The 57,671-nt window shown below is 46.4% G+C and carries 54 protein-coding genes, 1 pseudogene and 1 riboswitch (1 of these 56 running past the window's edge); of the genes and pseudogenes, 34 read left to right on the forward strand and 21 right to left on the reverse strand.

The features are described from left to right. The first annotated feature begins 523 nt into the window (after positions 1-523). From AC55NX_RS06160 to thiH, 9 genes are all read left to right on the forward strand, one after another. Complete coding sequence (locus AC55NX_RS06160; RefSeq protein WP_496994950.1) at positions 524-1,924, forward strand: MFS transporter; 1,401 nt, start codon at positions 524-526, stop codon at positions 1,922-1,924. A gap of 9 nt (positions 1,925-1,933) precedes the next feature. Continuing rightward, positions 1,934-2,875 carry a glycoside hydrolase family 43 protein gene (locus tag AC55NX_RS06165; RefSeq protein WP_496994951.1) on the forward strand — a complete coding sequence of 314 codons (942 nt, stop codon included), beginning with the start codon at positions 1,934-1,936 and terminating at the stop codon, positions 2,873-2,875. Between the two features lie 446 nt (positions 2,876-3,321). Next, positions 3,322-3,705 carry a fluoride efflux transporter CrcB gene (crcB, locus tag AC55NX_RS06170; protein WP_059123139.1) on the forward strand — a complete coding sequence of 128 codons (384 nt, stop codon included), beginning with the start codon at positions 3,322-3,324 and terminating at the stop codon, positions 3,703-3,705. 44 nt (positions 3,706-3,749) lie between these two features. Continuing rightward, positions 3,750-3,848, forward strand: a riboswitch (TPP riboswitch). A 151-nt stretch (positions 3,849-3,999) separates the two neighbouring features. Then, positions 4,000-5,961 carry a phosphomethylpyrimidine synthase ThiC gene (gene thiC / locus AC55NX_RS06175; protein ID WP_496994952.1) on the forward strand — a complete coding sequence of 654 codons (1,962 nt, stop codon included), beginning with the start codon at positions 4,000-4,002 and terminating at the stop codon, positions 5,959-5,961. 1 nt (position 5,962) lies between these two features. Then, positions 5,963-7,393, forward strand: a complete 1,431-nt coding sequence (gene thiE / locus AC55NX_RS06180) for a thiamine phosphate synthase (RefSeq protein ID WP_496994953.1) — start codon at positions 5,963-5,965, stop codon at positions 7,391-7,393. Beyond that, a complete protein-coding gene (locus AC55NX_RS06185; RefSeq protein ID WP_496994954.1) occupies positions 7,377-8,279 on the forward strand; it encodes a HesA/MoeB/ThiF family protein in 903 nt (300 codons plus the stop codon). The genes thiE and AC55NX_RS06185 overlap by 17 nt, the downstream gene beginning before the upstream one ends. Position 8,280: 1 nt before the next feature. Then, positions 8,281-8,487 carry a sulfur carrier protein ThiS gene (gene thiS / locus AC55NX_RS06190; RefSeq protein ID WP_496994955.1) on the forward strand — a complete coding sequence of 69 codons (207 nt, stop codon included), beginning with the start codon at positions 8,281-8,283 and terminating at the stop codon, positions 8,485-8,487. Between the two features lie 43 nt (positions 8,488-8,530). Next, positions 8,531-9,307, forward strand: coding sequence for a thiazole synthase (locus tag AC55NX_RS06195; RefSeq protein ID WP_496994956.1), 777 nt, complete (start codon positions 8,531-8,533; stop codon positions 9,305-9,307). Position 9,308: 1 nt separating this feature from the next. Then, the gene (thiH, locus tag AC55NX_RS06200; protein ID WP_496994957.1) at positions 9,309-10,421 is read left to right on the forward strand and encodes a 2-iminoacetate synthase ThiH; all 1,113 of its coding nucleotides are present in this window, start codon (positions 9,309-9,311) and stop codon (positions 10,419-10,421) included. 325 nt (positions 10,422-10,746) lie between these two features. Here the strand turns inward: thiH and choV are convergent, their stop codons facing one another. The 7 genes from choV to AC55NX_RS06235 all read right to left on the reverse strand — a co-directional run bounded on the left by choV (position 10,747) and on the right by AC55NX_RS06235 (position 19,755). Then, complete coding sequence (gene choV / locus AC55NX_RS06205; protein ID WP_496994958.1) at positions 10,747-11,961, reverse strand: choline ABC transporter ATP-binding protein; 1,215 nt, start codon at positions 11,959-11,961, stop codon at positions 10,747-10,749. A gap of 1 nt (position 11,962) precedes the next feature. After that, entirely contained in the window at positions 11,963-12,811 is an 849-nt protein-coding gene (gene choW, locus AC55NX_RS06210; RefSeq protein WP_496994959.1) for a choline ABC transporter permease subunit, read from the reverse strand. A gap of 73 nt (positions 12,812-12,884) precedes the next feature. Then, complete coding sequence (locus AC55NX_RS06215; RefSeq protein WP_496994960.1) at positions 12,885-13,841, reverse strand: choline ABC transporter substrate-binding protein; 957 nt, start codon at positions 13,839-13,841, stop codon at positions 12,885-12,887. A 24-nt stretch (positions 13,842-13,865) separates the two neighbouring features. Then, positions 13,866-15,569, reverse strand: a complete 1,704-nt coding sequence (gene betA, locus AC55NX_RS06220) for a choline dehydrogenase (RefSeq protein ID WP_496994961.1) — start codon at positions 15,567-15,569, stop codon at positions 13,866-13,868. Continuing rightward, the gene (gene betB, locus AC55NX_RS06225) at positions 15,553-17,037 is read right to left on the reverse strand and encodes a betaine-aldehyde dehydrogenase (RefSeq protein ID WP_496994962.1); all 1,485 of its coding nucleotides are present in this window, start codon (positions 17,035-17,037) and stop codon (positions 15,553-15,555) included. Before betB ends, betA begins: the two co-directional genes overlap by 17 nt. A 17-nt stretch (positions 17,038-17,054) precedes the next feature. Beyond that, positions 17,055-17,651: a transcriptional regulator BetI gene (gene betI, locus AC55NX_RS06230; protein WP_496994963.1), complete on the reverse strand. Its 597-nt coding sequence runs from the start codon at positions 17,649-17,651 to the stop codon at positions 17,055-17,057. Between the two features lie 319 nt (positions 17,652-17,970). Continuing rightward, the gene (locus AC55NX_RS06235; RefSeq protein WP_496994964.1) at positions 17,971-19,755 is read right to left on the reverse strand and encodes an aminopeptidase P family protein; all 1,785 of its coding nucleotides are present in this window, start codon (positions 19,753-19,755) and stop codon (positions 17,971-17,973) included. A gap of 253 nt (positions 19,756-20,008) precedes the next feature. Here AC55NX_RS06235 and tsrA point away from each other — a divergent pair, with 253 nt between their 5' ends. Further along, entirely contained in the window at positions 20,009-20,293 is a 285-nt protein-coding gene (gene tsrA, locus AC55NX_RS06240) for an H-NS-like global regulator TsrA (RefSeq protein WP_059123126.1), read from the forward strand. Positions 20,294-20,338: 45 nt separating this feature from the next. On the opposite strand, the gene asnC is transcribed toward tsrA, so the two are convergent. Continuing rightward, positions 20,339-20,803 carry a transcriptional regulator AsnC gene (gene asnC / locus AC55NX_RS06245; protein WP_038185337.1) on the reverse strand — a complete coding sequence of 155 codons (465 nt, stop codon included), beginning with the start codon at positions 20,801-20,803 and terminating at the stop codon, positions 20,339-20,341. Between the two features lie 259 nt (positions 20,804-21,062). Here asnC and AC55NX_RS06250 point away from each other — a divergent pair, with 259 nt between their 5' ends. After that, positions 21,063-21,797: a class I SAM-dependent methyltransferase gene (locus AC55NX_RS06250; RefSeq protein WP_496995074.1), complete on the forward strand. Its 735-nt coding sequence runs from the start codon at positions 21,063-21,065 to the stop codon at positions 21,795-21,797. Positions 21,798-21,914: 117 nt separating this feature from the next. Then, positions 21,915-22,280: a hypothetical protein gene (locus AC55NX_RS06255; RefSeq protein WP_496994965.1), complete on the forward strand. Its 366-nt coding sequence runs from the start codon at positions 21,915-21,917 to the stop codon at positions 22,278-22,280. Positions 22,281-22,404: 124 nt separating this feature from the next. Here the strand turns inward: AC55NX_RS06255 and AC55NX_RS06260 are convergent, their stop codons facing one another. Together AC55NX_RS06260 and uspA are read right to left on the reverse strand one after the other, a co-directional pair. After that, positions 22,405-23,277, reverse strand: a complete 873-nt coding sequence (locus tag AC55NX_RS06260) for a carboxylate/amino acid/amine transporter (RefSeq protein ID WP_496994966.1) — start codon at positions 23,275-23,277, stop codon at positions 22,405-22,407. Positions 23,278-23,335: 58 nt separating this feature from the next. Beyond that, positions 23,336-23,761, reverse strand: coding sequence for a universal stress protein UspA (uspA, locus tag AC55NX_RS06265; RefSeq protein ID WP_038185345.1), 426 nt, complete (start codon positions 23,759-23,761; stop codon positions 23,336-23,338). Positions 23,762-23,919: 158 nt separating this feature from the next. Between uspA and ftnA the strand changes: the two genes are divergently transcribed. The 3 genes from ftnA (at position 23,920) to AC55NX_RS06280 (ending at position 26,180) form a co-directional block, all read left to right on the forward strand. Next, the gene (ftnA, locus tag AC55NX_RS06270) at positions 23,920-24,447 is read left to right on the forward strand and encodes a non-heme ferritin (RefSeq protein WP_059123122.1); all 528 of its coding nucleotides are present in this window, start codon (positions 23,920-23,922) and stop codon (positions 24,445-24,447) included. 66 nt (positions 24,448-24,513) lie between these two features. Next, positions 24,514-24,837, forward strand: a complete 324-nt coding sequence (gene uspB, locus AC55NX_RS06275; RefSeq protein ID WP_496994967.1) for a universal stress protein UspB — start codon at positions 24,514-24,516, stop codon at positions 24,835-24,837. A gap of 155 nt (positions 24,838-24,992) precedes the next feature. Beyond that, a complete protein-coding gene (locus AC55NX_RS06280) occupies positions 24,993-26,180 on the forward strand; it encodes a BaiN/RdsA family NAD(P)/FAD-dependent oxidoreductase (RefSeq protein ID WP_496994968.1) in 1,188 nt (395 codons plus the stop codon). A 64-nt stretch (positions 26,181-26,244) separates the two neighbouring features. Here the strand turns inward: AC55NX_RS06280 and AC55NX_RS06285 are convergent, their stop codons facing one another. The 7 genes and pseudogenes from AC55NX_RS06285 to dapA all read right to left on the reverse strand — a co-directional run bounded on the left by AC55NX_RS06285 (position 26,245) and on the right by dapA (position 31,962). Continuing rightward, positions 26,245-26,703 carry a nuclear transport factor 2 family protein gene (locus tag AC55NX_RS06285; RefSeq protein WP_496994969.1) on the reverse strand — a complete coding sequence of 153 codons (459 nt, stop codon included), beginning with the start codon at positions 26,701-26,703 and terminating at the stop codon, positions 26,245-26,247. Between the two features lie 344 nt (positions 26,704-27,047). Beyond that, positions 27,048-27,244, reverse strand: a pseudogene (locus AC55NX_RS06290) (Lrp/AsnC family transcriptional regulator); the annotation flags it as partial. A 40-nt stretch (positions 27,245-27,284) separates the two neighbouring features. After that, complete coding sequence (locus AC55NX_RS06295; RefSeq protein ID WP_496994970.1) at positions 27,285-27,977, reverse strand: GntR family transcriptional regulator; 693 nt, start codon at positions 27,975-27,977, stop codon at positions 27,285-27,287. A 37-nt stretch (positions 27,978-28,014) separates the two neighbouring features. Beyond that, positions 28,015-29,427, reverse strand: a complete 1,413-nt coding sequence (hydA, locus tag AC55NX_RS06300) for a dihydropyrimidinase (protein ID WP_496994971.1) — start codon at positions 29,425-29,427, stop codon at positions 28,015-28,017. Continuing rightward, on the reverse strand, positions 29,427-30,176 hold the full coding sequence (locus AC55NX_RS06305; protein ID WP_496994972.1) for an amino acid ABC transporter permease: 750 nt from the start codon (positions 30,174-30,176) through the stop codon (positions 29,427-29,429). The genes hydA and AC55NX_RS06305 overlap by 1 nt, the downstream gene beginning before the upstream one ends. A gap of 25 nt (positions 30,177-30,201) precedes the next feature. Continuing rightward, positions 30,202-31,047, reverse strand: a complete 846-nt coding sequence (locus AC55NX_RS06310; RefSeq protein ID WP_496994973.1) for an ABC transporter substrate-binding protein — start codon at positions 31,045-31,047, stop codon at positions 30,202-30,204. A 24-nt stretch (positions 31,048-31,071) separates the two neighbouring features. Next, positions 31,072-31,962, reverse strand: a complete 891-nt coding sequence (gene dapA / locus AC55NX_RS06315; protein ID WP_496994974.1) for a 4-hydroxy-tetrahydrodipicolinate synthase — start codon at positions 31,960-31,962, stop codon at positions 31,072-31,074. A 337-nt stretch (positions 31,963-32,299) separates the two neighbouring features. Between dapA and AC55NX_RS06320 the strand changes: the two genes are divergently transcribed. From AC55NX_RS06320 to AC55NX_RS06350, 7 genes are all read left to right on the forward strand, one after another. Next, a complete protein-coding gene (locus AC55NX_RS06320) occupies positions 32,300-35,251 on the forward strand; it encodes an FAD-dependent oxidoreductase (protein WP_496994975.1) in 2,952 nt (983 codons plus the stop codon). Between the two features lie 74 nt (positions 35,252-35,325). Continuing rightward, positions 35,326-36,495 (forward strand): ArgE/DapE family deacylase, encoded by a 1,170-nt coding sequence (locus AC55NX_RS06325; RefSeq protein ID WP_496994976.1) that lies wholly within the window; start codon positions 35,326-35,328, stop codon positions 36,493-36,495. Continuing rightward, positions 36,495-37,223: an amino acid ABC transporter ATP-binding protein gene (locus AC55NX_RS06330; RefSeq protein ID WP_496994977.1), complete on the forward strand. Its 729-nt coding sequence runs from the start codon at positions 36,495-36,497 to the stop codon at positions 37,221-37,223. Before AC55NX_RS06325 ends, AC55NX_RS06330 begins: the two co-directional genes overlap by 1 nt. A 247-nt stretch (positions 37,224-37,470) precedes the next feature. Beyond that, the gene (locus AC55NX_RS06335; protein ID WP_496995075.1) at positions 37,471-38,481 is read left to right on the forward strand and encodes a bile acid:sodium symporter family protein; all 1,011 of its coding nucleotides are present in this window, start codon (positions 37,471-37,473) and stop codon (positions 38,479-38,481) included. 9 nt (positions 38,482-38,490) lie between these two features. Beyond that, positions 38,491-39,675: an amidase family protein gene (locus AC55NX_RS06340; RefSeq protein ID WP_496994978.1), complete on the forward strand. Its 1,185-nt coding sequence runs from the start codon at positions 38,491-38,493 to the stop codon at positions 39,673-39,675. Continuing rightward, on the forward strand, positions 39,672-41,249 hold the full coding sequence (locus AC55NX_RS06345) for a gamma-glutamyltransferase family protein (RefSeq protein ID WP_496994979.1): 1,578 nt from the start codon (positions 39,672-39,674) through the stop codon (positions 41,247-41,249). Before AC55NX_RS06340 ends, AC55NX_RS06345 begins: the two co-directional genes overlap by 4 nt. Next, complete coding sequence (locus AC55NX_RS06350; protein ID WP_496994980.1) at positions 41,239-42,471, forward strand: pyridoxal-phosphate-dependent aminotransferase family protein; 1,233 nt, start codon at positions 41,239-41,241, stop codon at positions 42,469-42,471. The genes AC55NX_RS06345 and AC55NX_RS06350 overlap by 11 nt, the downstream gene beginning before the upstream one ends. Before the next feature lie 214 nt (positions 42,472-42,685). On the opposite strand, the gene AC55NX_RS06355 is transcribed toward AC55NX_RS06350, so the two are convergent. From AC55NX_RS06355 to AC55NX_RS06370, 4 genes are all read right to left on the reverse strand, one after another. Then, positions 42,686-43,114, reverse strand: coding sequence for a TM2 domain-containing protein (locus tag AC55NX_RS06355; protein ID WP_496994981.1), 429 nt, complete (start codon positions 43,112-43,114; stop codon positions 42,686-42,688). Further along, the gene (yidD, locus tag AC55NX_RS06360; RefSeq protein WP_496994982.1) at positions 43,114-43,338 is read right to left on the reverse strand and encodes a membrane protein insertion efficiency factor YidD; all 225 of its coding nucleotides are present in this window, start codon (positions 43,336-43,338) and stop codon (positions 43,114-43,116) included. Before yidD ends, AC55NX_RS06355 begins: the two co-directional genes overlap by 1 nt. 1 nt (position 43,339) lies before the next feature. Further along, positions 43,340-43,555, reverse strand: a complete 216-nt coding sequence (locus AC55NX_RS06365) for a DUF4177 domain-containing protein (protein WP_038185369.1) — start codon at positions 43,553-43,555, stop codon at positions 43,340-43,342. Between the two features lie 194 nt (positions 43,556-43,749). Then, positions 43,750-44,400: a Rossmann-fold NAD(P)-binding domain-containing protein gene (locus AC55NX_RS06370; RefSeq protein ID WP_496994983.1), complete on the reverse strand. Its 651-nt coding sequence runs from the start codon at positions 44,398-44,400 to the stop codon at positions 43,750-43,752. A 326-nt stretch (positions 44,401-44,726) separates the two neighbouring features. On the opposite strand from AC55NX_RS06370, the gene AC55NX_RS06375 reads away from it, so the two are divergent. The 12 genes from AC55NX_RS06375 to AC55NX_RS06430 all read left to right on the forward strand — a co-directional run. Beyond that, the gene (locus AC55NX_RS06375) at positions 44,727-45,299 is read left to right on the forward strand and encodes a Pvc16 family protein (protein ID WP_496994984.1); all 573 of its coding nucleotides are present in this window, start codon (positions 44,727-44,729) and stop codon (positions 45,297-45,299) included. Then, positions 45,299-46,123: a hypothetical protein gene (locus AC55NX_RS06380; RefSeq protein ID WP_496994985.1), complete on the forward strand. Its 825-nt coding sequence runs from the start codon at positions 45,299-45,301 to the stop codon at positions 46,121-46,123. Before AC55NX_RS06375 ends, AC55NX_RS06380 begins: the two co-directional genes overlap by 1 nt. Before the next feature lie 252 nt (positions 46,124-46,375). Next, complete coding sequence (locus tag AC55NX_RS06385) at positions 46,376-47,956, forward strand: phage tail sheath family protein (RefSeq protein WP_197413193.1); 1,581 nt, start codon at positions 46,376-46,378, stop codon at positions 47,954-47,956. Positions 47,957-48,078: 122 nt separating this feature from the next. After that, complete coding sequence (locus AC55NX_RS06390; protein ID WP_059123109.1) at positions 48,079-48,543, forward strand: phage tail protein; 465 nt, start codon at positions 48,079-48,081, stop codon at positions 48,541-48,543. A gap of 88 nt (positions 48,544-48,631) precedes the next feature. Next, positions 48,632-49,108: a phage tail protein gene (locus AC55NX_RS06395; protein ID WP_496994986.1), complete on the forward strand. Its 477-nt coding sequence runs from the start codon at positions 48,632-48,634 to the stop codon at positions 49,106-49,108. 11 nt (positions 49,109-49,119) lie between these two features. Continuing rightward, positions 49,120-49,293 carry a DUF5908 family protein gene (locus AC55NX_RS06400; RefSeq protein WP_157372037.1) on the forward strand — a complete coding sequence of 58 codons (174 nt, stop codon included), beginning with the start codon at positions 49,120-49,122 and terminating at the stop codon, positions 49,291-49,293. Positions 49,294-49,331: 38 nt separating this feature from the next. Continuing rightward, positions 49,332-50,006, forward strand: a complete 675-nt coding sequence (locus tag AC55NX_RS06405; protein ID WP_197413192.1) for a CIS tube protein — start codon at positions 49,332-49,334, stop codon at positions 50,004-50,006. Beyond that, on the forward strand, positions 50,003-51,790 hold the full coding sequence (gene vgrG / locus AC55NX_RS06410; RefSeq protein WP_496994987.1) for a type VI secretion system tip protein VgrG: 1,788 nt from the start codon (positions 50,003-50,005) through the stop codon (positions 51,788-51,790). The genes AC55NX_RS06405 and vgrG overlap by 4 nt, the downstream gene beginning before the upstream one ends. 85 nt (positions 51,791-51,875) lie before the next feature. Then, positions 51,876-52,175 carry a PAAR domain-containing protein gene (locus tag AC55NX_RS06415; protein WP_059123105.1) on the forward strand — a complete coding sequence of 100 codons (300 nt, stop codon included), beginning with the start codon at positions 51,876-51,878 and terminating at the stop codon, positions 52,173-52,175. Positions 52,176-52,177: 2 nt separating this feature from the next. Further along, a complete protein-coding gene (locus AC55NX_RS06420; protein ID WP_496994988.1) occupies positions 52,178-52,615 on the forward strand; it encodes a GPW/gp25 family protein in 438 nt (145 codons plus the stop codon). After that, entirely contained in the window at positions 52,599-56,513 is a 3,915-nt protein-coding gene (locus AC55NX_RS06425; protein WP_496994989.1) for a baseplate J/gp47 family protein, read from the forward strand. The genes AC55NX_RS06420 and AC55NX_RS06425 overlap by 17 nt, the downstream gene beginning before the upstream one ends. Next, a protein-coding gene (locus tag AC55NX_RS06430) for a baseplate wedge protein (protein ID WP_496994990.1) crosses the window boundary here: on the forward strand, positions 56,513-57,671 show its beginning. It continues 1,904 nt past the right edge of the window; 1,159 of the gene's 3,063 nt are visible here — the first part of the coding sequence; the start codon lies at positions 56,513-56,515; its stop codon lies off the right edge, out of view. Before AC55NX_RS06425 ends, AC55NX_RS06430 begins: the two co-directional genes overlap by 1 nt.

Consider the following 57,671-nt stretch of genomic DNA (forward strand, 5'->3'; position numbering starts at 1 on the left):
TTTTAGCGTTTAGCGAAAGTGGCGCGGTCGTTCAGTGGGTTAGTCTTTCTTTTTAAAACCAGCGGCCTGTCACGCCGGGGGTCGCGGGTTCGAGTCCCGTCCGCTCCGCCACTGATTTGAAGACCTCAGCAGTCATGCTGGGGTTTTTTCGTATCTGGCGGAGAGATAACGAATCTTGTTTGTTTATTCAAAAATATCGTTTTATTCCAATGCTATTGAGCCTCAGTCGAACAACTGGGGCTTTTTTGCGTTTAGATGATGGCTTCGTTCTATAGACGATTGAAAAGAGAGAGGATTACATAGAGGCGGACACATTACTGCTGAAGCCAAGAACACTATTTCAATAACAATAATGATATAAAAAGATTCGTTTTAGTAAGAATAGCTATATCGATGGACATATCCGCTGATTTATAGAATCTGCATATTATGCAGCTGATAGCATTCATTATTCAGATAATAATTCGGGGTCGAAATAACGAAGATACCTGATTTTATTTCTATCTGAACGAGGTCTATGACTATGTATAAGTTCAAACTCTCTGTGCTTGAGAAAGTTGGATTTGGCTCAGGGGATATGGCTGTTAATGTGGTGATTTCATCGATGATGCTGATTATCACATTTTTTTATACCGATATCTTTGGCATTAAAGCCAGTGATCTGGCGATGTTATTCATTGTTGTTCGTTTAATTGATGCGGTGACCGACCCTATCATGGGGATGATTACGGATAAAGTGAATACCCGTTGGGGGCGCTATCGTCCTTATATGCTGTTTTTATCAATCCCCTTTGGCATTTCAGTGTTCTTAACCTTTAGTACGCCAGATTTGGATTACAACGGGAAATTAGCCTATGCCTATGCGACCTATATTTTTGTGACGGTGATGTTTACCGCTGTCACGATTCCGTATATTTCTTTAATCAGTGTGCTTACCGATGATCCGAAAGAGAAGCTATCAGCCAACGGATATCGGCTATTCTTTGCCAAAATTGCTGCGTTTCTGGTGACCATTATTGTTCCCTTACTCTCTGAAAGGTGGGGGAGTGAAAATATTCAATTAGGCTATCAGTATGCGATGGGATTAATGGCTTCCATGGGGACACTGTTGTTCTTATTTTGTTATTTTACGACGACGGAACGGATCGATTATGTCATCGAGAGTAAGCCATTTACCCGACAACTGAAATCTCTCATCAGCAATGATCAGTGGGTCATTTTATGTATGGTTTGTATCACCGGTACGGTTGGTTACACCGTGCGAGGCTCGGTTGCTGCATATTATGCCAAATATTATCTGGGAGGAGATGCTGCGACGATTTCTGCATTCCTTGCGACAGGGGTTATCGCTGCGATTCTGGCGATGGTGGCGTCAACTTGGATAACGAAATACTACTGTAAGATTAAACTATTCCGTTACAGTCAGATTGCTGTGATGATCCTGAGCGCTGTGCTCTATTTTTCTGTCGGGCCGTCTGATTTTGTCCTCGCTTTTTTTCTCTATTTTCTGCTTTCTTTCATTGTTGATTTACACGCGCCTGTTTTCTGGTCAGCGATTGCTGAAGCGGTTGATTATGGTGAATTTAAATTGGGTCAACGAGTCTCTGGTTTATCGTTTGGCGGTATTTCATTCTGTCAAAAATTTGGAATGGGGATTGCCGGTGCGATTGTCGGATGGTTACTGACTTTCTTTGATTATGCACCGAATCAGGCACAGTCGAGCTTTACATTAACTGGGATTGCTTTAATGCTCACCCTCATTCCCGGTATATTCCATCTGCTCATGGGGCTTTTGATGTTCAGATATAAAGTGACAGACAGCTATTACACCGCAATGATTCATCAAGGGGCAGACAGCAAAGCGATGAGTGATGGTATCGATCATGTGCATGATAAAACACCGCTATCTGTTCCAGCAAAATGAGGTTATTCCATGGTATTTAAGATAAAAAACCCAGTTATTGAACAGCGAGCCGATCCACATGTCTATCTTCATCATGATGGATACTATTATTTCACGGCATCGGTTCCTGAATATGATCGTATTGAGCTGAGAAGAGCAAAAACGCTGGCCGGTCTGGCAGAAACGAATGAAGTCGTGACGGTTTGGCACAAGCCGGATCATGGCCTTTACTCCGATTTAATCTGGGCACCGGAGATCCACGCGATTGACGGTAGTTGGTATATCTACTTTGCTGCCGCGCCCAGCCGGGAAATAAAGGATGGTTTATTTCAGCATCGCATGTATGCCATTCATTGTGATGGGGAAAACCCGCTGGCGCAACCATGGACGTTTTGTGGACAGATCGATTCTGGCATCGATTCATTTTGTCTCGATGCAACGACATTTGAACACCGAGGAACGCGGTATTATGTCTGGGCACAGAAAGAACAAACGATAGCCGGTAATTCCAATTTATACATTGCTGAAATGTTGTCACCGACAACACTAAAATTACCCGCCAGTCGTTTATCGATACCTGAGTTTGATTGGGAAACTCAAGGTTTCATGGTTAATGAAGGCCCGTACATCCTGATTAGTCACGGAAAAGTCTGGCTGACATATTCTGCCAGTGCGACCGATGAACGTTATTGTATGGGGCTTTTGCAAGCTGATGAGGATACAGATTTACTTGACCCTGCAAATTGGTACAAATCGCCACAGCCGGTTTTTGTGACCAACGCCGACGAAGGTGTTTTTGGTCCCGGACACAGCTGCTTTACCAAAGATGAGCAGGGCAATGATATTTTGGTGTATCACGCCCGTGATTATACGGAGATTGAAGGTGACCCGTTATGGGATCCCAACCGTCATACCCGTATGAAACAGATTTTCTGGGAAGGGGATCAGCTTATACTGGGTCAGGCTGAATAGGAATTTGATGTCTTAAATCTCAGCTTGGAATCACAGAGTCAATTACTCTGACGGAACGATACCCTCTCTTCTATAAGGTTGAGGAATGAATGAGTTTGGTAAACGATAAATGCCAAGCATTGTCCTCAACCGTTTCACTCCCAACTGAATTTATATTTTTGATCTTCTTCATGTCACACAGTACCATCATTATTCTATTCATCTCCCTGAACAGCGGATATTGAAGCAAGTGCTACTCTATACCGATACTCGTATGAGCTGGGTGCCCGTATCAGACATGAACCATAATATGATACTTGATGGGTATGTAAAATCGGATTAAGTGAAGGATTTTGACATAAAGTGACTCCTGTAACTTTTTCATTGTGTGAATTTGTATGACCTTTGATACTCGTATTTTTTAATTAAGAAAGGTTGTATTTGGGGATTTTTTTGAGGAAATGATGATGAGTCAGTTCTCTATTCTGGGCTTTATTGCTTTTGGGGGCGCTTTCGGTGCTTGCTCCCGGTATTTGATTTCAGAACTTTGTGTGTTTCTGTTCGGTAAAGGTTTTCCTTATGGAACCCTGACCGTAAATATTTTAGGCTCATTTGTGATGGGGCTTTTAATTGCGGCTATTCAGGGACAATTGATTTCCGTTGAACCATGGCGTCAAATCATTGGGTTAGGATTCTTAGGCGCTTTGACGACTTTTTCTACTTTCTCTATGGATAACGTTTTATTGATGCAGCAAGGCGCATTTATCAAGTTTGGTCTCAATATCCTGTTGAACGTTACTTTGAGTATTTCTGCTGCGTGGGTTGGTTTTCAACTGATCACAAAGAGTTAAATATTTTTTTTACTTTGTTTAATAAAATCCATTCTCTATAATGTTGATACTTGTCGGAGTGCCAAAGGGCTGAGACCGTTCATTCGGGATCCGTTGAACCTGATCAGGTTAATACCTGCGAAGGGAACAAGAGAGAATATTCAGGCTATATTACATTTCACCACAGCCTCTCTATTGTCCGAAAATCTTTCTGTATGTCGCTTTTCCTCATCACGCGATAATCGATTTTCACCTCTTGTCTATGCGTCCTTCCGTCAAGCATTTATTTCTTAACCATTTACTGGAGAAAAATGCATGTCGAGCCGTAAACAATCCAGACTGGAAGCAAAGCAGTTTATTGAAAATATCCAGTCAACACCTTATCCCAATTCAAGCAAAATTTATCTACAGGGTTCGCGGGAAGATATCCGGGTACCGATGCGAGCTATCCAGCTTGCCGATAGCCTGGTCGGTCACTCGAAGGATAGCCCTGTCTATGAACCTAACGAACCGATTTGTGTCTACGACACTTCAGGCGTGTATACCGACCCGCACTATACAATCGATGTGTATCGAGGATTACCGGCCTTGAGACAGCCATGGATCGAAGAGCGGTCTGACACAGCAATGCTGGAGCAGATGACCTCTGATTATGCGCGTGAGCGTTTGGCGGATACAACGCTCGACTCTTTGCGATACGGTCATTTACCGCTCATTCGTAAAGCTCTGCCCGGTCATTGTGTCACCCAGCTTCATTATGCCCGGCGTGGCATCGTGACGCCTGAAATGGAGTTTATTGCGATTCGTGAGAATATGCAGCGTCAGCAGTATCGTGATGAGCAATTGAACTTACAGCATCCCGGAGAAAGTTTCGGTGCCCATATGCCGGAAGTTATCACCGCTGAATTTGTCCGACGCGAGGTCGCAGAAGGGCGAGCGATTATTCCGGCAAATATCAACCATCCCGAATCTGAGCCGATGATTATCGGGCGTAACTTTTTAGTCAAAGTGAATGCCAATATTGGTAATTCATCCGTCACATCTTCGATTGAAGAGGAAGTTGAGAAGTTAGTTTGGTCTACCCGCTGGGGCGCTGATACGGTGATGGATCTCTCCACTGGGCGCAATATACATGAAACGAGAGAATGGATTCTACGCAATAGTCCGGTTCCTATCGGTACTGTACCGATGTATCAAGCTCTGGAAAAAGTTAATGGCGTTGCCGAAAATCTGACTTGGGAGGTCATGCGTGACACGTTGATTGAGCAGGCGGAGCAGGGGGTCGATTACTTTACGATTCATGCCGGTGTACTGTTGCGCTATGTTCCTATGACCGCTAAGCGGGTGACGGGAATTGTTTCCCGCGGTGGTTCTATCATCGCGAAATGGTGTCTGGCACATCATGAAGAAAACTTTCTGTATACCCATTTCCGGGACATTTGTGAGATCTGTGCCCAGTATGATGTCTCACTCTCTTTAGGGGATGGACTCCGGCCCGGCTCCGTGGCTGATGCCAATGACGAAGCCCAATTCTCTGAACTCAGAACTCTCGGAGAACTGACCAAAATTGCATGGGAATATGATGTTCAGGTCATGATAGAAGGCCCCGGACATGTGCCAATGCATTTAGTCAAAGAGAATATGGAAGAGCAACTACGGCATTGCTCGGAAGCGCCGTTCTATACCTTAGGCCCACTGACAACCGATATTGCGCCCGGATACGACCACATTACCTCTGGGATTGGTGCGGCCATGATCGGTTGGTACGGCTGTGCAATGCTTTGTTATGTCACCCCTAAAGAACATCTTGGTCTGCCGAATAAAGAAGATGTGAAAACGGGATTAATTACCTACAAGCTTGCTGCCCATGCTGCTGATTTAGCGAAAGGGCATCCCGGTGCTCAAGTCAGAGATAATGCTTTATCGAAAGCACGGTTTGAATTCCGTTGGGAAGACCAGTTTAATCTGTCTTTAGATCCGGTCACGGCTCGCACTTACCATGATCAAACGCTGCCTCAAGAATCGGGAAAAGTCGCTCATTTCTGTTCAATGTGCGGTCCTAAATTCTGCTCAATGAAGATCTCTCAGGAAGTTCGTGAATATGCGAAAGCGCAACAGGATAGTCATTCCGAGCATGATCATTCTGTAAATATTCAGATGGTAACCAACCCGTCAGATGCTGAACGATTGGCAGGCATGAAACAAAAATCTCAGGAGTTTAAAGCGCAAGGTTCAGCACTATATCGCTTAGCTCAGGATGCTGATCAGGAGGAGTAGGATGATTGGGCTAAGTATCGCAGAGGTCTTTTGCACGACCGATCTGCTCGCATCGGTGAAGGTCAATCTTCACCGAGTGTTAAACATAGCACAGTCGGTAGGACTTGCCGGGCCGGAGCAGAATTTCTTGTTTGATGCTGACTCGCATCACCGTGGATTGTATGTTCGTTTGAAGCAAGATGAGCTGAGAAATAAAAGCGTCGTGCTAGCTGTTGAGCAGCAGCAAATGATGACTTTTGCCCAGCAGCAAGATATTCAGCAGCACTATCATATGAGCTATTGTGAGCAAATCCATGGTTGTGAACTCATGGGTGATGGTGATCATCTGTGGGCTCAACAAGATGAACAACAGGCAAAGGCAAAAGCGGGAATGGCTGCTCATGCTCATATTGTTGTCGCGTCTTCACCACAACCAGATGCGCCACACTCTGAATTATGGCGGGTGGGGAATGAGGTTCGTTCGCTTTCCTCTGCTACATTTTCCTCGGTGTTAGCGCCGGAAGTTTTAGATTCTGAAACGACTCGCTCTGATGACTCTCAACATGCATTTGTTGCGAAGCATTTAGCCTGGTTGATTGGCGCTCTGGCTTTAGACTTTCCGCTTGAAGATGCTCTGATCATTGCTCGGGCTTCCATGAATGTTTCACGTGAAACATGGCCCCGAGATGGGCATGCATTTCCGGTTGTCTCTTCAGTCAGTGGGCTATCTGTGTCTGACTCACATCAACTGACACAGCGCCCTCAATTTAAAGCCGTTCATATTGAAGACTTGTCACTCTACCCGGTAGTTGATGATGTGATATGGGTAGATAAATTACTCCGGTTAGGGGTGAAGACGATTCAGTTACGGATTAAAAATCCACATCAGCCTGACCTTGAGCAGCAAATTAAACAAGCGGTCTCGCTGGGGAGAACATATCAAGCGCAAGTTTTTATTAATGATTATTGGCAACTTGCGATTCAATATCAGGCTTTTGGTGTTCATCTGGGACAAGAAGATTTACACACCGCCGATATTCAGGCGCTGCATCATGCTGGCATTTGTTTAGGTATTTCAACTCATGGTTACTGGGAAATTCTCAAGGCACAACAACTTCATCCAAGTTATATCGCCCTAGGACATATTTTCCCGACCACAACCAAACAGATGCCTTCTCAACCGCAAGGGCTTGCCCGGCTACGACTCTATCAACAGCTCGTCGATTCTATTGCACGGGCACATCAGCTGGCGATTCCAACGGTGGCAATTGGCGGGATAGATTTAAATAACGCCGCAACTGTTTTAGAACAGGGTGTCTCAAGTCTAGCGGTGGTTCGTGCTGTGACACAAGCGGCAAACACTGCGAGTGCCGTTGATGCTTTTCAGCAGTTGTTTCTATCGAGGAAAGAACAATCTCAGTCAGGGAGGAAGGGCCATGTCGTTACTCGATGATGATGCATTTCTTCGCTATCAGAGACAGATTGCTTTGCCAGACATTGGTGAAATCGGCCAATGTGAACTGAACAAAAAGCATGTACTGATGATTGGCTGTGGTGGATTAGGGACAAATGTTTCACTGTATCTTGCCGGTGCGGGCATCGGTTCGATAGTTCTGGTGGATCATGATGCGGTAGAGATGAGTAATTTGCATCGACAAATTGCTTATCGGGAAGCGGATGTCGGTACTCAAAAAGTACGTGCGCTTGCCAACCAACTACGCGCGCTTAATCATCAGTGTCGGATCAGAACCCTTGATAAAAAGCTGGACGATAAACAACTTCAGCTTGAGGTGATGTTAGCTGATGTGGTGATCGATTGTAGTGACAACTTTCCGACCCGCCATCAAATCAATCGTATCTGTTATCAACAAAAGACAACTCTCGTCTCTGCATCCGCGATTGGCTGGGACGGGCAGTTATCCGTTCATCGCTTTTCAAATGATGCACCCTGTTATCGTTGCTTAGTTGGTGATACCGGAGATCATCACCCTAAGCGATGCCATGAGTCTGGTGTATTGGGTCCGACTGTCGGAACGATGGCCTCGCTTCAGGCACTTCAGGTGATTCAAGAATTACTCAGGGATATCAATCCGAACTCATCTTTTACAACCAACCAATCTTTACACACACAATCTTCAAATTCGCGATCTTTACATACTTCTTTACATACAAATGAACAATTGACCCCGAGTGGCAGCATGGCTGAGTTTTTTCATTTTGATGGACGAAGGATACGGCTGAAATCATTGCGCTATGAAAAAGACCTTTATTGCCCGGTGTGTGGTGACTCAGTTGGTGAGTGTGATATTGGAAATAGTCATAGTAAGAAAGGTGGATGAGATGAATATTCAAATAACACTGAATGAAACCGTTTATACATTTCCTGCTGGTATCACGTTAGCACAAGTGATCATCCAGCTTCATTTACCTGAACAGGGGTGTGTTTTTGCACTGAATGAGCAAGTGATGGCGAAAAGCCGATGGTCACAAGTGATGCTCAATGATGGTGATCAGATTTCGCTCTTTCAGGTCATTGCCGGAGGTTAAGTAGATGGCAATTCAAACACTGCGCAACAATGGAGCATCAGATATGAATACCCCCCTAAAAATTGCAGACAGAATATTCGGTTCCCGTTTATTCACCGGCACCGGTAAATTTGCCAGTGCGGAGATGATGGTGAAAGCGATTCAAGCATCCGGTTCAGAAATGACGACAATGGCTTTAAAACGGATCGATCTGCAACATGCAAATGATAATATTCTAGTGCCTTTGCAGACACTCGACTTACATTTTCTGCCTAATACTTCCGGAGCAAAGACCGCAAAAGAGGCGATATTTGCCGCGCATTTAACACGAGAAGCGCTGGAAACCCATTGGATTAAACTCGAAATTCATCCTGATCCCAAATATTTGCTGCCGGATCCGATTGAAACACTGCGTGCCGCAGAGCAACTGGTAAACGATGGCTTTATAGTTTTGCCTTATTGTCATGCGGACCCGGTTTTATGCAAACGTCTTGAAGAGGTCGGGTGCGCAGCGGTTATGCCGCTTGGGGCACCGATTGGTTCAAATCAGGGGCTAGCCACTGAATCTTTTCTGGAAATTATTATTGAACAAGCCAATGTTCCCGTGGTGGTTGATGCCGGGATTGGGCTACCATCTCATGCGGCTCAGGCGATGGAAATGGGGGCAGATGCAGTGTTGGTGAACACGGCAATTGCCAGTGCAGCCGATCCGCTGATGATGGCAAAAGCATTTAAGTTGGCGGTTGAATCCGGACGTATTGCCTATGAAGCAGGCAGGGGTGTTGCATCATCTCATGCGGTGGGAACCAGTCCGCTCACTCAATTTTTAGGGGAGGCGTGAGATGAGTTTTCTCGACGTTTTCCATCAATTCAACTGGGACGATGTGCGTCTTTCGCTGTATAGCAAAACATCAGCTGATGTGGTGCGTGCATTGGGGAAAACCAAACGGTCATTGGAAGATTTTAAAGCGTTGATTTCTCCGGCGGCAGAACCTTTTCTTGAGCAGATGGCCCAGCAGTCCATGGCGCTGACCAGAAAACGGTTCGGTAATACGGTGGGATTTTATATCCCGCTATACCTGTCTAACCTTTGCTCTAATTCATGTACCTACTGCGGTTTTTCAATGGAGAATCGGCTCAAGCGAAAAATACTGAATCATCAGGATATCGAGGCCGAGATTGCTGCGATTAAACAGATGAAATTTGACAGTATTTTGTTGGTGACTGGTGAACATGAGACGAAAGTTGGACTATCGTATTTCGAACAAGTGATCCCTCAGATTAAACAGCATTTTAACTATCTGGCAATGGAAGTTCAGCCTCTGGATGAAGCAGCGTATGTCAGGCTGAAAGCATTAGGGTTGGATGGCGTGATGGTTTATCAGGAGACCTATCATCCTTCAACTTACGCACAGCATCATCTACGGGGCAACAAGACTGACTTTGAATATCGCTTACTGACACCGGACCGGCTTGGTAGAGCGGGTATTGATAAAATTGGTTTGGGGGCTTTGATCGGATTAGATGACTGGCGAACGGATATTTTCCACGTTGCTCTGCATCTTGCCTATCTGGAAAAGACATATTGGAAGTCTCGCTATTCGATTTCTTTTCCGCGTTTACGACCATGCACTGGTGGCGTTGAGCCGGCTTCGATCATGACGGATAGACAACTGGTGCAAACGATCTGTGCATTTCGTTTGTTTGATCCCGAGATTGAATTATCACTTTCGACCCGGGAATCACCGAGTTTCAGAGATAATGTAGTGCCACTTGGTATTACAGCTATCTCTGCGGGGTCCAAAACACAGCCGGGGGGGTACGCCGTTCAATCAACAGCGCTAGAGCAGTTTAGTATTGACGATGATCGCTCAGTTGAAGAGGTGGAACAAGCGATCATATATCAAGGATTGGAGCCGGTATGGCATGACTGGCACTCGGTTTTTTCCGGCTAAGAAGCTTAATTTCTATGCTATGAGAGGTTTTTCAACGAACACGTAATTTTCAATTAGCATACTATGACAAGAACTAGGTTTTTAAGCGCTGTAGGCCTAGTTCTCTCTGTCAATGTTTCACGTGAAACATCGGCGTATATTTTCATCGATTAATTTTTATTGAATAGTATGTCAACAAATAGTGTGTCAACAGAAGCAAGAAGAAGAGAAGACTTATCTTCATGATGAGATCAAACCTTCTCTTCTTGTTTCTTTATTTATCTTGTCTGAGACACCTTTGCGGTGTCAAAAATATCGAAACAGCAGTGTTTAGATTAATCTATGCCTATGCTGCTTTGGTGGCCTCATTATATTTACCAAGCAGAGCATGATAGAAATTGTCATCACTGAGAATGCCAACAAACTGACCATCCTCAACTAAAATAACCGGATGACCGGTATGGTAGCGAATTTCAATCGCATCACGCATTTCTATATCGGGTGAAACCAGAATAATGGTATTTTTATCCAATGAGGAGATATCAAGGTTCTTATTCCATTCGATAGTCTTGAGTGACTCTGAGCCTTGAACGACTAGTTTACCGCTTTGCTCTTCCAGCCATAGATCGTTTTGTTGGCAAACCTGCCAGCGTCCTTCCTGATGTGTCAGTTCATCAACTGGCTTCATCAGAGAACGACCCTTAAGTACATTCAATGGATTTGTATGGGCAACAAATTCACGGACATAGTCCGTTTTGGGTTGCAGAACAATCTCTTCCGGACGACTGTGTTGAATCAGTTCCCCTGATTCCATGATGGCAATGCGATTACCAATTTTTAATGCTTCATCTAAATCATGACTGACAAACAAAATCGTTTTATTTAATTTTTTCTGTAAGGTCAGCAATTCATCTTGAAGCTGGGTCCGAATGAGTGGATCAAGTGCTGAGAAAGGTTCGTCCATTAACAAAATATCGCTATCCATTGCAAAAGCACGTGCGAGACCAACACGTTGCTGCATCCCACCAGAGAGTTCATGGGGAAACTGGTTTTCCCACTCTGCTAAGCCGACCATTTCCAGCTGTTCACGCGCATGTTTACGGCGCTCTTTTTTGGATATCCCTTGCATTTCAAGGCCAAAGGCGACGTTATCAACTACGGATAACCATGGCATCAGTGCAAACTTTTGGAACACCATCGAAACACGCTGAGTCCGAAGATGACGTAATGTTTCACGGTTACAATTGGCAACATCAACAAAATCTTGACCGTGTTTTACTTTCAGGGATCCTCTGGTGATTTGGTTGAGTCCGTTAACGGCTCGCAGTAAACTTGATTTCCCCGAACCGGACAATCCCATTAATACGCAGATTTCACCTTCTTTCACCTTGAGGCTGACGTTATTCACGCCAACGACTAATCCGGTTTCATCAATAATTTCCTGACGCGTTTTGCCTTGATCGAGGAGGGCCGTTGCTTTTTTAGGGTGACGGCCAAAAACCACATCCAAGTTTTCAATTGCAATCGCATCTGCTGCTTCATGTTCTACAAATTGATTCATCTTATTGCTCCTTGGCTTGATTCGGCGTTTTGCACAGTCGATCAAGGATGATGGCAACCAATACAATGGCTAGGCCAGCTTCAAATCCTTGCGAAATATTCACGGTATTCAGGGCCCGTACGACAGGTTTTCCCAGACCGTCTGCACCAACCAAGGCTGCAATCACAACCATAGAGAGCGATAACATGATGCACTGCGTCACACCAGCCATAATGCTGGCCATCGCTGCCGGTAGTTCAACTTTAAACAACAGTTTCATATTGCTGGCACCAAATGCTCTACCTGCTTCGACTAATTCTTCCGGAACACGAACGATTCCCAGATAGGTCAGGCGAATCGGGGAGGCAATGGCAAAAATGATCGTCGAGATTAAACCGGGAACTACACCAAGGCCGAACAAAACAAGGGTCGGGATTAAGTAAACAAATGTCGGCACGGTTTGCATCAGATCTAAAATAGGGCGAATTGCGGTGTACAACCAAGGTCGATGAGCCGCCATAATGCCAATCGGAACACCCATTAAGACTGAAATCCCGGTTGCGGAAAAGACCAGTACAAAGGTTTCCAGCATTTCTTGCCAGTATCCGAGGTTCAGAATGAGCAAGAGAGAGGCGACGATAAAAATCACCAAGGATATCCGGCGATGGAGCCACCAAGCCAGTGCGGCTGTGAGCAAAATAGGAAGAAACGGTGGCATGGATTGGAAAAAATCAACCAGAAACATAATCACTGTTTCAAGGGTATACGAAATCGCATCAAAAAAACCGGATGCATGAATCGTGAGCCAGTCCACGAATGACTCGATCCATTGACCGAGTGGAATTTTATAATCTGTAATGAAATTATTCACAATAATTTACCAATTTACCTCACCGGCGCAGATTCAACTGCACCGGTCATTGAGTATTGTATGAATGGATAGGTTATGAATTAGAATTTAAGTATTGAACGACTGCCGCTTTACCGGGTTTGCCATCCACAGTGGTTACACCTTCAAGCCATTGATCTAAAACATCTAAATTTGATTTCAACCAAGACTTCGCAGCCTGTTGAGGCTTCATATTTTGGTTGAGGATGTCATCCATAACCCGGTTTTCCATTGGTAGACTAAACTGTAAATTTTTCAGTAATTTACCGACATTCGGGCATTCTGAGGTGTATCCCTTACGAACGTTGGTATAGATCGTCGCTCCTCCATAGTTCGGCCCGAAATAGTCATCGCCACCAGAGAGATAAGCCATTTTAAAGTTCGCATTCATCGGATGTGGAGCCCAGCCGAGAAAGACAATCCACTGATGACGACGAATGGCTCGCGACACCTGTGAGATCATGCCAGCTTCGCTGGATTCAACCAGATTAAAGTCTTTCAACTGAAACGCATTGGTATCGATCATCTGTTGAATCAATCGGTTACCATCGTTACCCGGCTCAATACCGTAGATGCGATCTTTGAATTTATCCGCATATTTCACAATATCAGCAAAGCTGTGTACGCCTGCATCATAGACATATTGAGGGACGGCAAGGGTATATTTTGCACCACTTAAGTTGACCCGAACCTGTTCGACACTGCCGTTAGACAGATATTTCTTGATGTCGCCTTCCATGGTTGGCATCCAGTTACCGAGAAAGACATCGATGTTGCCACTTGCCATCGAAGAATACGTTACAGGAACTGAGAGCAGGTCGGTTTTGGTCTGATAACCCAGACCATGCAATACCTCAGTTGTGACTGCGGTTGTTGACGTAATGTCTGTCCATCCCACATCGGAAAAATGGACAGTTTCACATGTATCTGCAGCATAGCTTTGCGAAACGCAAGATAGACCGAGGCTAAGTGCCGCAATTTTCGTTATAAGAGGCCATTTTCTGAAATTCATAGTATTTCCTTTTTATTCATCATTTCATTTCTGTACGGATACAGAAGCGAGTTGAGGCTGAGTCGTCCGTTGTTTTGTCTGCCAGTCTTTCGCAATCCATACCGGTGCGTCGGAGCCGGGGAGCGGGGTTTTGCCTAAAATAAAATCAGCAGCTCGTTCTGCAACCATCATCGTTGGTGCATTCAAGTTACCGTTGGTAATCGTAGGGAAAATGGAAGAATCAACGATACGTAACTGGTCAATACCGATGACTTTGCACTGAGAATCGACGACCGCCATAGGGTCTTCAATCCTTCCCATTTTACAGGAGCAGGATGGGTGATAAGCGCTTTCGACATTTTCTCTGACCCATTGATCAATTGCTGCATCACTTTCAACATCAATGCCGGGTTGGATTTCATCACCACGATAAGCGGCTAATGCCGGTTGGGACATGATCTCTCTGGTCAGGCGGATACAGTCGCGCCAGTCCTGTTTATCTTGTTCTGTAGACAGATAATTAAATGTAATTTCTGGTTTTACGTGCGGATCAGCCGCCGTAATCCGGATGGTTCCGCGGCTTTCTGGTTTGTTGGGGCCAACGTGAACCTGGAAACCATGCCCGGTAAAAGCAGCCTGACCGTCATAACGCATCGCTGCAGGAAGGAAGTGATACTGGATATTCGGCCATTTCAATCCGGCTCTGGAACGAATAAAGGCACAGGACTCAAAATGGTTGGTTGCACCGAGTCCTTGATGGGTCAGAATCCACTGTGTCCCAATCAATCCTTTACTGAACAGGCCTAACTTACTGTTGAGCGTGATTGGCTGTTTACATTGATACTGAAAATAGACTTCAAGGTGATCCTGAAGGTTTTCGCCAACGCCTGCGAGTTCATGATTGACTTCGACGCCAGCGGCTTCTAAGACTTCTCTCGGACCGATTCCGGAACATTGAAGAAGCTGTACCGAACCGACCGAACCGGCAGATGAAATCACTTCTGCATTGGCATAAGCGTTTTTGACGGAGCCTTGATGCTCAAATTCAACACCGATTGCTTTTTTGCCGTCGAGCAGAATTTTTCTCGCCACAACATGCTTCAACAATGTCAGATTAGAGCGCTTTAATGCGCGCTTCAGATAAGCATTCGCTGTTGAGGCCCGGACACCGTGATCTACGGTCATATGCATCGGGCCGAAACCTTCTTGCTGATAGCCGTTATAGTCAATCGTTTCTGGGTAACCTGCCTCGACACCGGCCTGAATAAATGCACTGTAGAGTGGGTTGAGTTTCATCTCGTTGCCGTTACACGTTGCTACCGGACCATCTTGACCACGGTAGCGATCTCCGCCGCCTGACCAGGATTCGGTGCGTCTGAAATAGGGTAGGCAACTGGCATAATTCCAGCCGGTTGCACCGTGAGCTTCCCATTCATCGAAGTCACAGGCATGACCACGCACATAAACCATGCCGTTGATAGACGAGCTGCCACCAAGCACTTTACCGCGTGGACAGTGAAGTTGGCGGCCATCCAGCCCCTTTTCTGGGACGGTTTCAAACTGCCAGGCATATTTTGGCGTATTCATCGGGTAGGAGAGTGCCGTTGGCATTTGAATGAAGATACTTTTGTCACTGCCTCCCGCTTCGAGAAGCAGGACATTGTATTCTCCTGATTCTGTTAATCGATCGGCCAGTATACAACCGGCAGATCCGGCACCGACAATGATATAATCAAACTGCTGTTTCATCTGTTGGCTCCTGGTACGGGTAAGGGCTTTCAAAGTTTCCTAACTCGATAAAGACACTTTTGGTTTGTGTGTAGTGAGTCAGTGTCTCAAGGCCATTCTCCCGGCCAATCCCAGAGTTTTTATATCCACCGACAGGCATTTCCGCCGGCGAGTTACCCCAGGTATTGATCCAGCAGATACCGGCCTGAAGCTGATGAATGATGCGGTGAGCGCGGGAAAGATCCCGGGTGAATACTCCGGCTGCGAGTCCATAAGTTGTATCATTTGCGCGTTGAATCACATCGGCTTCATCCGCGAATTTCATCACCGCCATGACCGGGCCGAAGATTTCATGCTGAACCAGTGCCATGCTTTCATCGCAATCATAAAAGACGGTCGGGGCAACAAAGTTTCCTTTGTCCAAACCGTTCTCTGTCACTTGGAAACCACCGGTCAGGAGCTTCGCGCCACTGCTACGGGCTTCATCAATGGCTGCCATCACCTGATGACAATGTTTTTTGGAAATCAGTGCACCCACTTGTGTTTTTATGTCCATTGGATCACCGATAATCAATTGCTCTGTGCGGACTTTGAGCTGTTTTAAGAAATCATCGTAGATGGACTCATGAACAAAGACGCGTGTGCCATTGGTACAGACTTCACCCTGAGTGTAGAAATTGGCGACCATTGCCGCCGATACTGCTTGATCAAGTGGGGCATCGCCAAAAATCAGTAACGGTGACTTGCCCCCCAGTTCCATTGTGACGGACTTGAGTGTCTGAGCGCTGTTTGCCATCACTTTTTTGCCAGTTTCGACCTCACCGGTGAAAGAGACCTTGGCAATGTCAGGGTGAGATGTCAGTTGCTCTCCAACCTGACCATCACCCTGAACAATATTGAATACGCCATCGGGAACGCCCGCTTTGGTATAAATCTCAGCGAGCTCAAGGGCTGTCAGTGGTGTTTCTTCTGAAGGTTTGAAAATCATTGCATTGCCGGCTGCAAGTGCCGGTGCGGATTTCCACATGGCAATCTGGATTGGATAGTTCCAGGCACCGATACCGGCACAGATACCAAGGGGTTCCTGACGGGTGTAGAAGAACTGATTTTGTGTCAGTGGTTGTTGTGTGCCGACTAAGGTTGGTGCCAGTCCGGCATAGTATTCGATGACATCTGCACCGGTGACGATATCGACTTCAAGCGCTTCTTGTAATGGCTTGCCGGTATCGAGCACTTCCAACTTGGCTAGTTCATCATTTTTTTCGCGGAGAATTTCAACGGCTTTGAGCAGAATACGACTGCGCTCTACAGCGGTCATGGCTGACCAGCGTGCGAAGCCTTGTTTGGCAGATTCTACGGCATCTTGAATATCTTGTGTTGAGGCTTGTTCGAGTTCAGCAAGCACTTCTCCCGTTGCTGGATTCAACGAAGTAAATGTTTTTCCGGAAGTGGCGCTACATCGCTTTCCATGTATATAAAGTGATTTCATTTTGAGGCCTAACCTAGTTACAAGTTGTTGTAATATATGATCTGTTTGTCCAGATAATCGTTAATAATGGTTCTGGCAAGCGCTGCATCAATCCCTCTTGGATTCAATGCTCCTCGCAGCCAGATGCCATCAATGAGCGCGGCAATCCCGTGGGCGACAGATAATGATTGAGGTTGAGGGATTAATGTTTTCAATTCGATTTTAAGGTGTGAAATCAGGCGTTTCTCGTTCACACGCTGAAGTCTGTAAAGCTGAGGGTCGTGCATGGAGTAGGACCAGAAAGCCAGCCAAGTTTTAACCACTTCACTTTCCGTCTGAAATCCGTTGAAGTTGCCATCAATAATGGCATTAATCCGTTCGTAATGGGCATGGCGCGGAAGCCGTTTTAAAGCGGCAGTAATCACCCGGGAATGCTCACGTAAAATGGCGCGCATCGTTTCTTCGAGTAATCCTTGTTTACCACCGAAATAATGATTGATGATTCCAGCGGAAACGCCTGCTTCTTTGCTGATAAGCGAGATACTTGCCCCGTGTAATCCGACTCGTTCGATCACATTCATCGTTGCCTGAACAAGTTGCGGTTTACGGATATCTGGCATGCCGATTTTAGGCATAGCGACTCCATGTTTTTTTGATTGAACGTTTAATTAACAAAAAAACTAACACACAAAATGATTTGATTTCAAATCTTTTTTTGATCGAATTTGCATTAAAAAACTATCTTTCATTATATTTATTCTTTTAAAACATGTTGTTATGATTTTTAACTTGTTTAGTGATCTAACTGGTTTTAGGTTGTGTTGGATAAACTATTTAGTGGTCTAATTGATGTTTTTTGCAGGTGTTAATTTTGCGTTTGACTGATGAGCTGATTGTGAAAACCAGCCGACAAGGTCGACTGGTTTGTCTTAAAGTGATGGGGGAAAGAGATGTTTAGATGAGGGGTTGAGTTGCTTGCTTGAGCCACTCTTTTACGGTACCGCTGACCAGCGGTGAAACATCATCCCAGACTTTCTGATGATAAGTATTGAGCCACTGAATTTCAGCGTCATTCAGTAATGACAGATCGATGGCGCGCTGGTCGATCGGACAACGCGTCAAAGATTCAAATCCCAGTACATCAAAATCACCTTGGGTTTCTACCGGCGTGACCAGCTCTAGGTTTTCAATACGGATTCCAAACTGATCCGTACGGTAATAACCCGGCTCATTGGAAACAACCATCCCCGGCAGTAAGGCGACGGTATTCGGGGCTTTACTGATCCGCTGTGGTCCTTCATGAACATTGAGACAGTGGCCGACACCGTGACCGATACCATGGTCAAAGTCATAGCCATAGGCCCATAAATGCTGGCGTGCCAGTGCATCAAGCTGATGTCCGGATGTTCCCCTTGGAAAACGAGCGCTTGCCAAAGCGATATGACCTTTTAGAACCAGTGTAAATTGCTGTTTCATTAAAGGAGATGGGGTGCCAATCGCGATGGTCCGGGTAATATCTGTCGTACCATCGGTATATTGACCACCGGAATCGACCAGATAGAAACTGTCCGGTGTCAGTTGCCCGGGGGTCGGCTGATTGAGGTGATTATAATGGCACATTGCTGCATTACTGCCTGCGGCGGAAATGGTACTAAAGCTGAAATCCAGCAAAGTGGGATCTTGTTGTCTGAATTCAGCCAATTGATCGGATAATGTGGCTTCATTGTGCATATTACCTTGAGCAACTTCCTGATCTAACCAAGATAAGAACTTCGCCATTGCAGCACCGTCACGAATGTGGCAGGCTTGCATTCCTGCGATTTCACTGGCGTTTTTCGTAGCTTTCGGTAGCATACAAGGATCGGCACCGTGAATGATAGATACACCGGCATTTTGTAATGTCAGGCTGAACCAAGCATTGCTGGTGTCGGGGTCTAGTAAAACCTGCTTTCCTTGTAAGTTTTTCAGCGAGTGTTCAAGCGTTTCTGGTGGGTAAATTTTGATGCCCGGTCCGACATGGTGTTCAAATTCTTCAATCACACGTTGTGGATCGATGAAAAAATCAACACTGGCATCGTCATAGATAATGGCATAAGTCAGCAGTACCGGGAGGCAGGCAATATCCTGTCCGCGAATATTGAGTAACCAGCAGATCGAGTCAGGTTGCGTTAATAGCGCACAATGAGCTTGTTTTTTTCGGAGGATATCGGCAATGGCTTGTCGTTTGTCTTCACTGCTCTGACCGGATTGTTTGATGTCCATTAACCACATTTTTGAAAAAAATGGCACTGGACGGTCCTGCCATAACAGATCAATTGGGTTATCCTGAAGCGGACACAGCGTTAATTTCCCCGAGATCTTTTGTTGCGCATGTGTTATCCATAGACTCCGATGAAGACGCGGATCGAATCCGACTTTACTGCTTGGGGAAAGATGGTCTATTATCCAATCGAGAAATGGTTCTTCAATCAGATGGCGATATTCAAATATTGAATCTGGTACTTGTTTGGTGACTTGGACCGTATAGCGCCCATCAACAAAAATTGATGCACGCTCTTGGGTAATGACGGCAACGCCCGCAGAACCGGTAAAGCCTGTCAGCCATTGCAGGCGCTTATTGTGGACGGGTAGATATTCTCCCAGATATTCGTCTTCATGAGGAACAATCAGCGCATCAAGTTGGTTTTCTTTTAGCCAGCTTCTTATATTTGATATTCGTTCAGATATATGACCTTGCATCTGTTGTTGTCCTTTTTGTAGTAGATAGTAAATGCTACTCGTGAGTTAGTGATGTTGAAATAAGCTACGCTTTTTTTGCCTGACTCGCAATTTTGTCTGATAAGTATCGTTATTCATATAGGACATCGGATGTGATGTCCTATATGAATAAATAGCAAACAATCGTTGGCGAAACAGATTATTATTGATGTGTTCGCTCCCGATTATTATTTAGGCATATCTTTAACATTATAATATTTTTTGGAAATCACATATGTCGATGACAACTTATGAAATGGCTCGAATTTTAGAGCAACTTGATGAAACACCTGAGAAGGTGATGTTTGGAAAGTTGCTCAGTGAATTGGGCAACCAGAGTAGCGAGCGCATTCGCAGTGCCGCTAAACAAGTACCTGTTCCTGTACTGCGTGACTTGGTTTATCAATTTGAGCAAGTAATTGAATCCCGCAAATATGAGCAAGTCGAATCAATGGCAAAAAATTTAGCGGCTCAAGGTATTTCAGCTGAAGAGCTACTGAATTATTTAAGTAAAAAATAGCATCGTTTAAAGTCAACTATATTTATCCGGTCTTTATACTGTTGGTCATGGGATGACGTTTCGATTGATGGGGTTTTGTAATGAAATTAATGTTTCAGTAGATTGAACCTCATCAATACTTTGCAATTTGTCGATGAGTACGTACTGAAGTTCTTCAATCGAGTGACACATTAATTTTGCAAATATATTGTATGCTCCCGTCGTATAATAGGCTTCGACAACTTCATCGAGAGCATTCAGCTTTTCTAAGGCTGAATGATAGTCTCTTGCGGCATTCAGATTGATACCAATAAAACAGCAAACATCGTAGCCCAGCTTTTTTGTGTTCACGACCACTTCCGTTTTTTGGATAATATCCGCGTTTTTCATCTTTTCGATGCGAACGTGGATCGTTGCCGGGCTGACATTAAATTGTTTTGCCATTTCTGCGTAGGGTGTGCGGGCATCATCCATTAAAATTTTTAGGATGGCACGATCCAAATCGTCTAGCTTGGCCGTATTGGGATGCATGGTTATTCCTTGTTTGAGCTGTTATGTTTTTTATAGGAAATAGACTCAGATTACCTCGGAATGTCTTTTGTGACGTGCTGAGGTTTAGAGATTATATCGATATTACGGTTCTATCATATCAGGCTATTCTATCACTCAAATAGTCAAATAATGTATACCGTTAATTTGATTTCATGGGTATTGCCACAGCGGTGACCAGAGGAACATGTCTTTTTTACCACTACAGTTGTTAACAGAGTCCCTTGACGGACAGTCAACCATGGATGCGATTGCTGAGCGATGGCAGCTTGAACATTCCGCAGCCAGCCCCTTTGCTTTAGTACTTACCGAAGAACGTTTGGAACTGCGTCAGCTGGATGACCCCAAATTGGGCGCTATTTATGTTGATTTTGTGGGTGGTGCTGTTGCTCACCGACGTAAATTCGGGGGTGGTAAAGGGCAGGCAATTGCGAAAGCAGTCGGACTCAACAAAGGTGTAACGCCAGTTGTTCTGGATGCTACGGCCGGACTGGGCCGCGATGCGTTTGTTCTGGCGTCTTTAGGATGTCAGGTTCTGATGGTAGAACGTCACCCTGTGGTTGCAGCTTTATTGGAAGATGGATTGAGACGTGCACGTGCTGATGCCGAGATCGGTGCGTGGGTGAGTGAGCGAATGATGCTATTGCATGAGAGTAGTCACCGGGCACTGGGTCATCTTGAGCACCATATCCGGCCGGATGTCGTTTATCTGGATCCGATGTATCCTCATCCGGTGAATAAAAAGAAAACGGCATTGGTGAAGAAAGAGATGCGAGTGTTTCAATCTTTGGTCGGGGCTGATGACGATGCCGACGCATTGTTAATGCCAGCACTGCATTTGGCGAAAAAGCGAGTGGTGGTCAAGCGTCCCGATTACGCTCCGTGGCTCAATGAACAGCGACCAACCATGACCATTGAAACCAAGAAAAACCGGTTTGATGTTTACGTGAATGCAGCGATGGATGAGAAAGCATAGCCTGTTCAACCTCTGGCAATGTGGAATGGCCATTTTGGCTGATGATTTTACTTGATTCCCGGATGATTGCTTTGTATATCTAATTAAGAATAATTATTATTTTTATTGGGATAAAGCATGAGCAAGCGCCTGTGTAAATTTGATCGACGTGAAATCCGGCACACACTGGGAGACATTCATCATTTGGTGAGTGCACCAAAGTTTCTATGTCTTTCTTGCGCGAGAAGCGCAAACCAACGCTTTAGCTTATGTAAGCCTGCTGAGCTTCCCACCACATCTCACCAATCTATAAGCTCGGAAAAGTTACCATTACAGCTGAATATGATGATGCCGATGTGGGATAAAAAAGCGCTCAAACAATTCAAGAAACAGCATAAAGACAAGAAAGCCCGTAAGCAGATTAAAAAATTAATCCGGCAGCAAAAGAAATTGCGTAAAGAGTCCGGAAAAATTCAGAAAAGGCTGGAGAAGATCACTTGTTGATGTAATGTAAGTGATTACTTACTTTTATTTTTGGTATTGTCAAAGCGTAATATGTATAGGGAAAAATGACCACAGACCATCTTTCCCATTCTTTTTATACATTTTTCGCGATGCGTTTTTAGAGCTATGAGTACTGCTGTGTCACTTTGCGTTTGACCCAAGTTTCATTGATCCAGAGCGACAACATAATGATTGCACCACCGAGAATCAGTTTCGGTAGATTGGCATCTCGGTTCCAGATTAAGATATTCACGATCAGGCCGGCCGGTACCAGCGCATTGTTCATAATCGCCAGCGCACCGGCATTGACCAGACAAGCCCCTTTATTCCACATAAAATATCCCACACCTGAAGCAATCAGCCCCAGATAGACTAATATTCCCCATTGCAGAGTCGTGGTTGGTAGCTTATCCGAATGACCAAAGAGCAGAAACGCAATGGTTGCGACAATCAGAGCACCGAGATAGAAATAACCAAATACAGTGTGTTGAGAGAGTTTGGTTTCACTATTCTCCATCAAATATTTGTAACTGACCTGACCGATAGCAAAGCAAAGATTTGCCCCCTGAACGACTAAAAAACCCAGTAGAAAGTCTTCCTGAACATCTGTTCGTTTGATGACGACCGTCCCTAAAACCGCCACAATAGCTGTGACGAGATACCAAGGTGAAAAACGGCCTTTGAGCAGATCATAAATCAACGTGACGTATATCGGAGTAAATACCGTAAATAACAGCACCTCAGGGACACTGAGCAACAAAAAGGATTGGTAGTAGAAGCAATACATCAAACCAAGCTGAATACCACCGATTGCCATCAGTTTGATGATCAGAGATTTAGACACTTGCCGGAATTTCAGAAAAGGTAAAAACACCATACTCGCAAGCGCGATGCGCATGAGGACGGAGAACCAAGAATCAACCTGACCGGCAAGATAGACACCGATCAGGCTGAACGAAAAAGCCCATAACAGGGTAATCGCAGAAAGATAAGCCATATGATAATTTCAAAATGATCAATAATGGCCCAGAGTCTAGCGAAGTTTTCCCCGTACGTCAGTCTTTGAGTGGCACTACCAACATATCAACCGGAGAACAGTTGATGAGGAGTTTGGTAGAGGAAAGCAGTTTGCTCCAGAAATCCTGATGATGCCCACAGACAACCAAATCGATTTCATACTCCTTAATCGTTTCACAAATTTCATGGCCTAAATCACCACTGCCAACCAAGGTATGATGAATCGGATAATTGGCATGGGTTGCGATTTCTTGCAAATGCTTTTGTGACATTTCCATGGATTGATGTTGTGTCTCTGCCAGATTGATATCGATCAGCCCGGTGTACAGTTCGGCATAATTCACATCAATATGAATAAAAGACAATTTTGCTCCGAGAGGTTTTGCCAATGCAACAGCTTTATCTACTAAAACTCGGCTTTCCTCAGATAAATCGACTGTGACTAAGATATGTTTATAGCTCATTGTACCGTCTCCGTTTCATATCTGATGGTTTCACTTTAGCATCGCCCTGAAAAAAAAATTGTCGTAATGATCTCAGTTCCACTTCTCTGCCAGAAGATGATAAAGTGTTGAAGGTGTTATATTTCAATCAATATGAGCGTATATCAGGAGACAAGGTTATGCTAGCACAGGCTATGGTTGATCAACTAAATGATCAAATTAATCTCGAATTTTTCTCATCCAATCTATACTTACAAATGAGTGCTTGGTGTGAAGATAAAGGCTTTGAAGGTGCAGCAATGTTTCTTCGTTCTCATGCTCAAGAAGAAATGCAGCACATGCAGCGTCTGTTTACTTATGTGAGTGAGACAGGTGCACTGCCGATTCTCGGTGCGATTGATGCGCCCAAACATGACTATAAGAGTTTAGGGGAGGTTTTCCGCGAAACATATGAACATGAGCAAATGATAACGCAAAAAATTAACAAGTTGGCCCATGTAGCATTCACATCCCAAGATTACTCGACCTTTAATTTTCTTCAGTGGTATGTTGCCGAGCAGCACGAAGAAGAAAAACTGTTTAAAGGGATTTTAGACAAGTTAGAGCTGGTTGGTGAAGATGGTAAAGCCCTGTTTTTCATCGACAAAGATTTAGCAGACATGGTAAATGAAGGTTCATCTTCCGTTATGGATTCTCAAGCCGGGTAATCTCAGAAATATCACTGCTGATTGTCTTTTTCTTTGAGATCCAAGTGAAGATGTAGGGAGGAAAAGATGATCAGCGAAGATACGATCTTATTCGCACTCATGGGAGTGACACTGGTTAATGTTGCGCGGTACCTAACAGCGCTTCGGGCATTGATTTATATCATGCGTGAAGCCCATCCTCTCTTGTATCAGCAAGTAGACGGTCCCGGATTTTTCACCACTCACGGTAATATGAATAAACAGGTCCGTTTATTTCATTACATCAAAAGTAAAGAGTACCTCCATCATCATGATTCAGTATTTACCGGCAAATGTGAACGGGTGAGACAGCTCTTTATACTCTCATCTTCTCTTGTCGGAATCACGATGCTGACCACGCTTATTTTGTAGAGAGAGATTCAACGTCGGGCGCTTGATTGGTAAAATGGCTCGCTTGACGTTAGAATCAGCTTTCAATCGACGAAGGATGTGCTGACTGGCACATCCTTTTTTCGTGTCTTTGATGTTTATAGCGATCGCTTTTGTTAGATGTTGGTGAGATAAAAATGAGTAAACAGGTTGATGTCGTGGTGATCGGAGCCGGAGCCGCAGGGCTGATGTGTGCTGCGCAGGCTGGTAAACGAGGGCGACGAGTCTTGGTTGTCGATCACGGTAAAAAGCCGGGGCGGAAAATCCTGATTTCCGGTGGGGGACGCTGCAACTTCACCAACTATGATGTCTCTGCGAATCATTATCTCTGCCGCAATCCACATTTTGTTAAATCTGCGCTATCTCAATATACCAACTGGGATTTTATCTCCCTGGTCAGCCAGTACGGTATTACGTTTGAAGAACGGGATCATGGCCAGTTATTTTGTCTTGATAGTGCCAAGGATATTGTCAATTTACTGCTCAAAGAGTGTGATCTAGCCAATATCGAACAGCGTTATCAGGTCGATATTCAGACCATTGAGAAAACGGAAGCCGGTTTTCGCCTTCACGCTGGGCAGGAAATCATCGAGTGTCAGTCGCTGGTGGTTGCAACCGGTGGTTTGTCGATGCCAAAACTCGGTGCCACGCCTTTTGGCTATCAAATTGCAGAGCAGTTTGGTTTGCAGATCATTCCGACCAGAGCAGCATTAGTGCCTTTTACACTCCATAAAGAAGAAAAAGATTTGTTTGCCGAATTATCGGGAATCGCAGTTTCTGCGGTTCTCACGGCTAAAAATGGTACCTCATTTAAGGAAGCGCTGCTTTTCACGCACCGCGGACTCTCCGGACCGGCCGTGTTACAACTGTCTTCCTATTGGCAGCCGGGGGAGAAAGTCACGGTGAATTTAGTACCCGATGAAGATGTCGAGCAATTGCTGAACCGTTCCTGTGCCAAACACCCCAACCAAAGTGTGAAAAATACTCTCGCGAAGGTGTTACCTAAACGCTTGGTTGAAGTCTTGATTGAGCGAGGCGAGCTGGTGGATAAGCCTCTCAAGCAGCTTCACGGTAAAGAAATGGCGGCACTGGTTGAAACGCTGACTCACTGGCAGATCTTACCCAACGGCACGGAAGGCTACCGCACCGCAGAAGTGACTCAGGGTGGGGTTGATACGGATGCACTTTCTTCGAAAACCATGGCATGTAAATCCGTCCCCGGCCTGTTCTTTGTCGGTGAAGTGATGGATGTCACCGGCTGGCTGGGCGGATATAACTTCCAGTGGTGCTGGTCGTCCGGCTGGGTTGCCGGCCAGTGGGTGTGATTGTTGTGCATATACCGAAGAACTCTAAAATGGTATCCCCCTGTTTAAGGGATGGTTACATGCGCTACTTTCCCTCTGACAGCACAGCAATTCTTTCTAAATCTCGACTCGGAAAATCAGGATCGACATACACATACATACGACTTATTATTTTTCCATCAAACTCAAATACACTACAAAAACGACCAGTGGACACATTGTTGTCCGGCCAGAGGGTACCATCACTCATGACTCCTCCCTCTCGTCCTTCAACAATGACCTTGTTTCCAGCCGTTGTTATTTGAAAGCCGTCTATGTCGTGCCAGATACTTATCAACGAGCTACCAATTCTATTGCCAAACTCCACTAAGGCATCTTTTCCTTTCGCCTGTCCAAATTTAGGAAAGAAAAAATCAACATCCTCTGAGAATAGATCCAGATAACTCGGATCACCCGCATCTACTTTCTCGAAATACTTAATGACTAGCTCAACTAAATCGTCTTTTTTCATCATTGTTCCTACATCCATATTCGTTTTACGCACAACAGTGTCTTTTCAGCAGATATTATCTTTATGATTTTTCAGAAAATAAAGACACAATGACAGTAACATACTATGCCGCTCATGACCAAAATGGACATGAGTTATTTCGTAAAAATCTCTCGGGAAATAAACTGCTCGAATAGCATGGTCAATCTTGACTGCTTTTCCATTCGGGTTGCGTCAAAAGGTCATCTCTTTGATTTGATTTGTTTTTAATCTGGATGATTATAGGCCATTTAGTCAGCTCAGCCGTCTTTTGATCTGAAATAGCCAGGAAGTTTTTAAGATGATCGAATGCCATGAACCTAGGGGCATTCCCCCAGGCCATCAGAATGAAATAGTTTATAGGCGGCAAAACCTATACCTAATTTTTTCTTATCAATAACCGCTCGATAACCTTTAATTATTCCCGAACGTTCTAATTCTTGTACCCGTCTGAGAGTTGCTGAAGGGGATAATCCAATGCGCTCGGACAACTCGGCATTTGATCATTTCCTTCTAAATGGAGTACTTGCAATATTGTTTCGTTATATCGATCCATTTTGAGTTTATTTCTAACTTAATTGTTTATTCAGAGTTACTCATAGCGAAGAAATAACGTCATTACGTAAATTCTGGATATGTTTCTTAATTGCCTGAGTACTCATATCAACATCTTTATTCATCATATGCTTCAATAAATCGAGATGTTCATTATGATTTTCATTCTGGCGGTGTAATGGGCTGTGTAATCGGAAAAGGCGGACATTCGCCCTTAATTCACTGAGTACATGCGCCAGAACCAGGTTACCAGATGCATTGGCGATGCAGTTATGCAATTTTTCATCGAATCGCCAGAATACATTTTCGTCCAGAGTTTCCTGAACATCTGCATTCATTAATCCTTCCAGCTCTTTAATTAAAGCAGACAGTTGGTTTGGATCAATTCGGTCTATTGCTCTCTTAACGGCTTCAACTTCTAGAAGTTCTCTTAATACCATGCTGTCCAAATATTCTTTGATATCGACAGACCGTACCGCATAGGATCTGGCACCATAACGGACCAGAAGATTTTCACCTGCCAGACGAACGAATGCTTCCCGTATTGGGGTACGGGAAACATTCATCTCTGTCGCCATTTTGGACTCCGACATAATACTATTATCAGGTATTTTCCGGTCCAGAATTAGCTCCTTTAATAGTGTATAAATCTGGTCGGAAAGACTCGCCGATTTAATATATTGTGGTCGTGCGGCCATAATGGCTTCGAGCGCATGATCTTTATAATCACTCATAATTCAATCATTTTCATTATAATTACCAGAGTATATCTTACTTACCATTGGGAGGGAAAGGAAGGGCACAACGTAGGAAAGACCCTTTGCCTTTTACACCTAAGAATTCCCCTTCTTTATATACGATTTCCCCTTTTGATAAAGTAACTTCTGGCCATGCATGGATTGTTTTTCCTTCATAAGGTGTATGGTCTGCCTCGGAATGTAAGTCACTGTTGCGAATGGTTTTCTCATGCTCGGTATCCCAGATTACCAAATCTGCATCAGAACCGATGGCAATCGTACCTTTTTGTGGATATAAGCCATACAGTTTTGCTGGTGTTGTAGCGGTTAATTCTACAAATCGTTCTGGTGATATCCGGCGTTTCAGAACGCCTTCACTCATTAGCAGAGGCATGCGGGTTTCAATTCCGGCGATCCCATTAGGGATTTTATCAAAAGAAGCGCCTTCGCCATGTATTAGCTTACCTGTCTCGTCATAGTTATATGGACAGTGATCCGATGAAAAGACGGAAAATGTACCGTTAGCCAGCGCAGCCCAAACAGCTTCCTGACTGCCTTTGTCTCTCGGTGGCGGACTACAGACACATTTAGCCCCGTGAAAGTCGTCATCAATACCGAGATCTTCGGCGGTTAAAAACAGATACTGAGGACAGGTTTCTGAGAAAATGTTTAATCCGTTACCGCGCCCCCAGTGGATTTGTTCAATGGCCTGTCGGCTGGAAACGTGGACCAGAAGGATCGGCACATCCACTAATTCAGATAAAGAAATAGCTCTGTGCGTCGCTTCTCTTTCGCCAATGGTGGTGTGAGCCGCACAATGAAAACGAGGTGCGGTTTTACCTTGCTCTTTTAACCTGTCTGTCAGCCATGAAATGCAATCGTCATTTTCCGCATGCACCATAGTAATAGCGCCCAGATTCCGAGCCTGATCCATTACATCCAGAATATTGCGATCAGAGAGCTTCATGGTCTCGTAAGTCATGTAAATCTTAAACGAGGTGTATCCCTGTTCTGTTAAACCAGAGAGTTCTTTCAATGTGTCTTGATTGACATCTGTGATCAGAATATGAAAACCGTAATCGATACAGGACTGCCCGTCCGCTTCTTTATGATAGTTTTCTATTGCTTCTTTCAGGGACTGGCCTTTTGCCTGTAAAGCAAAAGGGACAACAGTCGTTGTGCCGCCACAAAGTGCTGAACGGCTTCCTGTATAGAAATCATCTGCCAGAACAGAACCATCGGCAGAGGGTCGTGATAAATGGCAGTGAGTATCAATGCCGCCAGGGGTTACCATGGCTTGCTTTACATCAATTACAGACGTTGCTAGCGTTGAGTCCAGAGCCTGACTAATGGCTGAAATTTTGCCATTTTTAATGCCAATATCTGCAATGTATTGATCAGATGCCGTAACGATTTTGGCATCTTTCAGGATGAGATCATAATCCATTAAAGTTGTCTCCCTTTTGCCATAACATTCGTATGATTAACTGAATTATTTTTTTTCTTTTTTGATTTTTTTTCCGACGTCAGGTAGGCACTTTCATAGTGTCTCTCTATCCGTTTTTGGACCATATCCCAGAGCGTCGTCAGTACCAGATAATAGGTTGCTGCCACAACAAACAGCTCCAGCACCATAAAGTGTTCCTGAATAAGCATCTGGGTTCTTCTCAGGATTTCTTCTACTGAAATAACTGAGGCAACTGAAGTGGTTTTAAGTAGCCCGTTAACCGTATTACCTAAGGTAGGCATAATCAGTCGCATGGTTTGTGGAAATATCACATGACGAATAACGCCGATATGATTGAATCCAATCGCTTTGGCCGCGTTGATCTGACCTTTTGGAATGGCCTGAACACCTCCGCGGATTATCTCGGCGAGATACGCTGCCTCATTTAAGATAAGCCCAATTAAACATGCTTCAATAACAGTAAACTTTATACCGACCTGCGGCAGGCCGGTATAAATTATGATTAACTGAACAAGGAGAGGCGTACCACGGAAAATCCAGATATAGCCACGGGCAAGCTGATTAAGAATGGGCCAGGGCGATAGCCGGGCAAATGCCAGTACAGCACCCAGTATCAGCCCGCCTATAATTCCCGCAACGGTGAGGAATATGGTATTCAGCGCTCCCATGAAAATATATTCGTTTGTAAGATAATTGAAATACCATTCCCAACTCCATCCCTGGGCCATAATCTTTCTCCTCGTTTATATGTTTTTATTCGTGACCTTCAATGGCAAATGTTCCTGATTTCATCACAGCACCATATCGGTTGAATAATTCAGGAAGCGAGCCGTCTTTGTTCATTTCGTTCAAGACTTTTGCGCTTGCTTGTGCGAGCTTTTTGTCTTTGAATGCGAGTGCGACTGGTGTCGGTTCCAAACCAGAGAGAACTTGTGTAAACATGCCTTTATGTTGATAGTCGGCGGCAACTGCATCGATGGTAACGACCGCATCTACCTGCCCTGCACGTAGAGCCTGGAATGAGATTGTGAAGTTATCAAAAGTACGGACATCGATAGGCTCTTTATTCTCTGCAACCAGTTTTTTGCTGATCTTTCTCAGTGTGCTTTCTTCAAAGCCACCAATTTCTACACCAACCACTTTGCCGGAAAGATCTTCTTCACTACTAATAGATGCGGCTTTGTCTTTCTGTGTAGATACACTAACGGCCTGCTCTTCATACGGGATCATGTACATCATTTTCGCCCGTTCCGCTGTGTAGAAAATACCAGTATTGATCATATCCCAGCGTCCACCGCTTAATCCGGGGATCATGGCAGAGAATTCAATACGGATGTATTTTGGTTTCAGGCAAAGTCTTTTGGCAATTTTCTCGCCAAGCTCAATGCGCATACCTTTCAAATTACCTTTATCGTCGACATATTGCATCGGTGGAAGGGTAGGGTTGGTCGCCATGTTCAGCTCATTAGGGCTAATGAGATTCAAAGATGAATCTGTTGTACAGGCTGCATTGACACTTTGAATCGCCAAGGCACTTGCCAGAATTGGAAGCACGGCAAGGGCATTGAGTCGAGTTTTGGTTATGAAATTCCGTTTCATAGTAAGTCTCCGAATTAAAGGGCGTTATAGAGAATTGATAAGGTTTAACTTAGACAATTCGTGGTAAAGAGAATCTTGTAGCGATTGTTCTAGTGGTAAACGTGGGGCTCTTGGCTGACCCATGTTCATTCCCATCATGGATAGACCGGCTTTACTTGCCGCAACGTAATGAGGACCACCAACGGCTTTTACAATTGGTAAAATTTCCCGATAAACACGCAGTGCTTCATCTTTGTTTCGATGATCAACAGCGAGCTCAAACATTTTTGCGCATGGGTTAGGGATGAGGTTAGAAGCAACAGCAACCCAGCCACAAGCACCTAGCCAGAAAGATTCATAGCCTAAAATACCGGCAAACACGTTCATTCTGTCACCACACAATTCTATGATGTCTCTGACCCGGGTCACCTCAAGGGTGGATTCTTTTATGTAATTAACAGTATCAATACGAGAAAGTCTTGAGACGATTTCGGGTGTCAAGTCCACATTGGCGGTAGCTGGATTGTTATAGATCATAATGGGAACAGAGATGGATTCTCCGATCGTTTTGTAGTGTTGGAACAATTCATCTTCATTAGGGCAACTATAAAAAGGTGGAATGATCATCACCCCATCGGCGCCCATTGCTTCTGCTTCTTTACTTAATTCAACACTTTCTTTTGTCCATTCTGCACCCGTCCCGATTAATACCGGAACACGCCCATTTGCGGTGCGAATCACCGTTTCGGTGACCAATTGTCGTTCTTCGCGGGTCATGGATAAAAATTCACCCGTACTACCGAGAGGAATAAGACCATGAATTCCCTGCTCAATTTGCCAATTAACTAAATTTGTAAGTGCTGGCACGTCAATTGCAGATCCATCTTCCGTAAATGGTGTAATTAAAACGGTGTAGGTACCTCTAAAACTATCCATAAAAATCCTTAAAAAAATACTTTCCGTATACAAATTAAATACCGTGTTCAATATGTATACATAACTTTTCTCGGTATGGCAATACACCAAAGTTAAAATTTACACTTCGAACGGCTCCAATTGGCGTATTTATCGATAATATAGGTGTTATATCTGTCTGAATTTTTACCCATAATGTGTTTTTAAAGCTTGTAATTTGGTGTTTTTTTCTAAAAATATTGGTTTTCATGGCTTTTTTATTTTCGTTGTCGTTAGTAAAAAATACTTGTTGTACACAAAATGAATACGGTATACATTGTGTATAACACATGGAAAAGTTTTTAGGATAACGATTAAGATGGAGCTTAACAGTTCTTATATAGAAGCTGTTTCTGAGCCGTTTGAGGTAATCGTAGATGGTAAGCCTATTCAAGCCCTTGCCAACGAGACGATTGCAGCGGCTCTGGCAAGACACGATATAGTCATAACCCATAGTGAGAAGAAACATCGCACGAAAGGGTTATGGTGTGGAATGGGCACCTGTTTTGAATGCGTGGTGGATGTTCTTGGCAAAGGACAATGCCGCAGTTGTGTTACGTTGGTCGAGCCGGGCATGGAAGTTCGCACCAACATTTCTATTGCCCATCCTTCCTCTCTGCAAATCTCGGTAAGAAATGTCACCGATGAAGACGAACAGTTGCAGCCCGTACTAAAAGAGTGCGATGTGCTGGTTGTTGGTGCGGGCCCCGCTGGATTATCTGCTGCCAGAGCCTCTGCTCTCGCCGGTGCAACGGTATTGATTCTGGACGAACGGGCTCAGTCTGGTGGGCATTATTTTAAACCGCTTGCACCATCTCACCGATTGACCGGGAAACCATCTCAACAATGGAAACAGAGAGATGAACTGGTTGAAGAACTTCATAACCTGAACGTGGAAATCGTTCAGAATGCCGTTGTCTGGGGCGCATTTTCACTGGATGAAATTGCAGCCATTGTCGATGGACAGGAAACGATCATCCGCACCAAGCAACTGATTCTTTCCCCCGGAGCCTATGAAAGACCGGTTCCTTTCCCAGGCTGGACACTGCCTGGCGTGATGACGACCGGAGCCGGTCAGACCCTGGCCAAAGCTTATAGAGTGATACCGGGAGAGAAAGCCGTTATTTCTGGCAATGGTCCATTGAATTTGCTCTTTGCCAGTGAACTGGTCAAAGGAGGGATTCCGGTCGCCGAAATTCTTGAAACGGCACCTAAGCCTTCAATCAGTCAGTTTAAATCCGTTCTGCGTATGATGAAAAATGGGCTGAGTTATGTGTTTCAGGGACAAAGCTTCATGTGGCTGATGCGCAAGAATAAAGTGCCGGTGCGTTGGGGGCAGACGGTTATTGCCGCACATGGAAGCGATAAACTGGAACGGATCACTATCGCATCGCTCTCGAAAGATGGAAATATTATTCCTGGAACCGAAAGGGATATGGCTTGTAATCTCTTATTTCTCGGACATGGCTTTGTCGCTTCGACTGATCTGGCCCGGATGTTGGGATGTAAGCAATCGCTGACAAAAGGTGCGATTCCGACACCGATTATTGAGACGGATATTAACGGGGCAACCAGTGTAAATGGTGTGTTTACTGTTGGTGACGGTGCAAAAATGGGTGGTTCTCAGGTTGCAATAGCAAGAGGGACATTAGCTGGTGTCGCGGCCAGTGAAGCTTTGGGTCTGTCAGTCGACCCTGATATTGCTGCTCAGGCGAAGGTTGATTTGAAGAAAGCGACCCTGTTTCAGGACGCGTTATGGACTATCTATCAGGCACCGGCTATTAAATTAGCCAATGCTAATGATGATGTCGTCATTTGTCGTTGTGAGAATGTCACTTTAGGCACATTGAGAGATGCGATTAAGCAGGGTATTGATACTCCTGCTGCGTTAAAACGGAATTTCCGTATCGGAATGGGCTCCTGTCAGGGGCGTACCTGTTCAGGTATGGTGGCACAACTGGTTCAGGAATTGACGGGTAGAGAGACCAATGTCGATGGCTTTTTTGCTCCCAGGCTACCAACCCGACCTATTCCGATTTCTCAACTGACTTATGAAAAGCCAGAGTGGGGGGGACACAAACCTTCAATTACCCCAAATCTGGCACGCCCGGTGGAGACCGCGCCGCTGGCCAGACAGAAAACCGATGTTCTGGTTATTGGTGGTGGCGTTATGGGCAACTGCCTTGGCTACTATCTGGCAAAAGGCGGAAGTGATGTTCTGGTGGTGGAACGGGACGATATTAATTTACAGGCGTCCGGTGCGAATGCTGGCAGTCTGCACGTTCAGTTGCTCTCGTTTGATTTTGGAGCTAAAGCTCAGCATGGTGGCGGCCCTGCAGCCCAGACTCTTCCTTTGGGGCCGCTTTCCGTCAGACTCTGGCAGGAACTCGAAGCGCTCAGCGGTGAATCTCTGGAAGTTAAGATTACCGGCGGGCTTATGGTTGCAGAGACACCGGACGAGATGCGTTTTCTGGAAAGAAAAATAAAACTCGAACAGCAGTACGGTATTGAAGCTGAATTATTGGATCAGACACAGCTACAGGCTAAATCACCTCATTTATCCAAGAAATTACTGGGCGCTGAATTTTGTCCTCTTGAAGGCAAAATTAATCCACTTAAAGCGACTTACGTGGTTAACCGATTAGCCAGAGAACTCGGAGCCCGTTTTCAGCGTGGGACTGACGTTCAGTCCATTGAGCGTCGGAGTCAGGGTGGCTTTATCGTACGTACCAGCCGGGGGGTTATTGATGCCAATCAGGTGGTTAACGCTGCGGGGGCCTGGGCTGGAGAAGTGGCGGCTATGCTGAATGTCCGGGTTCCGGTACAGGGCGCGCCTTTGCAAATGATAGTGACCGAAAAAAGTGAGCCTCTGGTTGATCACTTAATTGCTCATGCCGGTCGGCATCTTAGTCTTAAACAGACAGCCAGTGGTGGTCTGTTGGTCGGTGGAGGATGGAGTGCCGGATTCAATAAATCCATGCGTCTTAATTATTCGTTACGCAGTAGCATTGAAGGCAATTTATGGGTAGCCGCAAAAGTGCTGCCGCCAATTAAACATCTGCATATGCTCAGAAGCTGGGCTGGGATGAATATTAATATAGATGGCGCGCCGATTATCAGCGATACCCCTTCTGTTCCCGGGTTCTGGCAGGCGGTCACCTCCAACGGATACACGCTGGCACCTGTTGTGGCAAAAACATTATCGCAACAGATTTTAACCGGTGCCTGCGATATCGACCTTACACCCTATCACCTAAATCGATTTAATTAAGGAAAATAGTAATGGATTTAGCAGAAAAGAAAGTTTCAGAATGGATAGACGAATATTTTCCAGACCAGGTTGAAATGTTAAAAAAATTAGTTCAGACCCCATCAGATAACCCTCCGGGTGATTGTGCTCCGCATGCCATGGTAACCGCCAAATTACTTGAAGAAGCGGGTCTGGATGTCGAGATACACGAAGTTCCGCAAAATATAGTGGAAGCGGCCGGAATGATAAGTGCAACCAATCTGATTGTCCGCTACTCCTTTGGCCCGGGCCCGGTGATTGCACTGAATGCCCATGGAGATGTGGTCCCCCCAGGTGGAGGCTGGACCAAAGACCCGTATGGGGCCGAAATCGAAGATGGCTTTCTTTATGGCAGAGGAGCGGCAGTCTCTAAATCCGATATCGCCACTTATACCTACGCTCTACTGGCACTGAAGAACAGCGGGGTGGAATTAAATGGAACCGTTGAACTGCATATTACTTATGATGAAGAAACCGGTGGTGCAACTGGTCCGGGTTGGTTGATAGATACTGGCGTATCGAAACCAGATTACGTGGTATGTGCAGCGTTAAGTTATTTTGTTGTAACTGACCATAACGGTTGCCTACACCTAGAAATTAAGGTGGAAGGCAAGTCGGCTCATGCCGCTTTCCCGCATACCGGCTATGACGCGATTGCAGCCGGGAATAAACTGATGACGGCACTGTATGAATACCGGGATACACTAAAAGATATTCATTCCGACGTGGATGGCATCGATTCTCCTACCATGGTAATCGGATTAATTGAAGGGGGAATTAATACCAACGTAGTGTCTGACAATATGGTACTTCGTCTTGACCGTCGTATGATCCCGGAAGAATCGCCTGAAGCCGTCGAAGCCGAGCTGAAAGCTCTGATTGCCGGAGTAGAAGAGCAGTGTGAAGGGATTACCATGACACCAAAAACTATCCTGCTCTCGCGTCCTTTTACGTCGACCCCAGAAAGTAAACAATTTGCACGTATCTTTCAGGAAAAAGCACGGACTGTTTTTAAAGAAGATATTCCTCTGGTTGGGTTGCCTCTTTATACCGATGCTCGGTTATACAGTTGTGCGGGTATCCCGACGATTATGTATGGTGCTGGTCCACATTCTTATATCGAAGCTAATGGTCACCGCGCCAATGAGCGGGTTCACTTAGATGACCTCCGTGGTGCAACTCATGTCGTCACATACAGTTTGTTATCTATGATGGAGAAAAAGTAATGATCAGTATTTCTAAATTACATAAAGCATACGGAAATGTACCAGTATTAAAAAATTGCTCATTAGACATTAATGATGGCGAAGTTGTTGTGATCTGCGGTCCTTCCGGATCGGGCAAATCAACTCTGATCAAATGTATTAATGCTCTGGAACCTTTTCAGAAAGGGGAAATCGATGTCGACGGCGTTTTACTGAGCGATAAAAACACCCATCTGCCGATATTGAGACAACAGGTCGGAATGGTATTTCAGTCGTTTGAGCTTTTCCCTCATCTGAGTGTGATGGAAAATCTGATGGTGCCTCAGACATATATCCTGAAACGTTCAAAAGAAGAGGCAAAAGAGAAAGCACTACAGTTACTTGAACGGGTCGGTCTGAAAATGCACAGTCATAAGTATCCGATTCAGCTTTCGGGCGGACAGCAACAACGAGTCGCCATTGCCAGAGCACTGGCAATGGATCCTAAAGCCATGTTATTTGATGAACCAACTTCCGCACTTGATCCTGAAATGGTTTCTGAAGTGCTGAATGTTATGGCAGAACTTGCTGAAGAAGGCATGACGATGTGCTGCGTTACTCATGAGCTGGGCTTCGCCAGAAAAATTGCCGATCGGATTATTTTTATGGATGCGGGTGAAATCATTGAAGATGTGCCGAGCGAAGAGTTTTTTGAATCGCCAAGAACTCTGCGTGCAAAAGATTTCCTTAGTCAGATTATTACACATTAAGTCTAGTCCCTGGTTGAACCAAAGACTGTTTGCATAAAACTGTGAATCCTTCAGGAGATCTTCCTGAAGGGGTCACTTATTACTTAGTGAATTGCGAATTCCCTTTGACGGCTACGCCGTACTTACGCCTAATTTCCTACGTTGCAAATGAGACCTTTCTGCTTTTAAACGAGCAAGCTTTAAAACGATAGCCAGTCAATTAGTTCCAACTATCGCTCGATTGGTGATTTGGAATAAAGGAAAAATGATGAGTGTTGTAAATAAATTAAAAAAAGAGTGGTTTTTATTGGGATTAGTAAGCGCCATTCTATTAGCGACCATTTCCGAAACCGTTGGTAAAACGGACGGTCTTATCCATTTAGATAAGCTAACGGGCATTGGTGTTGCCATTGTCTTTTTCTTACATGGACTTGGGCTTTCTCCTGCAGCAATTAAAGCGGGTGTGAGCAACTGGAGGCTGCACATCTATATCCAGTGCGCTACTTTCTTGCAGTATCCGGCTTTATGGTTGTCACTGGGTGATACATTCCTCATGTTTATGCCGGCGGCGTTGGCCTTCGGCTTTTGCTACCTTTTTGTATTACCAAGTACCATTTCCTCTTCGGTTGCGATGACAAGTGTCGGGAAAGGAAATGTCCCGGGTGCTATTTTTAACGCCTCCTTATCCAGTATCTTAGGGATATTTGTTACGCCTCTGTTTATCCAGTTATTTATGGGATTTGAAGGGGCAGAGCTGGATCTGCTGGGCTCAGTAGTTTCTATTGCGAAGTTGCTGCTACTACCCATGATTGCAGGACAGTTATTACGTCCGTTACTGGTGAGCTTTGTTAACCAACACAAAGCAGTCGTGAACATAATTGACAAGTACGTCATTATTCTCATTGTCTATAATGCGTTTTGTGATTCAGTCGCAAACCATATCTGGAGTGATTTCTCGGTAGGTTTGTTAGCAGTATGTATTGCAATTTGCTGTGTAGTTCTGCTGATTATGGTCCATTTGATTCAGTGGGGTGCTCGAAAAGTAGTTCGTTTTGAGAGAAAAGACGAAGTTGCAGCGGTATTCTGTGGTACGAAAAAGACATTAGCTGCTGGTGTGCCAATGGCAAAAGTCATCTTTGGCGCCGATCCTAACCTGGGCATGATTCTTCTGCCCATTATGCTTTATCACCCAATTCAGATTTTCTACTGCGCTATCTTGGCGAACCGTTATGCAAGTCAGGAGGCTGCTTTGTCTTCTGCCGTTGAGACGCATGCATAAGGAATGGTTATGAATGATGTAGATCGCACTGTTTATTGTGAACAAGGACCAGACGAGCTGCTACCGGCTGGATTCGGCAATCTGACCGGATTACGTTTTGTTTTCAAAGATCTGTTTGATGTTAAAGGCTATGTCACTGGGGCGGGTAACCCGACCTGGTTGAGCAACCATGCACCGGCAACGGGTACGTCCACTCTGATTACAGAGCTTCTAGCTCAGGGGGCGGTGTGTATTGGAAGAGTACAAACGGATGAACTGGCTTACAGCCTGAACGGGCAGAATGTTCATTATGGCACGCCGGTTAACCCAAAAGCGGAAGACAGTATACCGGGCGGATCATCTAGTGGTTCTGCCGTTGCTGTTGCCAGAGGTGAGGCCGATTTTGCTATCGGGACAGATACCGGAGGTTCGGTTCGTGTGCCAGCCAGTTATTGCGGTATTTACGGTTTGCGTCCGACACTGGGTAAATTTTCTCTCGATTATGCATTTGAACTCTCTAAGAGTTTTGATACGGCTGGTTTATTCGCACGCGAGTTGCCGATACTGAAAAAAGTGTATCAGGCGCTGACCGAGAAGCACGTTGATATCAGGGGGGGTGTTCTGAACCTTGTCAGCTCTCTGAAAGCACCACACTACCTATCGCGAATTCACCGGGTCACCACAGCGGCAGAACAGTCGGGTTTGTCTGTTTTTGAGGTCGATGATAAAGGGCTGTTCAGCAATTTTGCTGCTCTGAGTGAGTTATTTCGTACCATTCAGGGATTCGAAATCATTCAGGGTCATGGAGAGTGGCTGGACGAATATGAAGAGGCGCTTGACCCGGCTATTGCTGAGCGTGTTCGGTGGGCTAGAAATATTACGCCAGAACAATATGACCAAGGTATTCAGAAGCAAGCGGAATTCCGTGATTTGTTAATTGCGTTACTGAAAGAGTGTGGCGGCTCAATCATTTTACCTACGACGCCGGCAGGACCACCCAAGCTTTCTACTACTGCGGATGAACTCGCTCAGTATCGTCCACAACTGATGGGGCTGACAGCGATTGCCGGATTGTCCGGGTGTCCTCAACTGCATATACCAGTGCTGAATCAGCCTGAAGGCCCTTGTGGTGTTTCTATCCTTGGATTGCCTGACAGCGAGCTATCGCTTCTCAATATGGCTTTACTATTGGTTCATGACAAGGAGGGGCTATGAAGCATCAGATAGCCTTTACGGCTCCTCACCGTGAGGCAGCGCAAGTTGGATTAGATATTCTGAAAACCGGTGGAACGGCGAGTGAGGCAATGGTGGCTGCGGCTGCGATGGTGTCTGTTCAGTACCCACATATGAACAGTATTGGTGGCGACAGCTTCTGGCTTATCTGCGAAAAAGATAAAGCTCCTGTGGCAATCGATGGTTGTGGCTTTGCTGCTGAGAAAGCAACGATTGGTTACTACAAAAATCTGGGTGATGGGCTTCCTTCAAGCGGAGGTGAAGCTGCAGTTACCGTTGCCGGAACGATTTCAGCGTGGGATAAAGCGCTGCAGATCAACTCAGGTCATTTACCGTTACATCTGTTGCTGGAGCCTGCGATCAATGCGGCACGAGATGGCATTGAGGTGACAAACAGTCTGCACGATGCCAGCATGAAAACCTATGAGCGTTTACATCAACTGAAAAGTTTCAGAGATGTTTTCCTCAAAGCAGGGGCAGTACTGAAGATCGGAGAGAGTGTACAAAATCTCCGTTTAGCAGACACTTTTGAGCAGTTAGCTGAACGTGGTCTGGATGACTTTTACCGCGGGGAACTGGCGCAGCAGATCGCTGCAGACCTGAAAAATCTGGGCAGTCCGATTACTTTATCCGATTTGCAGGCCTATCAGGCTTCTGTCGGCGAGCCCCTGAGTGTTGAAACCGGCAAGGGACGTTTATACAACCATGATGCCCCGACGCAGGGATTGGCTTCGCTGTTGATATTAGCCATATACGATCGTCTGGCGGATAAAGTGACGTGTGAAGCCGATCATGTTCACCTGCTGGTGGAAGCGACAAAACAGGCGTTTCTGGTCCGGGATAGTGAAATTACCGACCCTGCACACTTGGCAAAATCATTGCGTTTCTGGCTGGAAGATTCGGTAGTGGATTCTCTTGCACAGCAGGTTGATATGTCCGTGGCGATGCCGTGGCCGAAAGTGGCAAAGCCGGGCGATACGGTCTGGATGGGCGCGACGGATCAGTACGGCACCATGGTGAGTTTTATACAGAGTGTGTACTGGGAGTTTGGTTCCGGTGCGGTACTGCCCAATACAGGGATTGTCTGGAATAACCGGGCAAAAAGTTTCTCTCTGGATCCGGCTCATCTGAACAGTCTGGAGCCAAGGAAAAAACCGTTTCACACCTTAAATCCCGCTTATGCCGAGCTTAATGATGGTAGACGTATTGTTTATGGAACCATGGGTGGAGAAGGGCAGCCTCAGACACAGGCATGTCTGTTTACTCGCTTTGTGTATCAGGATAAGGCTCTGGCTCAGTCGATTGCCGAACCCCGTTGGCTACTTGGGCGAACCTGGGGTGATGATACCAACCAATTAAGATTAGAAAACCAATTATTTAAAGTATTGGGTGATGAGCTGCTCCAGAAAGGACATGACATCACCTCTGTACCGGACAACAGTGAATTAATGGGGCACGCTGGTGCGATTGTGATGGAGCGCAATGGAAATGCGATAGCTGCCAGCGATCCTCGTAGTGATGGCCTGGGTATACATGGAGAAGACAATGGAAACTAAACAATTATTTGAGACATTAAATCCACCGCAACGCTTGCTGATGGGACCGGGACCAATCAATGCTTATCCACGGGTACATCAGGCGTTGTCGTCAGCGCTTATTGGTCAGTATGACCCAGTGATGACGGGATATATGAATCAGGTTCAGTCGCTATATCGTGGCGTATTTGAAACTCAGAACCAGCAGACGATGCTTGTTGACGGAACGGCACGTTCTGGTATTGAAGCCGTCTTAGTTTCCATCTTAAAGCCAGGCGATAAAGTGCTCATCCCGGTGATTGGTCGTTTTGGCTATCTTCTGTGTGAAATTGCTGAACGTGTTGGTGCTCAGGTACGTAAGGTTGACTTTGAGTGGGGTGAAGTCGCTTCTGCCGAACGTATCGAACAAGAGATCAAACAGTTCAAACCTAAGTTATTAGCGACCGTGCAAGGCGACACTTCTACCACTATGAACCAGCCTCTGGAAGAACTGGGTGAAGTTTGTAAACGTCATGGTGTACTGTTTTATTGCGATGCAACAGCCTCTATTGCAGGAAACGATCTTAAGGTGGACGAATGGCATCTGGATGCGGTTTCTGCCGGTCTGCAAAAATGTCTGGGCGGGCCTTCGGGGACGGCACCTATCACACTTAGTGAGGCTGCTGTTGAGGTCATTAACCGAAGAAAACATGTCGAAGCCGGTATCAAGGCTGCACACCATAAAGCGGGCGAAGATGAAATTATCCGTTCCAACTATTTTGATTTAGCGATGATTATGGATTACTGGGGACCGGAACGTTTGAACCACCATACTGAAGCGACAAGCATGCTGTATGCGGCTAGAGAGTGCGCGCGTATTTTCCTTGAAGAAGGCGCGGATAATGTTATCGCTCGCCACAAGATTGCCGGTGATGCAATGGCTCAGGGCCTTACCGCAATGGGACTGAAACTGTTCGGTCAGCAAGACTTCAAAATGAACAATGTTGTGGGTGTCTATATCCCGGAACGAGTGGATGGTGATGCAATTCGCTCAGAGTTGTTACAGCGTTTCGGCATCGAAATCGGGACATCGTTTGGTCCGCTGGCCGGAAAAATCTGGCGTATCGGTACGATGGGTTATAACGCTCGTCAGGCGTGTGTTCTGGCAACACTTGCGGGTCTGGAAGCAATTCTTATTAAACACCGTGCACCAATCGTTGCAGGGCAGGCCACCGCAGCCGCAATGGAACTGTATTCAAAATAATAAGATATGAAAAAAGGATGCTGGTTGCTATTACAATTGATATCAAAAAATGAAGTAAATGTTTAAATACTCATGGACAGAATTGAGCAGCCTGGGATCTTAGTATAACGACCGAGTAAGAAAAAGTTGGAAACCTGTGGTGTTCTGGGTTTCCAATAATTCAGCTGAACGTACCGACTCTAACTAATCTTAAACTTAAACAACAGCAGTGTACTCAGTGGTGATTGCGATGCGGTGAACCGCTATGGATAATCTGCTCGTAGAGTTCTCTGGAGATGGCTTCGTTGTACTGACGGACAATTTTCTGAGAGAGGAATAACTGAGGAAGTTCATAACCACATAAAGCGATCAGAATCAGGACGCCCAACCCGTTGGCACCGAGAATAAAACTCGAAATTGCAATGATCAGCAGAACTAGTTCAGCGATAAAACGTTTATATCTGCCAAGATACAGATGGTGCACACCACCGAGAAAGAAATAGTTGAGTACCGCGTAATTATCGGGATCTTTGATGAGCTTGGACTGCTCATGATAAAAGGCTTTTCTTTCGGCATCGGACAGCGCGTTGATCTGATTTCGGAGTTGTTCTTCTCTGGCTTCGAGTTGTTCTTGGGGCTCAAGCCAGTTCATCGGGGAACTCATTATGGCACCTCGTCATAAATTTTTTCGACCAAATCCGGCTGATTACAACGTCTGATGCGGGCAAGTCCGAGTTTCCACCCTTTTCGTGCACCGTATTTCTCAATGCATTGTTTGGTGTATTCCGAGCAGGTTGGTTCGAAGTTACATTCAATATTGAGTAATTGTTTAGAACCGCCATTACGTTGGTAAAGGCGGATCAAATGCAGAGAAATAAACTTCAGCAAATTAGCGGCCTAACGTCAGCAGAATCGCTTCACGTTTCCAGAACAGCATAAAGCGTTTCTGTTCAATGACCTGAAAGACAACTTGCCAGCCATCGGCGGCATACTTGTTCAGATCTGCTTCCATTTTTTGCACAGGCAAGCCGCTTGAACCAAGTAAAATTGTCCCGCAACCACCTTCTACGATGTGAACCACTTTATATTCTTTGTATTGAGCCATGTTGATTACCAACCTATTTAATAGAAAGCGGAATGTTATCTAAAGACGATTAATTTATCAACAACTAACATTATGATTTATAAGTTTTAATTAGGTTCATATATATTATTCATGTCTTGTTTGCCATATTTTTATCCGGATTGAGTATTATTCCACTCAAGCCGTTAATGATGGGGAGCAATTTCATTGGTGCATCAAGCTGTCTGCATCTCACCGGAGCGTAAAATGATTGTCCGGTCAGCGGTGGGAACATGACTCAACAGGGCCCGCGCCACTTTTTGTGCCTCAATAGGACGGTAGTTTTGTGGGATGAGTGGCCTGACAGCTTGACTGACATATTTTGTAAGCGTTTCACTCAGACGCACCGGTTGTCCCAGTGCTTGCCGATCCCCCAGTAGCATCGACGGGCGAGCGATAACCAGACCCTCCGGAGAAAGTGTCGTTAAAGCTTGTTCCAGTTCGCCTTTGACGCGATTGTAGAAAAACGGTGATTTTGGATTCGCTGCCATGGCACTGACCAGCCCGATGCGTTGTGCGCCGGCAGCAAGGGCAGCTTGCGCGACCGCTAAATTGATCGCCAAATCAACCGCCCGAAATGCAGCCCGGCTGCCAGCTTGATGCATGGTCGTCCCGACCGCCAGATAGACTTCGTTGATTGCAGGCAAGGGAGGAATCAATTGAAAATCAACCTGATGTTCCAATAGTTTTGGGTGACTGATTTTTACGGGGTGACGACATAACACATGAACTTCTCCGATCGACGGATCATCGAGTGCATTGCGTAAAATCAAATTGCCAACCAGACCTGATGCACCTGCGATTGCGATATGACGTTGGCCAGCCATCACTTCCTCCTTTGTTAGGACCTCTGTTTCAGTCAATGATTTGGAGTCAGTCAACCCCTGATCCTGAGTGTAGAAGTAATCAAAGTGTGGTTCCATCGACTAATGGTTCTGTAGCAAAAAAATAAACACAAATTTGAAAAAACGTAGCACTGTGCTAGGTTTCATAAATGAAGTTTATACATTGATTCTTCGTCGATTTCAGTGTTCTGACTCTTTAGTAGATGTAGTAGATGCTTTCACCTCAATCGGCATATTTAAACATATTCTTGGGGAATATGCCGCCATGATCATGTGACGTATTTTCCATCTTGAATAAGGATGTTCAAGTGATCGATGAAGCATTGAACTATGTCAGGACAGTCTTGAGCCGACAACTGAGCCATCAATTTGGTGTCGATGGTGAGCCGGCAATTTTGAATCATCTGGTGGAATCCGGCGGGGCGGTGCCGCTCAGTAATCAGAATAAAATGGTGCTGACACTGATTAATCTTGAGCATGAAACCGCGAAGCAGTTTTATGGCGGGATTCGCCCTGATTATTCGACCAAGACGGCTCAGCAAGTTCAGCCCGCGATCCGCTTTAATCTCGATATCCTGATGACCGCTCACTTTGACGTCTATGGTGAAGCCCTCAAATTTCTATCGGCAACCATCGCTTTCTTTCAAGCGCACCCCACCATGACCGCTCAGTTATTTCCTGACATGCCTTCATCTCTGGATCAACTTCAGTTTGAAATTGAAAACTCTCCTTACGAACGCACCCATAACTTATGGAGTGCACTCGGGGCTAAATATCAGCCTTCAATTATTTATAAGGTTCGGCATGTGACGGTTCAGGCCGATCAAATTACAGGTGAAGCTGCCCGGGTTCAGCAAATGGATAATGAGGCGACGCCCTGATGTTTATGCTGTTCTCGTTGCAACTTCAGCATCAGTATTTCCGCCAAAGCCAGTGGTTGAATGCGCGGTTGATTCCGGATACGCCAACCCGGGGCTGGATGTCTCGTTTTCAGCTGCAACTGACATCCAATCTCAATTGTTGGTCAATGTATGGATTTGCGACCTCGGGACGACCTGCTGTTTTAGACGGGTTAGCGCTGTTGGCCGATGGCCACCCTTTGCGGTTTTGGATCTGCCAGCCGCTGGACAACTTTGTCATGCTGACCGATTTACCGACTAACTGGCAGGGATTGTTGCATTACGATAACCGGCAGATTATCGCCGGGCGTCAAGATGAAGCGCAGCCAGATTCGGTCAATCTTGTGATGGGACATGTGCCTTTTGATCATGCACCGGATGGTGCGGTGGCTGAAGTGCTGTTTTATCCGGCGGCGCTGACAACGTATGCGCACTATACGATCTCATTACAGAGCCGTACTTCGCGTTGGGAATATCGAATGATTCAACGGGGTCAGCTGAAACTTCATCAGCCGCAAGTGATTGATGAATCCGGAACGTTTGAGTTTCCGGCACCCACCCGCTATGAGACAGCGACCGGAGAATTAGGTTGGCGGATGAGCAGCGGTTCACAGTCTTTGCCGTTGGCTCAGGTACCGTCACAACGGTTTAAGCTCATCGACAAACAGGTAATTGATGCCCAGACCGGTCAATCGATTCAACGGACGATTTTGCCGGCTTTACCGACACCGGGCACCAATCAGTTTCACGTGGAACAAGCGCAAGAGAAGGGGGATCTGGTTTCAGTCATGTATGTCTATCTTTGAGTCGTTTGTTGTTCGGGGATGTCATCATCAGGTAACCCGTCAGTACAGGAAAACAGGTTGTTTTGATCAAAGCATTTGTATCTTTGGATACAGGTTTTACAGCAAAGGCGACAGCAGTATTTAGTTTTGGCCGATGTTGGTGGTGCTCTCTTTACCGGACAAAAAATGACCGGACGAAAAATTGCTGTGCCGTTATGACAGAGCAGGAGAGCGGAAACATTTTCACTACATGAACGAAAGGCGAACCATGACATGATAACGTCCAATATCAAAACACCGGGAGTGTACATTGATGAAGTCAATGCATTTCCGAATTCAGTGGTGCCGGTGGCAACTGCCGTACCCGCGTTTATTGGCTATACCCCGGCAGCTGAATATCAGGGGAAATCTTATTATAACCGGCCGCAAAAAATTACATCGTTTGCTGAATTTCAAGCTATCTACATGAAGCCAAACCCAGCGCCGCCGGCCGATCCCTCAGCTCAATATAGCCCCGAATATTATTTGGTTGAGCAAAAAGAACAGCCGGCCAAAGGGGATTACCTGATGATCAGCGGGAGTTATTATTCGATTGTCCCGGATCCGAATACCATTTATTACCTCTACAACAGCATTCGCCTGTTTTTTCAAAATGGCGGTGGAGACTGTTACATCGTTTCGGTGGGAACTTATGGCCAGCCAAGCGGTAAACCGGGGGATGTCGGTGCCCAGATTGTCAATCCGAACGTTCAGTTGGCCGATTTGAAACGGGGACTGGCACTGCTGAAAAACGAGCAGGAACCAACCATGTATATCTGCCCGGAAGCAACTCTGCTCTCCGTGGATAATAACGGTACCTTGATGCAGGAAATGTTATTACAGGCGGAAGAGATGCAAACCGCGGTCTGTCTGTTCGACATCATTGGCGGCAACGCGCCTGATCCGATCATGTATACCAATGATATCGAGACATTTCGCAATAATACCGGCAGTAACGGGCTGAAGTTTGGGGCTGCTTACTATCCGTTTATCGGCACGACGATTATGCAGAATGCCGATATCAACTTTACCAATCTGTTTGGCGGCGATACCAAACAGCTGAGTGCATTGCTCAATCCGCCTGCTGCACCGAACGCTGCCGTTGAGCAAATTATTGGCATGATTGAGAAACCGCCGGCTAATCCGCTGACTCATTCACAACTGAATTCTGCGTTGCTGAATGCGTCGAAAACGTACAGTCAAATCATCAAACATGTATTGTCCGATGCCAATATATTACCACCGAGTGGTGGTATGGCCGGGGTATATACCGTCAATGACAATGAAAATGGTGTCTGGCACGCCCCTGCGAACACCAGCATTGTCGGTGCTGCCCATCTGCCGATTCGTCTGACTGATTCTCAGCAGGCTGATCTGAATGTGGATGCGGTCTCCGGTAAATCGATCAATGCGATTCGTTTTTTCAATGGTCAGGGCATTTTAGTGTGGGGAGCAAGAACGCTCGATGGCAATAGTCAGGACTGGCGCTACGTTTCCGTGCGTCGCACCATGACGTTCTTAGAGCAGTCGGTCAAATTAGCCGCCCGCGCCTATGTTTTCGAACCGAATACTGCCAATACGTGGGCTGCGGTGAAAAGTGAGATCAGTAGTTTTCTGACCAATATCTGGAAAGAAGGCGGCCTGCAAGGAGCCAAAGCATCCGATGCTTTTCAGGTCAGTTGCGGATTAGGTTCAACCATGACCGCAGAAGACATTCTCAATGGATTCCTGAAAGTGACGGTTCTTGTCGCAGTCGTGCGTCCGGCAGAATTTATTGTGATCACCTTTGAGCAGGAAATGGCGAAGTCTGGCTAAGCCAGTTTGTCTTTACATGGCTGATGTCGGCTTCAGCAGACACGGTTCATGACGAAATGCTTGTGATTGAATCGATCGGTCAGTGAACTGATCGGGACTGAATAAATATAAGGGGAAACATCATGGCAGATGACGGCAGCAAAGAAGGCAGCACGTGGCCCATGCCGAAATTCCGGTTCGAAGTTGATTTGGGCTCGGAACTCAAAGGTGTCGCATTTCAGGAAGTATCCGGGATGGATAAGGAAGTACAGGTGATTGAATATCGTCACAGCAACAGCACGTTATTCTCGACTATCAAAATGCCGGGTATCGCGAAATACAACAATGTCACCATGAAGCGGGGAGTATTTGTCAATGACAACAACTTCTGGAAATGGATGGACGAAATCAAGATGAACACCATTAAGCGGCGAACCGTACTGATCAAACTGCTTGATGAGAATGGTGCGGTGACGATGCAGTGGCAACTGAATAATGCATGGCCGACCAAAATCACCGGAACTGACCTGAAATCGGATGCCAATGAAGTTGCGGTCGACACGCTGGAAATTGCGCATGAGCAGTTGATCGTCACGAATGGTTCATAAAGAAAGTGGTTCATAAAGAAAGTGATTCATAAAGTCATGGTTTATAAGGACATGGTTCACAAGGAGATGAATACGGAATGGCACTACGATGACTGATTCTCTTCAGACCAGTTTTTATTTTCGGGTTTCCGTTCCCGGCACGAGCAGTAGTGATGTTGCCTTTCAGGAAGTATCGGGGCTCAGCAAAGAACTGGGAACGGAAGATGTGGTATGCGGTGGCGAAAACCGGTTTAAGTACCGGCTTCCCACCGTCGCCACGTTTCAGAATCTGGTTTTAAAACGGGGGATCACCTCTGCGGAATCCTCACTGATTGATTGGGTGAAAGATACGCTGGATAACGGGCTGGCGACTGCGATTCAAACCAAAGACATCAAAGTTCAGTTATTGAATGAAAACGGTGATGTCAGCATGAGCTGGAGTTTTGTTTGCGCCTATCCGGTGAAGTGGTCTGCCAGCGATCTGAAATCTCAGGAGAGCGAAGTGTTTATCGAAACACTGGAATTTGCTTACCAATATTTCGAGATCGATGACAGCCGGGAATCACAGATAGGTTTGTTTAGCTAGGGAGAATATCTATGCCGGTAGAAATACGGGAATTGGTCATCAAAACCGAGATTCGGAGCCAGCCGGAAGAATTAGTGCAGGACACCATGAGTGAACAGCAGTTGCATGCGCTGAAACAGCACATCATTCAGGAGTGTCTGAAGCAGCTGCGCCATTACACTCGAAACTCGCCATTGGAGCGGTGAAGTCAAATGAAGAAACCGGATAACACTGAGGCGGATGAATGAGTGGATTGAAGAAAATGCGGATAGTTGCCTACAGCGACGAAAAATTCTCCAGCAAAGCAGGAGAATACGTGGTGATGTTGAATCCGGAATCGCTCAAGATTGATCGGGGTGTGAATTATAACGAGGAGCAGGCACCCGATGCCGGGAAAAGCTCACCGAAATATCGTTCAACACCGGGAGAACGGCTAAGTTTTGATCTGGTGATTGACTGTAGTGGTGTGGTAGATAGTTCCCGGACGAATATGCCGCAGGAAATCAAACAGCTCAAAAATGTTGTCTATGACTACCAGGGCAGTATTCACCGTCCTAACTATGTTGCGGTTTATTGGGGGCAGGGGTTGTCATTCAAAGGTGTTCTGACCGGTATGGATACCAGCTATACCTATTTCAAGCCGGATGGTACGGCACTGCGGGCCAAAATCTCTTTGCGTTTTACTTCTTACCTCGATCCGGCCACCGCCGCACAGGAAGAAGATAAACAGTCACCGGATCTGACGCATTTGGTGTCAGTCGTCGATGGTGACAGCCTGCCGCAGATCAGCCAACAGATTTATCGTCATCCGAACCTTTATGTGCAACTTGCAGCGTTTAATCAACTGGATAAATTTCGTCACCTGTCCGCGGGAAGCCAGATTGTGGTGCCACCTTTAAAACGCGGAGGTGAGTCATGAGCAGTGAGCCAAATGGTGCTGTAGCGACGATGGAGATTACAACCAATGGCAGTTCCATCCCCGGTGATTATCAGGTGCATCGTATTCAGGTGCAGCAGCATCTGAACCGCATTGGCCGGGCAACGTTAGAAATACTCGATGGTAATCCTTCGGCCGAAACCTTTCAGATCAGTGCATCGGATACCTTTGTCCCCGGTGCTGAGATCGTCATTAACCTCGGTTATGAAGGCACCAATAACAAAGTTTTCTCCGGTATTGTGACCAAGCAGTCACTCCATGTGAATCCGGGGGTGGGACCGATGTTACGGGTGGAGTGTCGGGATAAGGCCATTCAAATGACCGTCGGGCGCAAAAGTTCGGCCTATCAGAATCAGACCGACAGTGAGGTGATGTCAACGCTGATCGGTCAGTACAGTGGGTTGAGTGCCGATGTGACCGGCACCTCCGTCACGCTGCCGGAATTGGTTCAATACTACACCAGTGATTGGGATTTTCTGCTGAGCCGGGCTGAAGTCAACAGTCTGGTCGTATCAACCGATAGTGGCAAAGTCTCGGTTTTCTCTCCGACGGCACAAACCAGCGCGGTTCTTACTGTGACCTATGGCGATAATCTCTATCATTTTAATGCACAGCTAGATGCGGTTACCCAACTGGCGAGCGTGAAGTCCAGTGCCTGGGATTATAAAAATCAGAAACTGATCTCTGAATCAGCCAGTAATAACCTGAGCGGGCCGGGTAACCTGAGCAGTAAGACTTTGTCGCAAGTGGTGGGACTGTCTGACTTTGAGTTGCAGACCACTGCCGCCGTTGCTGAAGATAATCTGACCCAGTGGGCAAAAGCTCAAATGCTGAAAAGCGAACTGGCGAAAATTACCGGAGAAGTCCGTTTTCAGGGCGATGCCAGTGTCTCCGTCGGTCATTATCTGACCATTGATGGTATGGGCAGTCGTTTTGACGGTGACCACTTCGTCTCTGGTATTGAACACGACTATGCCGATGGGAACTGGTTTACCACCGCTGATGTCGGCCTCTCTCCGTTCTGGTTTGTGCAAGAACACGATGTGATGGCACCGCCAGCCGCCGGATTGTTACCGGGGATTGACGGGCTGTTCAATGCCACGGTGAAACAGATCGATCAGGATCCGGACAACGCTTATCGGGTTCTGATTGAGCTGCCGTTGTTCAATGATAGCGGGAAAGGTTTGTGGGCACGTCTGACCAATTTCTACGCCAGTAGCGGGTTTGGTGCTTTCTTTTTGCCGGAAGTCGGGGATGAAGTCATCGTCGGTTTTCTCAATCAGGACCCGCGTTTTCCGGTCATTTTGGGCAGTGTGTACAGTGAGAACCGTAAACCATACAGCGAGCTTTCTCCGGATGCGGAGAATACGAAGAAAGCGATTGTGACCAAAAGTGAGCTACGCATTGTGTTCGATGACCAGAACAGTGTCATGACGATAACCACCAAAAACAACAATGTCATCACGCTCAGTGATCAAGACCAGAAAATCTCAATTCAGGATCAGAACAGTAATTCACTGGTGATGTCCTCATCTGGCATTGAGATGAAAAGTCCGGCCAGTATTACCATTCAGGCGGATCAGAATGTCACGATTAAAGGACAAACCGGGGTCACTGTCGAAGCCTCGGCAGGGGATGTCAAAGTTTCCGGCATGAACGTCAATGCCAGTGCCGATATGCAGTTTAGCGCCAAAGGGAGTGCCACCGCCGAGGTTCAGGGAGGTGCTGAACTGACGCTCAAAGGCGGCATTATCATGATTAACTAATGGTTTGAAACAAAGGTGCTGATCAATCAATGCCTGTGATCAACAGTCGGTGATTCAGCACAACATGACTCACAAGGAGTAAGCCATGCCACCTGCAGCAAGATTGACGGATTTTCATCAATGCCCAATGGTGACGCCCGGTATTCCACCGGTGCCTCATGTCGGTGGGCCGATCACCGGACCGGGTTGTCCGACGGTTCTGATCGGCGGGCTGCCGGCTGCACGTATCGGTGACATGCTGGTATGTGTGGGCCCACCGGATACGATTGTGGCGGGTTCAGCAACGGTTTTAATCGGTGGGATGCCTGCGGCCCGGATCGGTGACTCGACCGCGCACGGCGGCAGTATCGTGTTGGGCGACTTTACGGTGATGATCGGAGGCTAATCATGGAAAATAATCAGTTTCTCGGTCGTGGGTGGCAGTTTCCTCCTGAGTTTTCTTCTGCCAACCATCAAGTGATGATGAATGAGAGTGAGGCCAATATTAATCAGTCGATTAATTTGGTGTTACAGACTTATCGGGGAGAACGGAGCTTATTGCCGGACTTTGGCAGTGATTTGCATCATTTTCTGTTTCGTAACCGTGACGCGACACTGAAGGATGAAATTGCTCTGTCCGTCCGGCAAACACTGCTCCACGACGAGCCGAGAATCCATGTCGATCAAGTTGAGGTGCTCTATCTGGCGGAAGCCGATGAACTGGTCGTGATTCAGGTGGATTACACCATCCGCAAAACCAATACCCGACATAATCATGTTTTTCCGTTTTCCTTACTCGAAGGAACCAATTTAACGGTGGGATCGAACGGTGCAGAGCCACGTTGATACAGATGCACTGTTACGTGATATCAGTGCCAGACTTGACCCCAATCGTATTCTGGTTGATGACCGGAGTCTGAGGGATCGGCTGGCCTTTATTGCCTCACTTGCGGAGCTGATAGTGTTCTACGATGAACACAATCAGCCAACTGGTAACTGGCGAGCCCATGTCATCAAAGACCCGGTGATTTTGTTGGCAGTGATCAGTAAAACGTCCTATCAGCAGCTCGATGCCCGTTTCAGCCGCATTCAGCCATCTTTTCGTTTGATCAGACAGCAGATGTCGCAACCGGAAGGGGCTGGTGAGTCAGCATCGCCCGATTGGCCTGAACGGGTGCGGAATACGGTCAGTCAGTTGCTGAGTGTGTTGGATAAAATGTTTCAGTCACTCGAAGGCTGGATGACCGTGATGACGGCGGGGAAAAAAGATTATCATCTGCGTCAGTTTCTCGAACAGAAAATTCGTCATTCACTGGCACCGGCATTGTCGCAGCGGGTTGCAGTCCAGAATTATCTGGCAACCATGATGAAGTCCTGTGTGGCACCGGTGGCTGCACAAGCTTTTCGTCATTGGTTACCGTTATGGAAATCGTCTGCCGGAGTTAATACACGGTTTGATTCCGTGCCCGAAGCGATGGATCTGCTGGAGCAGCTCTATCAACAGGTCTTTTCCTGCTATGTGCAAGTGATTACGTCAGCCCGTCAGGCGTTTGAGCAGTTGTGCGAGCAACCGTGTGATTTTCCGGATACGGCACTTTTGATGACCTTCCACCGCTTACTGATGTATTCCCAACAGGGCTTGAATCAGTACAGCCAGCAACATCTGCAATTCTATTATCAGGATATTTTACACCAGCAGGTAAGAGGAGCGCTGCCCGATCGGGCCTATCTTTGTCTGACACCGGCACCGGGACATACCAGCCTGACGTTACCGGCCGGAACTCAATTCGTCGGGGGACGTTATGCCGATAGCACACCGATTCTGTTTGCATCGATACGTCCCTGTGAGGTGAATACGGCACAGTTGGGACGATTGTTCAGCAGCAGTTATCGTCTGACCGGCGATGTGTCTTCGCTAAATGAGATGCAGCAACACGATTCAGCCGGCCAACAGCAATCAGTCAGCCGGCAGCAATATCTTGAACAACTACCCGATACTCGTAAAATTCGGCGCGATAGTACCACCCAACAAGTATTGGCCTGTGATTGGTTCGGCGGGGAACAAACCCAAACGGTTCAACAGGGATTTGTGCTGTCGAGTCCGATGCTGGCCTTGAGAAGCGGTATTCGAGTGCTGACGATGATTTTCTCACTCGATCAGCCCGTTCAGGCCGAATTATGGCAGGGGGCAACAAGTTGGTTCAGTGGTAAAAAGGGATGGTTTCAGGCTTCAGATGTTCAGTGGGCACAAGGGGAGACCAGCCGTCAGCTCCGATTGACGATGACATTACAATCGCACGATCCGGCGGTAGAAGCCTTTAGTCAGCCACCGGGCGGTTATGAGAGCGTGCTGCCTTATTGTCGGATTATGCTCCCGGCGTCGCTCGATTTACGCACGGTTCCCCGTTTGTTGACCCTCGATTTTCAGGTCTCCGTGACGCAGAGTGATTCGTTCTCTCTGCTCAGTGATAATGGTCCGTTGGTGCCGGGCAAACCGATGCCGATTCTGGGGGCAATCCCGGAGGCCGGGAGCCACTGTTATATCCGTGATGCAGAAATTGTCGATAAGCCGCTCACTCAGCTCGATCTGACATTATCATGGGAGAATATCCCCGCCGATTTCAGTGTCTATTTTTCAGCGTATAACACTTTCCTCTACCATCAGGGCGGTGAGAAACAGACTTGGCATAACACTGCTTTTCGAATCGCATGGCAAACTTATACAGCCGATGGCTGGCAACCGACCGCAGCGCAGATCTCGGCTGTCCCCAACGATGAAGCGCCCGATGCTCAGCCTACTCATAAACGACATTGGTGGCAGCGCTTGTGGCACCGTCATCCCCCCTCACCTCAACCGATTGTGCAGCAAAGCGATGGTTTATTTGCGCAGCAGTGGGGGATGCATAAACATAAAATGGTTGCAGAGAATGCCTCAGGCACCCACTATCAATTCTCTTTTCCCGAACCGCAACGATGTCTTGAGGCTCCGCTCACCGGCCACCCGCAGCTACGAATGACCCTGATCGCCCCGGCGGACGGATTCGGTCATGGGATTTATGCGCAACTGGTGGCTGCGATCAGTTTAGAGAATGCCAAAATTCTGATGAACGGCGCTGGGTTACTCGGCCCGGTGGTGAAAGTTTTACGCGGACTGGGGCATCTGGTCGGGATGAAATCGTTGGGCAGAGTACAACCGCTCCCTCCCTTACCATGGGTCGTGAAGGCACAACAGGCAACGTTAAGTTATCAGGCCGCACAATCATTCGATTTTACCGACCCGACACTGTCAGCCGACAAAGAGCAAGGGCATGGAACGCTGACGTTGTTACACATCGGGGCACTGGCAACGTATCCTTATTTTTCGTGTCAGTCTGATCAGACACATCCGAGTGTTGATCTGCGCCATATGAAATTACAACCCACGCCGGATGCAGAGAAAACACCTCAGGGGCTGGCGCTCTACAACGGTGTCAGCCGTCCGGCCAATAGTCTGTATATTCAGTTGACTGAGGTTATACGACCATGTCGGGTGAACCTGCTGATTGAATTGGCTCAGGATCTCAGCCGCGAGCCACAATCTGGTGAACCATCGCGCAGTGAAGTGAGTTTATATTACTGGAGCGACAACGGTTGGGAGGCGCTGTCGGTCTTATTGGATCAAACCAGCGGACTGACCCGCTCCGGTCTGGTACAGATCGATTTGCCACAAAATGTGGTCTTGAACCCACCACAATTTCCTCAGGCGGAGAGCAAAACAGCCAGTGATACACAAGGGAAAGCTGGCCCGATAACTCAAGGATGTGCCTGGTTATTGATGACACAGGCTTCAGCGCGTCGAGTCGCCTGTGTGTATTGTAATACTCAGGGCATCGAAGTAATCCGGCAAGCGCCGATAAGTTTGCCTGTGGGAGAAACACCGGTTTTAGCTGCCGGAAAGATCAATGCACCGGCAGTAAAAAATCCGGCGTTGGCCGGCGTGGTTCAGCCCTTTGCCTCTGTCGGCGGCCGGGCGCAAGAGTCTGAACCGGTCTTCCGGGAGCGAGTAAGTCAGCGACTGAAAACCAAAGATCGCGCCGTTGCTGACTGGGATTATATCTTACTGACCAAGCAGGCCTGCCCGTCACTGTTTCATGTCCGCCACCTGCCGGAAAAAGCTTCAGGTTGCGTTCATTTAGGGGTCGTCCAGTCGTATCCGTCGGCTCAGATTGCCCATGCATTCCGGCCGGTTGTGCCGCGCGACCAAATTCAACAGATCATTGCAAGGTTGATGCAAAGCACATCAGCGATGACTCAGGTTCGGGTGACAAACCTCCTGTATGAGCCGGTGTCCGTGGTTGCAACGGTGGTGATCCGCGAGACCACCAATGCCAGTGATCTGTTGAATGCCTTGCATCAAGGGGTGAATCTCTATCTGTCACCGTGGATTGCAGCGGAACAGCAGCAATATCGGCTTGGTGACGGTTTAAACCGCACGGCAGTGACACGCTTTCTGGCAACATTTGATGGGATTGTTGCGGTGCCAGCGCTGCAATTGACGTTGAGTGAGACAGCAGAAAACCCACATACAGAGAATACTGAAGCGACCACTACCACTGACAACACTGGTCCGGAAAGGCTCATGCCTGCAACTGCGAATCGCATTTTTGTTTCGTCATTCAAACATACCTTCCGGCTCACCCGTGCCGGCTCACCTGAGAAGCAATCGTCCGGTGTCGCGCAGAACCGACTGACGGAGGCTTACTGATGAGTGAGACCAGTTTACAGCCGTCAGCATTACGAGATTTGGTTCAGGAAAACAGCATTGCTGCCGGGCCACTGCCGCCACAGCAAGATTTTACTTTTTTGAAGCAGGAGGGGATCCGGCAGCTGAAATCACAGGTTGGTCATATCTGGAGTAATTTCAATGACAGTGATCCGGGTGTGACGATTCTGGAACAGCTCTGTTATGCCCTGACCGAGCTGGGGTATGTCAACAGTTTCCCCATCGCTGATGTGTTAACTCAGTCTGATGGTCAGATCGACTATGCACAGCAGTTCTTCCGGGCGGAGGAGATTCTGACGACAGCTCCGGTCACGATTGACGATTACCGCAAGCTGGTTCTGGACCGAATCGACGCCGTCGAGAATATTTATCTGACACCGCTGACCATTGCCAGCCAACCGACAGGTTTGTATCAGGTCGCGGTTTATGTCAGACATGAATCGTCCGTTGTGGTTGAAAAAGCGACGGAAGAGCGACATGGCGTAGAAAGTCATGCCGGTGAAACAGGTTCATCAGCCCCGAATCGTCAAACTGAAAAAACGGCGGCGGATACATTGATTCAATCGGTGCATCGTTTACTCAACCAACATCGTAATCTGGGCGAATATTTTTTATTACCGGTATTGTTACAACCGCAGGTGATTGCGCTTTCCGGACAGATTCTACTGGCCCCCGATGCTGATCCGCATCAGGTAGCCGGGCAGATCGACTTAGCTTTGGCGGATTATGTCAGTCCACCGTTCCGACAACAGGGATATCAGCAACTGACTCAGGCCGGTTATAGCGCTGATACCATTTTCAACGGCCCTTTATTGCAACAGGGCTGGCACTGTTGTGAGAAATCATCAGCATGGCTGGTAAGCGGACTCGGTGAAAAACGACAAGAAGTCCGGCTGATAGATTTGATGTCACGGATCAGTGAAGTGCCCGGAGTCGCGGTTGTGGCACGGCTGGCTTTTTGTGATGAACCGTCATGTCAGTCTGTTGCCGTGGCGGCTGATAAGGTTGCTGCCATTTCACTCAGTGATGATTTTCAGATGCAGAGTCATCAGGTGTCACTGAATGTGGCCACTCAATGGGAGCGGAGCCGTTTTCTGACCCGGTTACATGCACGACATCAGGCCAGCCCTGTTGATGCCA

It is taken from the genome of Vibrio rubrogenes (genome assembly GCF_059641415.1).

Excerpts from the sequence above, each read along its gene's own strand:
- AC55NX_RS06160 (WP_496994950.1), top strand. The coding sequence starts at position 524 with ATGTATAAGTTCAAACTCTCTGTGCTTGAGAAAGTTGGATTTGGCTCA.
- AC55NX_RS06165 (WP_496994951.1), top strand. The coding sequence starts at position 1,934 with ATGGTATTTAAGATAAAAAACCCAGTTATTGAACAGCGAGCCGATCCA.
- crcB (WP_059123139.1), top strand. The coding sequence starts at position 3,322 with ATGAGTCAGTTCTCTATTCTGGGCTTTATTGCTTTTGGGGGCGCTTTC.
- thiC (WP_496994952.1), top strand. The coding sequence starts at position 4,000 with ATGTCGAGCCGTAAACAATCCAGACTGGAAGCAAAGCAGTTTATTGAA.
- thiE (WP_496994953.1), top strand. The coding sequence starts at position 5,963 with ATGATTGGGCTAAGTATCGCAGAGGTCTTTTGCACGACCGATCTGCTC.
- AC55NX_RS06185 (WP_496994954.1), top strand. The coding sequence starts at position 7,377 with ATGTCGTTACTCGATGATGATGCATTTCTTCGCTATCAGAGACAGATT.
- thiS (WP_496994955.1), top strand. The coding sequence starts at position 8,281 with ATGAATATTCAAATAACACTGAATGAAACCGTTTATACATTTCCTGCT.
- AC55NX_RS06195 (WP_496994956.1), top strand. The coding sequence starts at position 8,531 with ATGAATACCCCCCTAAAAATTGCAGACAGAATATTCGGTTCCCGTTTA.
- thiH (WP_496994957.1), top strand. The coding sequence starts at position 9,309 with ATGAGTTTTCTCGACGTTTTCCATCAATTCAACTGGGACGATGTGCGT.
- choV (WP_496994958.1), bottom strand. The coding sequence starts at position 11,961 with ATGAATCAATTTGTAGAACATGAAGCAGCAGATGCGATTGCAATTGAA.
- AC55NX_RS06215 (WP_496994960.1), bottom strand. The coding sequence starts at position 13,841 with ATGAATTTCAGAAAATGGCCTCTTATAACGAAAATTGCGGCACTTAGC.
- betA (WP_496994961.1), bottom strand. The coding sequence starts at position 15,569 with ATGAAACAGCAGTTTGATTATATCATTGTCGGTGCCGGATCTGCCGGT.
- betB (WP_496994962.1), bottom strand. The coding sequence starts at position 17,037 with ATGAAATCACTTTATATACATGGAAAGCGATGTAGCGCCACTTCCGGA.
- betI (WP_496994963.1), bottom strand. The coding sequence starts at position 17,651 with ATGCCTAAAATCGGCATGCCAGATATCCGTAAACCGCAACTTGTTCAG.
- AC55NX_RS06235 (WP_496994964.1), bottom strand. The coding sequence starts at position 19,755 with ATGCAAGGTCATATATCTGAACGAATATCAAATATAAGAAGCTGGCTA.
- tsrA (WP_059123126.1), top strand. The coding sequence starts at position 20,009 with ATGTCGATGACAACTTATGAAATGGCTCGAATTTTAGAGCAACTTGAT.
- asnC (WP_038185337.1), bottom strand. The coding sequence starts at position 20,803 with ATGCATCCCAATACGGCCAAGCTAGACGATTTGGATCGTGCCATCCTA.
- AC55NX_RS06250 (WP_496995074.1), top strand. The coding sequence starts at position 21,063 with ATGGATGCGATTGCTGAGCGATGGCAGCTTGAACATTCCGCAGCCAGC.
- AC55NX_RS06255 (WP_496994965.1), top strand. The coding sequence starts at position 21,915 with ATGAGCAAGCGCCTGTGTAAATTTGATCGACGTGAAATCCGGCACACA.
- AC55NX_RS06260 (WP_496994966.1), bottom strand. The coding sequence starts at position 23,277 with ATGGCTTATCTTTCTGCGATTACCCTGTTATGGGCTTTTTCGTTCAGC.
- uspA (WP_038185345.1), bottom strand. The coding sequence starts at position 23,761 with ATGAGCTATAAACATATCTTAGTCACAGTCGATTTATCTGAGGAAAGC.
- ftnA (WP_059123122.1), top strand. The coding sequence starts at position 23,920 with ATGCTAGCACAGGCTATGGTTGATCAACTAAATGATCAAATTAATCTC.
- uspB (WP_496994967.1), top strand. The coding sequence starts at position 24,514 with ATGATCAGCGAAGATACGATCTTATTCGCACTCATGGGAGTGACACTG.
- AC55NX_RS06280 (WP_496994968.1), top strand. The coding sequence starts at position 24,993 with ATGAGTAAACAGGTTGATGTCGTGGTGATCGGAGCCGGAGCCGCAGGG.
- AC55NX_RS06295 (WP_496994970.1), bottom strand. The coding sequence starts at position 27,977 with ATGAGTGATTATAAAGATCATGCGCTCGAAGCCATTATGGCCGCACGA.
- hydA (WP_496994971.1), bottom strand. The coding sequence starts at position 29,427 with ATGGATTATGATCTCATCCTGAAAGATGCCAAAATCGTTACGGCATCT.
- AC55NX_RS06305 (WP_496994972.1), bottom strand. The coding sequence starts at position 30,176 with ATGGCCCAGGGATGGAGTTGGGAATGGTATTTCAATTATCTTACAAAC.
- AC55NX_RS06310 (WP_496994973.1), bottom strand. The coding sequence starts at position 31,047 with ATGAAACGGAATTTCATAACCAAAACTCGACTCAATGCCCTTGCCGTG.
- dapA (WP_496994974.1), bottom strand. The coding sequence starts at position 31,962 with ATGGATAGTTTTAGAGGTACCTACACCGTTTTAATTACACCATTTACG.
- AC55NX_RS06320 (WP_496994975.1), top strand. The coding sequence starts at position 32,300 with ATGGAGCTTAACAGTTCTTATATAGAAGCTGTTTCTGAGCCGTTTGAG.
- AC55NX_RS06325 (WP_496994976.1), top strand. The coding sequence starts at position 35,326 with ATGTTAAAAAAATTAGTTCAGACCCCATCAGATAACCCTCCGGGTGAT.
- AC55NX_RS06330 (WP_496994977.1), top strand. The coding sequence starts at position 36,495 with ATGATCAGTATTTCTAAATTACATAAAGCATACGGAAATGTACCAGTA.
- AC55NX_RS06335 (WP_496995075.1), top strand. The coding sequence starts at position 37,471 with ATGAGTGTTGTAAATAAATTAAAAAAAGAGTGGTTTTTATTGGGATTA.
- AC55NX_RS06340 (WP_496994978.1), top strand. The coding sequence starts at position 38,491 with ATGAATGATGTAGATCGCACTGTTTATTGTGAACAAGGACCAGACGAG.
- AC55NX_RS06345 (WP_496994979.1), top strand. The coding sequence starts at position 39,672 with ATGAAGCATCAGATAGCCTTTACGGCTCCTCACCGTGAGGCAGCGCAA.
- AC55NX_RS06350 (WP_496994980.1), top strand. The coding sequence starts at position 41,239 with ATGGAAACTAAACAATTATTTGAGACATTAAATCCACCGCAACGCTTG.
- AC55NX_RS06355 (WP_496994981.1), bottom strand. The coding sequence starts at position 43,114 with ATGAGTTCCCCGATGAACTGGCTTGAGCCCCAAGAACAACTCGAAGCC.
- AC55NX_RS06365 (WP_038185369.1), bottom strand. The coding sequence starts at position 43,555 with ATGGCTCAATACAAAGAATATAAAGTGGTTCACATCGTAGAAGGTGGT.
- AC55NX_RS06370 (WP_496994983.1), bottom strand. The coding sequence starts at position 44,400 with ATGGCTGGCCAACGTCATATCGCAATCGCAGGTGCATCAGGTCTGGTT.
- AC55NX_RS06380 (WP_496994985.1), top strand. The coding sequence starts at position 45,299 with ATGTTTATGCTGTTCTCGTTGCAACTTCAGCATCAGTATTTCCGCCAA.
- AC55NX_RS06385 (WP_197413193.1), top strand. The coding sequence starts at position 46,376 with ATGATAACGTCCAATATCAAAACACCGGGAGTGTACATTGATGAAGTC.
- AC55NX_RS06390 (WP_059123109.1), top strand. The coding sequence starts at position 48,079 with ATGGCAGATGACGGCAGCAAAGAAGGCAGCACGTGGCCCATGCCGAAA.
- AC55NX_RS06395 (WP_496994986.1), top strand. The coding sequence starts at position 48,632 with ATGACTGATTCTCTTCAGACCAGTTTTTATTTTCGGGTTTCCGTTCCC.
- AC55NX_RS06400 (WP_157372037.1), top strand. The coding sequence starts at position 49,120 with ATGCCGGTAGAAATACGGGAATTGGTCATCAAAACCGAGATTCGGAGC.
- AC55NX_RS06405 (WP_197413192.1), top strand. The coding sequence starts at position 49,332 with ATGAGTGGATTGAAGAAAATGCGGATAGTTGCCTACAGCGACGAAAAA.
- vgrG (WP_496994987.1), top strand. The coding sequence starts at position 50,003 with ATGAGCAGTGAGCCAAATGGTGCTGTAGCGACGATGGAGATTACAACC.
- AC55NX_RS06415 (WP_059123105.1), top strand. The coding sequence starts at position 51,876 with ATGCCACCTGCAGCAAGATTGACGGATTTTCATCAATGCCCAATGGTG.
- AC55NX_RS06420 (WP_496994988.1), top strand. The coding sequence starts at position 52,178 with ATGGAAAATAATCAGTTTCTCGGTCGTGGGTGGCAGTTTCCTCCTGAG.